A 54,030-nucleotide genomic window follows, 5' to 3' on the forward strand; every position below is an offset into this window, starting at 1 on the left:
AGTTTGTGTTGCAATAAAATATAGATATTTAGAAAACAGAAGATTTATATTATTTATATACTATATTCATATATTCTATATACGGAAAAAACATATAGAGTGTATATAAATAACTATTTAATACTTCTAAGCCGTGGGTCGGGGGTTTGAATCCCTCCTGGATCACCACTAACAAAGGATTCTATGTTTTCTAGAATCCTTTTTATGTTGAAAGTATTAAAAATAGATTTACTATGTAAATGCATGGTAGTACAATAAAGAAAAAAGTGCTTAAAATAGTGATATTACATCTTATTTCACTAAAAAATATTCTTGAAAGGATGTGAGGTGGTGCAAGAAATATATTTCTATTTTGATGACTCTGGAGTGTTACATCCCTCCAACGATACGGGAATTTTTGTGTATGCAGGGTATGTATTTTTGAGTAAATCTGACAAAGAATCTGCTAAACGTAAGTATAGGAGTTTAGTCAAAAAAATTCAAATGAGTTTAAATACAATGGATGAGCTAAAAGCTTGTAAACTTAAAAACAGTCATAAAAGAGCATTATTTAATGTGTTGAAAGCCTACGAATCTATGTCGTTAATTGTTAGAATTGAACATGTATATGAAAGTATTCTGAGTGATATTAAATCTATATGTAGATATAAGGACTATATTTTGAAGTTGCTGATAAAGGAAGTGCTAAAAGCATGTATTCGCTCTGATAAAATAAGTTCGATGGAATCGGTTCGTATATATATAAATATAGATGAACAATTAAGATCTACAAATGGAATATATAATTTAGAAGATACTATTTATGAAGAGTTAAAACATGGCATTGTTAATTACAACTATGGAAAGGTTCATGAGCCTATTTTTTATGGAGATGTTGAGGTTAAAGTTAAATATTGTGAATCAAAACATGATTATTTAATACAAGCATCAGATATTTTAGCGAATAGAATTTTTACTTCTTATAGAGATGAAGAAGTAGAACTGAGAAATCTTGATAATCATAAAAGATTGATTTTCCCATAGGAATATGGTACACTCTCATTACAGACAACTTGTACTGTTTACATCTAGGATGTGATATGTAATATATTAAGCGTGCTGTGTGTACGCCTGCCTAGTTGGCAAAAGAGCCCTTAAGGGCTCTTTTTGTTTAAAAAATATAAAATGTAGTTTTATGGATGCAGGGAAAATTGAGTTGATAGGATGTAGTGACCCTGATAGTATAATAAATACTACGATTTGGCTCTTAAGAGCTCTTGGTGATGGAGGCATCACCTACTGGAAAAGGACAACACTTTGTGTTGTCCTTTTTTGGCGATGTATGCGATATATAGAAAAGATTAAGAGGTCTCTTTATCCTTCCAAAATAGTAAAGCTCCCATGGCATTGACTATGTAGAATATGTATTTTCCAACGTTGGCAAAATTGCCTTGGGTGAAAGCTTTCAATAACTGTACGATATTATAGATCATCCAGAATGGCCATTGTGTGTCTAATTTTAGAGCATTAAACAGGTTCGCAATGAGTGAGAAAGCAAATACGATGGTGGTTAGGATAGATAAAAAGTTCATAGGACCGCTAAAGCCTATATAATTGGCAACGCCTGAAATTGTGAAAGCAATAATGGTGATGATACCGGCAACTAATCGTTTTTGCGAAGGATTCATTGTATTAGGAATACCTTCGTGAGATGCTTCCCATTTTTTGATAGCAAAGGTATAGATAATGAAAGTAACAGGATAGGTAATGATAGCTGCTTTATTTCCTAAAATAAAATCGATGGCACCGGATAGAATAGTATTCACAATGCCGAGATAATTTCCCCATTTCTTGAGCTGTCCTGTAAATCGTGTAGACAACATAGAAATGCCAACGTTGATGACAGAAATAAGTCCAAAGGGAACGAGAGCCGTCCAAGGCCCCCAATCTACAAATTTTTCGAGACGTGAGTTAAGGTAACCAGCGGAAATAGCAATCCCCACAACAAGTGCGACACCGAGTACATCAAACCATTTGGAAGTAGCAAATTGTTTTAAATACTGTTTCATAGAGATATCCTTTCTATGAGAATATAATCTTTTACAAATACGTTCTGCCTAGATAGATTAGGTATCAGTAGTAAATTAAATTGTTTTAGTAAAAAAAGATTATTTACTTATATGATAAATATGATTTCTACCATATGTTTAATCATAACATAGTTAGTAGGAATATATCAAATAATGGTGGGGACTGCTTGTAAGCTAGTGATGCTAGTGAAAGTCTCGCGAAATCGGTCACAAAAAGAATTGTCTCTTATTTCGCGATGAGCCTTGTGAAGGGTTTAACTGAATATGATAAAGGGAATCCCATGGCATACTCCTTCTCAAACGGTATTGCATAATGTTTGTTCAGGAGTACACCATGGGCTTCTTGTGTTTGTGTCATTTAGTTAGTAAGAGGGGCACAAGGTCTCTACGCATAACTGCGTTCCTCAAGTTTTTGCCAATTATTATCAACGTTTCGTGTGATTTATATTATAATAAAATTAAAGAGTCATTAACGTGTTGTTGGGTTCATCTCTCCCTGTTAGGGGAGGAGGTGATACTATGACGAAGTATGAAAAGATTAGTTTAATCATTTCTATTTTGACATTGGTAGTTAACATCATTGCCCTATATAAGTAAGCAATGAAAACGCCTAACGTAACAGAGGTCTAGACCACCTCAACACGTTAGGCATCATCATAATTCGAATCTTTGAGATGAGCCTAACGCCACAGACACGTTGATGGCTCTTCTTATTTACATCTGTATTATAGCATATGTTAATTAAAAATACTATTTCTTTCTACGCATCACTGCCTTCCTTCTGAAAGCGGAGTAGTGACTCTAGCTACATACAAACCACCGATCCTCATGGTATAATACATACGATACAAGGAGGGCCTATGACGATACGAGATAGGATTATTGCCTACTGGAAAGGGCGCAGTGCTGAGTTTGGAGTGCTTCGCAAGAAAGAATTGACTTCTGATTTGGCACCACGTTGGTTACGTGAGATTACACCGCATATTAAAGATCATCACCAACGAATTTTAGATTTGGGAACAGGCACAGGTTTTTTTGCATTTTTGTTAGCACAAAAAGGATACTCTGTGACAGGGATTGATCTAACGGAAGATATGATTGCAGTGGCAAAGGCACAGGCGACAGAACTAGCGGGTTCGTTAGCAGGTACGGTGGACTTTCACTGTATGGATGCGATGCAACTGGACTTTCCGGATCAATCCTTTGATGTGATTCTGGCCCGGAATTTGACGTGGACTTTGCCGGATGTGGAAGCAGCCTATAAGGAATGGTATCGTGTGCTTGCGCCGAAAGGGGTGCTCATCAATATTGATGGCGACTATGGAGTAGAACTTAAGGTGCCTGTAGTGGCGAATCATCACATTCACGAAGGAGTTTCCAAGACAACGATGGAGGAGTGCATTGCCATAACAGAGGAACTTTCCATCAGTCGCATGGATCGTCCCCATTGGGATGCACATATGATGCGTAAAGCAGGCTTTTCCAGAGTGTATTTAGATATGGCGGTGAGTAGCCGTATTTATAATGAAGAAGATGAATTATATAATCCAGTGCCACTCTTTTCCATTGTGGCAAGGAAATGAGGAGTAATTATGCAAACATTTGAAACTTTCAACGTAACAGAAAAAAATAAATTCGGTATGGCGTCTGCGCTAGCGATGACTGATTTTACAAAGTGCTTTGAGCCAGTGCTACTTATATTTGGACAACCTGGTGTGGGTAAGACGCATCTATTGAAAGCTATGGAACAAGAGGCGGTAAAGGGAAACCCTAACATCCGTGTACGTTATGTGACAGGGGCGCAGTTTATAAAAGAATATAACGATAGCGTGACCTATGGCGAAGTGGCAGATTATATGGAAGAGTACTGTAAATTACACTTGTTACTAGTGGATGATGTGCAGGACATTGTATATAGCGATGACGAAGGGGCGAAGAAGATGTTTATGCGCCTTGTGACAGGAATGAAAGCGAAAGCACGTCGCATGGCGGTAACGTTTGATGATACTTTTGACTCTGAAGATCGTTCTAATGAATTGCAGAATGAATTGACCGATGGAGTTGTAGCTTTCATCGAATAAAAAATGAATAGAAAGCGGTTATTACACTGTATAACTAAGTGATATAACCTATGAAAAGAGGCGGATTTCAATCTATAGAAATCCGCCTTAATATCTGTTATACTTGGGAAGAAGAGTTTTCTATTGAGCGAGTGCTCAGGAGAGGAGAAAGTATAATGGCTATTTCAGAAGAAGTACGACAACGATTTGCAGGGGAGTTTGAAAAGTTTCAAAAGGGAATTGAAGGTTTCTTTTCCAAAGAAATTGCGCCTAAAGATTTCAAAGGCATTGGTGGAGGGTTCGGCAGTTATGCAGAACGAGGCTTTGAAAGTGCGATGTTGCGGTTACGTTTTTTTGGATCTCGTATTCTTCCATACCAAATGAAATTTTTAGTGAATGCAGTTAAAAAATATGATTTAAAACAGGTGCATTTCACAACCGGTCAATGTATTCAATTCCATAAATTGCAAGGTGAGCAAATTTTAGAATTGTACAAAGAATGTTTTGAACATGATATTTATAACCGTGGTACTGGAGGAGATAATTTACGAAATGTAACAGCTAGCCCATTGCATGGGGTACATCCAGCTGAACCATTTGCTGTGACTCCGTATTTACAAGCGGTAAGTGAATATGCTGTATCTTTGATTGGTACATTAGCATTGCCACGTAAATATAAAATTGGTTTTTCTGTGGTTGATAATGAAGGTCATGCGAACTATAAAGACTTAGGATTTTTGGCAAAAGAAAATGGCAAGTTTGATGTCTACGCTGGTGGCGGTATCGGTGGCGGATCTGCATTCGGATTCTTAGTGGATGAAGATATTAACCCTAACGAAGTATTACACCACGTGGAAGGTATGTTACATTTGTATCATGAGCTAGGTGACTTTAAGAATCGTGGTAAAGCACGCTCACGTTTTATTGCACAACGTTTAGGAGAAGAAGAGTTCCGTAAAGCGTATCATGAATATTTGGCAAAATCTAAAGCAGCGCATGATTTAACATTGTCTGTTGAGCCATATACGGTGAATAAAGTAGGTACTACTACACCGACAACAGTGTTAGCAGAACCTCAAAAACAGGAGGGATTGTATTATATTCAATACAAACCATTGGTAGGTACACCACCTATGGATGTATTTGTAAAATTATTTGATTATGTAGGTGGATTAGAAGAAACTGAAATCCGTATCTGCGGTGATGAATCTGTATATATTGTGAACTTAACTGGCGAAGAAGCAGATGCAGTGGCAGCTATTATCGGCGATACTCATGCGAAAAATCAATTCGAGCATACGGTATCTTGTGTAGGGGCTACGATTTGTCAAATCGGTTTCCAAGATTCTTCTGGACTTGTGAAAGTCATTAAAGATACCTTAGAAGCAGAAGGATTATCAACAGATAAGTTACCACAATTACATGTATCTGGTTGCCCGTCTTCCTGTGGTACTCACCAAGTAGGTAAACTAGGTTTCCATGGATTTACAAAAGTGGTGGATAAACAACCTCAACCGGCTTTCAAAGTGTTCGTGAACGGTAATGGCGAAGTAGAAGGACAACGGATGTCTGATGAGTTAGGCGTTATCACTGTAGAGGATATTCCTAAATTCTTCGTTGACCTTGTGAATACCCTTGAAGCGGCTGGTCAAGATTATGATGCTTGGAATGCGGTGCATCCAGAAGGATTACAATCTGTATTGGCAAAATATCTATAATGTATATAAAAACGTTCTTACTTAGGTAAGGACGTTTTTTCGTTTCCGCCTCGTGAGTGTTGGCTGATATAGGATCTGGATTGTATTGAAGAATTACGATAGATACGGTATAATGAAAGAGATATCTCAAGATTGAGAATGCAAGCTTCATGGAGTATAGTCATGTAAGTTTTGTTCATAGAATTGTATATATAGGAGAGTCCAATGAAAAAAAGTACATTAGCTTTAGTAGGTGCTATGGCATTTGCTACAACCTTTGCAGTGGCACCGCAAGCACATGCTGAAATCAATGAATATTCTAATCTAAATGATAAAACAGTAGTGGTGCGCCAACCTGGTCAATCTATGGTATTGTCTATGCGTGAAGTAGCAGGTATCTTTGTGGGTCGTTATGTAAAAGCAGCTGTTAGCTCGATTACATTAGATCCATCCAAAGGCAATTACCAATATGTGGTAGTAGGTTACACGCCAAAGCAAAAAATTACTATCGACGTGGATGTGATTACTGGTAAAGTAGTACGTGAATTCCGTTCTAGCAAAGCAAAAGATGTAGCTTCCAAAGTGTTCAATCCATTGAAAGTGATTTCTCCAAAAGAAGCAGAAGTAGCAGCTCGTGGCTTAGTGGGAGAAGGCTCTTTCACTAGAGGTTGGGAAATCAAGGCGGAAAACAATGAAGTGGTATATATTGTTCGTACCCAAGATACAGATGAAAAAGAATATAGTGTAAAAGTAGATGCTGTCACAGGGAAAGCGCTTGAAAAAGGGGCGCCTATTGACTGGGCTAAAATTAAAGCAGATCGTTTGCGCAATGATGGGGTAGGTAAACCGTTTACATTGCAACAAGAACCAGAAGATACTGAGGCAGATCCTACTAAAACACTGTAATAGGTGATGTATGACGTATAATAATATTTTATTTACTATCGAAAATAATGTGGCTACCATCACATTTAATCGTCCAGAAGTACAAAATGGTTTTAATGTGCCTATGTGCCAAGAAATTCTGGATGCTATCCGTGTGGTAAAGGAAACTGATGAGGCCCGTGTATTAGTCTTCAAAGCAGAAGGTAAGGTCTTTTCTGTAGGTGGTGACTTAACAGAAATGAAACGCGCTGTAGAAGAAGATGATACAGAGTCCTTGTTTGAGATTACTCACTTGGTGATGGAAATTTCTTTAGCTATGAAGCATTTACCAAAACCTGTTGTGATGTGTACCGACGGTGCTGTGGCAGGGGCGGCTTTCAATATGGTGTTGGCAGCAGATATGTGCGTGGCATCTACGAATAGTCGTTTTATTCAAGCTTTTGTCAATGTAGGCCTAGCACCTGATGCAGGTGGTATGTACTTGCTAAGTCGTGCGGTAGGCATCAACCGGGCTATGCAACTGGCTATGACAGGGGAAGCGGTAACAGCAGAAAAAGGTAAGGAATATGGCTTTGTCTATAAAGTGTGCGAGCCAGAGATTTTGGAACGTACCACGAATCGCTTAGTACAGCGATTGGCAAAAGGACCAGTTAATTCTTTCCGTGCTATGAAACAAATGATGTGGGCTAGTTTCTTCACAAACTTTGAGGAATATGCGGAATTAGAAGTGAAAATCCAAAACTCCTTAGGAGAAACAGAAGACTTCCGTGAAGGCGTGCGGGCTTTTGCTGAAGGAAGACGACCAAAATTTAAATAGTGCATCTGATGATGTAAGTGTGAAAAGAGCTATTACGACAAAGTAGAGTCGATAATAGCTCTTTTAGTATTGAGGGATATGTATGTTTGTAGGAGATGATCTGAGTAGAGTGTATTCCTATACAAAACGAAAGACATAGTTCAAAAGTAGCGGAATAAAAAAAGGACTCTCCTAGAGAAGAGTCCTCGCATATATGTGATTAACGGTCGCCGTTAAAAATAGAGTTTTTAACGATTACGTAGTCAACTTTTTTGATCGCTTGTAGTGTAGTACCACCAGCGTAGGAGATAGAAGATTGTAAATCTTGTTCCATTTCAGTCAATGTATCGAAGATACTGCCTTTGGACTGAATTGTGATTTTTTTGCCTTCTACATTTTTGCGTTCCCCTTTTTGGTGTTCAGAAGCACTGCCGAAGTATTCTTTATATGTAACGCCATCGATAGTTATTTCTTTACCTGGGGATTCGATATGACCAGCGAATAAAGAGCCAATCATGACAAAGGAAGCGCCGAAGCGAATAGATTTTGCAATGTCCCCGTGGTCACGGATACCGCCGTCAGCGATGATAGGTTTTGTAGCCGCTTTGGCACACCAACGAACAGCGGACAATTGCCAACCACCAGTACCAAAACCAGTTTTTAGTTTTGTGATACATACTTTACCAGGTCCGATACCTACTTTGGTAGCATCAGCACCAGCATTTTCTAGTTCACGAACTGCTTCTGGTGTACCTACGTTACCAGCGATAACGAAGCTTTCAGGAAGTTCACGTTTAATGTGTTGAATCATGTTGATAACGCTGTTGGAATGACCGTGAGCGATATCGATGGTAATATATTCTGGGCATAGATTTGCTTCTTTTAATTCCTTCACGAATGTAAATTCCTCTGGTTTTACACCGATGGAAATAGATGCAAATAAACCTGCCTCATGCATGTCTTTTACAAAAGCCAAACGTTTTTCAGGTTGGAAGCGGTGCATGATATAGAAGTAGTTTTTAGCAGCTAATTCTTTGGCTAACTTTTCATCGATGATAGTTTGCATATTAGCTGGCACAATTGGTAAACGGAACGTACGATTTCCCAGTTTCACAGTTGTGTCACATTCGCTACGGCTAGATACGATACACTTGTTCGGTATCAATTGCACGTCTTCATAATCGAAAATGTTTGTAGTATTGATCATTATTTGTTGCCCCCTAAATAGACAGAATTAGGATTACGACATAATCCTTATCTATTATACATAAGACCTCTTATCTTGGCAACAAGGAGACGGATATACTTAGTCATCTTTGATATGCTAATTTGTACTAGGGCAATACCGTGTTTTGTGAAAAAACATATAGATAAAAATAGATTAAAAGTGATACAATATAAGGAATAAATAAAAGTAATTTGATAATGCATTTCAATGTATCATAGTGTGAAAAGGAGATAAGATATGAGTTATACAAGTTCAAGCAAAACAAAAATGTTAGTAGAAGGCGGTCTAGTCATCGCTATGGCTCAAATTTTAAGTATGTATGTCATCTATCAAATGCCACAAGGTGGCGCTGTGAAAGCAGCTAACTTGGTGCCATTGTTAATTTATGCCTATCGTTGGGGTGGTCGTGCAGGCATCTTAACTGGTATTGCCTATGGAATTATTCACTTCCTATTGGGATTTAAATTTTCGATTCATTATATGAGCATCGTATTGGACTATATCTTAGCCTATGGTGCCATTGGTATTGCCGGTTTCTTCGGCGGTTCTGGTACAGTGAAAGCTTTCTTCGGGGCTATCTATGCGATTTTAACACGCTTCGCTATGTCTGCCATTAGCGGTGTGGTCGTATTTGGGTCTTATGCACCAGAGGGAACAAGCCCTTGGATTTACTCTTTAACGTATAATGCAACATATATGTTGCCAGACATGGTGATTAATTTAGTGGTATTAGCGTTGTTATATGTGCCAGTGATGCGTGGATTAGGTCGTGTGACACCGACTCATAAATAAGAAAGCATCTAGGACAGGAGATATATATGATTTCTGAATTAGGAATTATTGTGTTAGCGGGTGGACTTAGCACTCGTATGGGAACAGATAAGACGAGATTGCCTTGGGGTAGCACAACTTTGTTAGGGGAAATGCTCCGCAAGGCGGTCCTTACAGAATGTGGAGAGATTTTAGTTTCCATCAATCGAGAATTAGAAGAGTCAGAGGCACATATTATTGAAGAAGCTCGTTCCTTTGGGCGAGATATTCAATTAGTGCCAGATGCGATTGCTATGAAAGGTCCTTTGAGTGGATTGCAGTCAGCCCTTTCAATAGGTACCCGAGAAGCCTATATCGTAGTATCTGCAGACATGCCATGGTTTTCCTTTCACTGGTTGCCATCTTGGGAAGTACACATAGATTCATTTTTGCAAGGCGAATTATTAGCTATGGTCCCTTATGTAGGACTGCAAGAGTACGAACCTTTGGCAGCTATTTATAAACGGTCTGTACTAGATACGATTCAAGAGGCTTTAGAGGGCGAAGATGTATCTATGCATGGCATCTTAGAGAAGATTCCTTATATGGAAATGGACATGATTGAGGAAGCAGAGCTATATAGCAATGTGAATACTCGCTTATCTTATAAATTGGCGAAAGCGAAGGCGGTCAATCGGGATCGGTCTGTACCGATTGTGACCATTAGTGCGAGCCAATCTAAATCTGGTAAAACAACGGTGGCTGCGGCGTTGATTCATCAGCTTTCACAACGAGGCATTGTGGTGGGCATGGTGAAAAGCGATGGTCATGGATTTTCCATGGATAAGGAAGATACTGATACATGGAAGGCTAGCCAAGCTGGAGCGAAGGCGGTGGCGATAGCTGGACCTAATGGATATGCGATGGTGGTACATGGTGAAAGTATGCAACGTCAACAACAATTAATTCGTTTGGCCAATGAGATGCCAGTAGATTTGGTGCTTTTAGAAAGTAGAAGTCATGGGGTGGCACCGATTATTGAGGTAGTCCGTGCCAACCATAATGATACACGGTTACCACAATTAGAGGATATTGTGGCCGTAGTTACAGATATAGATGATACATTAGAAGGAAATACGATCTGCGAGCAATTCAGTTTCAGTGAAGAAGATATGGAACGCTTAGCAGATTGGATTGTAAAGGAGTTGTTATAATGCAAGTAGTAAGCGTAGAAGAAGGCTTGCAACTAGTGGAATCTCCTTTTATAGATAGTGAGTATAGGGTAGAGGTAGAATCTGTACCAATTGGACAGGCCTATGGCAGAGTACTGGGTACAACGGCTTTAGCACAGATGAACTATCCTCCTTTTAGAAAATCTGCAATGGATGGCATTGCGATTCGATATACGCCAGATACAAGGACCTATCGGATAGTAGATACCATTGGAGCAGGAGAGGTCTTTCAGGGGCAATTGGCACTTGGTGAAGGGATTCAAATTATGACAGGCGCCATGGTACCAAGCACAGCAGATACGGTAGTAGTAAAAGAGGCGCTAACTTGGATTCAAGAGTCAGAAGTAACGGTGCCTAGTCGAATCGAAGTGGGTCAACATATTATCCTCGAAGGGGAAGATATACAAATTGGTCAAGAATTATTACCTGCCGGTACTGTGTTGGAAGCAGAACAAGTAGGAATCTTAGCTGGGCAAGGATATAGTGAAGTATCCGTATATCGCAAACCGAGAGTGATTGTGTTAACCACAGGTCGTGAAGTGCAAGATCCGACAGAGCCACTTCGAGAAGGTCATATTTATAACTCTAATCGATATTTATTAGAAGGAACGTTGCATACTCTAGGTGTTGATGTGGTAGGAGTAGCCCATCTATCGGATGCACCGGGTACAGTAGATGATAATATTGTTACTGTACAACATATGCTAGATACATTGGGACCGGTAGATATGATTATCAGCACCGGAGGGGTATCCGTAGGAGACTATGATACCATGCCAGAATTATATGAACGATTAGGAGCTAATACCTTGTATCGACGATTGCATATGCGACCAGGTGCGGCATCTTTTGGTGGTATCATTGCTACTGAGGGGCATATTACATGGTGCATGGGCTTATCTGGGAATCCTACGGCAGCGATGAATCAGTTCTATTTGCTGGTGTTGCCTGTATTAGAGCGGTTATCTGGACGGGCAGTTATGACTAGCTGGATAGAATGTCACCTAGGTGAAGTTGTAGATAGAAAATATCCTCTTGACCGTTATTATCAAGGGCATATTAGATACGAAGCAGGGTCCTGCTGGGCATACCCTAACTTAGGGATGACATCGGGAGGTTTAAAATCTTTAGCTGTAGCTAATGGTTTAATTAAAATCCCAGGTAATAGTGATCGCTTAGAGATAGGGACATTAGTGAAAGTGTTACCTTTTACTCGATAAAAGGAATAAAGAAACAAAAATGTGAATAAATACCCTGTTTTATGGGTGTTAATCTTGTAGGATTAGAAAAAATCTGTTATAATAATTCTATAGAATTTTATAAGTAAGGTCTACAAAGAGACACATCGTATACGTACCCTGTGCCTCTTTTTGTATGGCTTTTAACGGGTAGTATTTATGAAAAAGGAGATTTTATGGCAGTACTAAAAAAATTTGGCTTATCTGGTTGGATTGTCATTGGCCTATTAGCGGGCGTACTAGTAGGTTCGGTAGCACCAGATTTTGCAAAACAATTAAAACCATTAGGCGATGTATTTATTCGTATGATTAAAATGATCGTAGTACCATTGATTTTTAGTTCCCTTGTAATGGGTATCGCTGGTACAGGTGACTTTAAGAAATTAGGGCGTTTAGGGGGCAAAGCCATTTTATGGTTTGAAATTGCCACTACGATTGCATTATTTGTAGGTTTATTTGTGGTTAACGTATTTGAACCGGGCGTAGGAGTGAACCTAACAGCTACTGGTAATGCCGTAGACATTGCTAATAAAGCGGCTGCGAAAGGCGAGATGGATCATATCCAAATGTTGGTAAACATCATTCCAACGAATATCGTGGATGCTATGGCTCGTGGTGATATGTTGCAAATTATCTTCTTTAGCTGTATGTTTGCTATTGCAGCAGCAAGTATTGGTAAAGAAGGTAAACAAATTGTTGAACTTTCCAAAGACTTGGCACATATCATGTTCAAAGTAACACACTATGTGATGTATGTGTCTCCTATCGGTATCTTTGGTGCTATTGCATACACAGTAGGAAATTTTGGCTTGGGTATGTTAGTGCCGTTGATGAAGTTAGTATTCACGTTATACGGTGGCTTGGCATTATTCTTAATCCTTATTATTGCTATCGGTTCTTTCTTTACAAAAGTAAACTTGTTTAAATTAGGTAAAGTGTTGAAAGAGCCAATTGTGTTAGCATTCTCTACAGCAGCGTCTGAAGCAGCATTACCAATTGCGATGGAAAAATTGAAAAAGGTAGGTATTCCTAACCAAGTTGTAAGTTTTGTGTTGCCTTTGGGATATACATTTAACTTGGATGGATCCACATTGTACTCCTCTTTGGCAGTTGTATTTATTTCTCAAGTGTATGGCGTACCATTCCCGTTAGAACAACAATTATTGATGGTCTTAACATTGATGTTGTCCACGAAAGGGATTGCCGCAGTACCAGGAGCATCCTTGATTGTTATTGCCGGGACGGCAGCGGCTTTTGGCTTGCCGGTAGAAGGCTTAGCGTTAATTCTTGGTGTAGATCGTATCTTAGATATGGCTCGTACTGTATGTAACCTATCTGGTAACTGTTTAGCAGCAGCCATTGTAGGTCGTTGGGAAAACGAAGTATCTGCAGAGCGATTAACAGAGTTAATCGAAAATCCATTGACGGATGAAGAAGTAGAAGCGTTAGAACAAGCAAGCTTTGAACACGTTGGCGAACAACACGCATAATGAGTTTTGCTGATAGCATTGAAATAGTATATAAGGGGTTGTAACAAAATAGCTCCCAATAAAACAGAGGAAAGTTGATCAAAAAGTATCAACTTTCCTTTGTTTTTTATATTTTATAAGCAAATATAAATATGTACATTTTGTTACAGACCCTTTTGACGTATCGTGATAGTAGATTATATAGTTACGTGTAAGGAAATAGGGAGGTAGAAAGGTCCTGGGAAGGGGGGATAAAAAAGTAAGCCGGACAAGAAAAAATACCATGACCATCTTTTAGATGTTCATGGTATTTGTTGATAGAGTTCTTTAGGTCGACTGTAGGGAAGAGTAGAGGAGAAGACCTAAAGATGTGAATGAAGGATGTATATTTGTGCACGACATACCGTAGAGGTAGCATGGTAGAGGTAGCTGGTTATGTCGCATACATATATTATGAGGCCCTATAAAGGAGTTGAGGAGTTTATAATATACGTACATCACTTCACAAGAAAGAGAGTATCAAAGTGTTGTTACTCTTTATGTGTAGTATAAACTAGAAACGTCAAAAGAATGTCAAAATTAAAAAGTTTTTATAAAATTTTTTTGAAAAAATATTTTTGTATCCACTAATTGTACTATTGTATCTCTGTAAAGGATTTGTTATAATACACTCTATAGAATTTTAGGATAGGTTCTGAAAGAGACATTCTGTACTTGTACACCATCGCCTCTTTTTATATAACCTAAGCAAGTATTGGTATGTAAAAAGGAGATTCTATACTATGTTAAAGAAAATTGGACTGTCCGGGTGGATAGGCATCGGTCTTTTGGCTGGTGTGCTAGTAGGTGCAGTGGCACCAGATTTTGCGAAACAGTTAAAGCCTTTAGGTGATGTATTTATTCGCATGATTAAAATGATCGTAGTACCTTTAATTTTTAGCTCCCTAGTCATGGGTATTGCTGGCACAGGGGATTTTAAAAAATTAGGCCGCCTTGGGGGAAAAGCGATTCTATGGTTTGAATTAGCTACTACATTGGCATTATTTATTGCATTGTTTGCTGTGAATGTAGTAGAACCCGGAGTGGGTGTGAATTTGACAGCTAGTGGTAGCGCTACGGATATCGTTAACAAAGCAGCCTCTAAAGGTCAAATGGACCATGTGCAAATGTTAGTGAATATCATCCCAACGAATATTATTGACGCCATGGCTCGTGGAGATATGTTACAAATTATCTTCTTTAGCTGTATGTTTGCGATTGCAGCAGCAAGTTTGGGTAAAGAGGGAAAACAAATTGTAGACTTATCAAAAAGTATAGCCCACATCATGTTTAGAGTAACTCATTATGTCATGTATATTTCTCCTATTGGTATTTTTGGTGCTATTGCGTATACAGTAGGTGCCTTTGGGATTGAAATGCTGATTCCATTATTAAAATTAGTGTTTACTTTATATGCGGGGCTAATTGTGTTCCTTGCCATCGTACTGGGTATCGCATCGGCTTTAACAAAAGTGAACTTATTTAAATTATTCTTCGCACTGAAAGAGCCTACTATCCTAGCATTTACTACAGCTGCATCAGAAGCCGCTTTACCAATTGCTATGGAAAAATTGAAAAAGATGGGGATTCCTAATCACATTGTAAGTTTTGTACTTCCTTTAGGTTATACATTTAACTTAGATGGCTCTACATTGTATTCTGCATTAGCAGTTGTATTTATTGCACAAGTGTATGGCGTGCCATTTCCGATTGATCAACAAATTTTAATGATGATTACCTTGATGTTATCTACTAAAGGGATTGCAGGGGTACCAGGAGGTTCCTTGATTGTAGTAGCAGCTACTAGTGCAGCTTTTGGACTGCCAGTGGAAGGCTTAGCTTTAATTTTGGGGATAGACCGTGTGTTAGATATGGGTCGTACTGTATGTAACTTGTTGGGTAACTGCATTGCGGCGGCTATCGTAGGCCGTTGGGAACATGAAGTGTCTGCAGAAACATTGAGTCGACATATCGAGCATCCATTAACAGATGAAGAAGTAGCGGCGTTAGAGCAAAAACACTTAGAAGCTATGGCGGAGACCCACGCATAATAGAATATAAAATACCTAAACACCATATGTATCTTTCACAGGTATATATGGTGTTTTTATAACTTGTTATAGATATGTTTTTTGCATTTATTAATAGACGAAATATGTAAATTCGTTGTATGATGTTCATAATAGACTATTTCTTTACTATAGTACTAGTGAAAAGTATGGTAGTTTGGAAAGATAAAGAATTGTAGTAAAGTTGTCACAGTCATGCAAGTGCATGACGATACATAAGGAGGGAGACACATGTTAAGTGATATTGAAATTGCCCAACAGGCACAAATGGAACCTATTGTGGAAATTGCAAAACGATGCAATTTAGCAGAAGATGAATTAGAATTATATGGAAAATATAAAGCAAAAGTGTCCTTTGATGCGATGGAACGCTTACAGGATACACCGAATGGTAAGCTGGTACTAGTTACAGCCATCACACCTACACCAGCAGGAGAAGGCAAGTCTACCACTACTATTGGATTGACACAAGCTTTGCAACAAATTGGTGTGAATAGTATTGCTGTATTGCGCGAACCATCCTTAGGACCAGTATTCGGTGTCAAAGGTGGTGCTGCTGGTGGTGGATATGCGCAGGTAGTGCCAATGGAAGATATTAATCTTCATTTTACAGGGGATATGCATGCCATAACGGCGGCGAATAACTTGTTATCAGCAATGATTGATAATCATATTTTCCAAGGCAATGCACTACAAATCGATGTGCGTCGTATTAGTTGGAAACGCGTATTAGATATGAATGATCGTGCTTTACGTAATGTGGTCATTGGCATGGGTGGACCTATGAGTGGTGTACCACGGGAAGATCATTTCATGATTACCGTAGCCTCTGAAATTATGGCCATTTTATGCTTGGCTCGTGATTTAGAAGATTTAAAAGCACGATTTGGTCGTATTGTCATTGGTACAAACCTGTCTGGAGATCCTGTATTTGTTCACCAATTAGGTTGTGAAGGCGCCATGGCGTTACTCATGAAAGATGCTATCAAACCTAACTTAGTACAAACCTTAGAACATACACCAGTATTGATCCATGGTGGTCCATTTGCGAATATTGCCCATGGATGTAACTCTATCATTGCTACCAAGCTAGGATTAAAATTAGGCGATGTAGTCATTACAGAAGCGGGATTTGGGGCGGATTTAGGAGCAGAGAAATTCTTGCATATTAAGTGTCATTATGGAGACATCTTCCCTGATGCAGTGGTCATCGTAGCCACTATCCGCGCCTTAAAAATGCATGGAGGAGTGCCAAAATCAGAGTTAACCAAAGAAAATGTAAAAGCACTAGAACGGGGCTTTGTGAATTTAGGGAAACAAATCGCCAATATGAGAGCCTTTGGGTTACCAGTATTAGTGAGTATTAATAAATTTGCTACGGATACACCAGCTGAAATCGATGCATTATTGCAATTATGTGATCATTACGGTGTAGATGTAAGCCTTAATGAATGCTGGGAAAAAGGTGGAGCCGGCGGTATTGATATGGCAAAACAAGTGATGGGTATGTTGGAAGGAACAGATATCAAGCCAACTGCTTTATACGATGTGAAAGATAGTATTCCTAATAAGTTAACGGCTATTGTAAAAGAAATTTATGGTGGCAATGGTGTAGAATTTACCAGTGCAGCGAAAAAGCAAATTGCTCAATTGGAAGAATGGGGATTGGCAGACTTACCGGTATGTGTGGCAAAAACACAATATTCCTTAAGTGATAATCCGGAGTTACTAGGAGCCCCTACAGACTTTACGATTACTGTGCAAGATGTACGAATTGCCAATGGGGCTGGATTTATTGTGTGTCAAACAAGCAATATTATGGTCATGCCAGGGTTACCGAAACAACCAGCAGCTCTTGGTATGGATGTAACAGCAGAAGGGACTATTAAAGGATTGTTTTAGGAGGAATGATGGAATTACATAACGCATCTGTATTAGAGTTTATTCGTGACCTTGGTTCTAGTGCACCAGCCCCAGGAGGTGGCAGTGTGGCGGCGATGAATGGCGCTATGGCGGCCGCTTTAATTGAAATGGTAGCAAATTTAACAATTGGGAATGCAAAATACGAAGCGGTCCATGAGGAGATGAAGGCTATTCAAAAAGAAGTAAGCCAAGTCAAAGAAGACTTTGTTCACTATATTAATAAAGATAGTGCTGCTTTTATGGAGTTAATGGGAGCTTTCAAATTACCAAAAGAAACAGATGAAGAAAAAGTATTTCGTAAAGCTGAAATACAACGTACAACGAAACAAGCAGCCTTAGTGCCTTATGAAATTGGTAAATTAGCATATACTTTATTACCCTTGACGGAAACAGTCATTGTAAAAGGAAATACCAATGCCATTACGGATGGGATGATTGCTACGATTAATGCAAGAGCTGCTGTAAAGAGTGCCTTTTTAAATGTGAAAATCAATTTAGGATCTATACAAGATGCAGAGTTTGTGAAACAATTGGCAGATAGCATGGAAGAGATAGAAGCTGTGTTAGATGTAGAGGAACAACGATTGTTAGGTCTTGCTAAGGTATAAGACCCATCATAATGGAATGAAGGAAATCATATGGGGATAGAAATTCATTTATTAGGGACACCACGGATACAAGTAGATGGGAAAGATATCTTTTTTACCTATGGAAAAGTACAAGCACTCATTTATTATATGGTGGTAAAAGGAGTAGCCCTCCGAGATGAAATTAGCGGTTTATTGTGGCCTGAAAAATCGGAGGTCAATGCCAGAAAAAACTTAAGAAATGCCATTTATGAGGCAAAAAAGCTATTGGGGGCAGATGTATTTGTATCACCGAGGAACGCTGTATTACAATGGAATCCTACGACACAAATCTATGTGGATGTACATCAGTTTCAAAGGAACCCTAAACAATATATAGATATTTACAAAGGGGAATTTTTACAAGGATTTTATGTAAAAGATGCAGTGGCTTATGAAGATTGGTATTTAGGGGAACGAAGTCGTCTTAAATCTATATACATGGAGGCGGTCTATGATTTAGTAGATGCAGGGATTGAGGAAAAAAATATCGCCTGTATTGAGCGATATATTCCTGTCCTATTGTCCTATGACCCCTATAACGAAGAGCGGTTTAGTGCGATTTTGGAACTGATTATGAGCCAAGGTTTCACGACCATGGGGAAACAGTTATACCATCAACTGCAATGTATTTACGCAGATGATTTAGATGAAAGTGTACCTAACGCTCTTCGAGAAGCCATGCATTTATCAAAAGTACAAAAGCAAGAGGCAGTGTCCTTTGTAGAACATACGATGTTGAAGGGCCGTGATGCAGAAGCAGGAGAGGTGCAGAAGTATTTGCACTTCTTTGAAGATACTCCCTTAGCTCTGCGTATCACAGGAGATACGGGAAGCGGTAAAACGAGCCTCGTAGAATATATACGAGATAAAGTAGAGCCCTACAGATGTGTGTTAGATAGCCAATGTTATGAAGAGGAACAAGGCTTGCTATTGCATGCGTGGATTCCTATTGTAGGAAAGATACTTGAAGAAATCGAATTACAAGGTCTGGAAAACATCGAATTACGGCGTATTTATGAAATCTTTCCACAGTTAGATCGCCGTATGGCTCGAGACTTGGGCTTTTTAGAAGTAACGGAAGCATTACCTTTTGATGTAGTGTACCAAGCAGTATCAAATTTGCTAGAACAGGTGTCGGAAGAAATTCCTTTTACATTGATCTTTGAAGATGTGCAATGGATGGACTCCTTAAGTTTTTCTTTGTTAAGTTTATTGCTGTTACATCATAGGTCTGAACGTCTTATGATCATTGTTACTGACGTAGAGGAAGTAAAAGGCATGCATCAACGAACCTTGCAAAGTTTAGAACAGCAGAAAGCATTGCAAAGTATTTTCTTGTTGCCTTTACCAGATGAACGGATGCGAGCTTTTATCTTAGACCGAGAACCTACGTTACAGGACACAGATATAGTGGATCAATTAGTGGAAGTCAGTCGAGGCAATCTGTTAGTGCTCATAGAAAGTATGCAACTATGGAAAGAGTATGGTTCCATTTATGGTTTGACTAAAGATATGGAACTGCTCTATAGCAAGAAATGCGATGCGTTATCTGAAGAAGAACGTAAATTGGCGGAGTTTATCAGTTTATTCTATAATGAAGCACCATTAGGGATGATTGAACAATATATGGGCTTGGATAAACTGCGTCTGTTGCAAACTTTAGAGGAGTTGGAAAGAAAAGGATTCATTGATTACCGTACACAACATGGTGAAGTGCAATATAGTTTAAAGCAATTCAAGTGCAAAGAGTATTTACGGGATCAAATGGCTATCGATCGCCGTCAAATTTTGCATGCCTATTTGGGGGAAGCCTGGGAAAAACGGTTAACACACTCCAAGGAAGATATGATTCGCTATAAGCAATTAGAATTTCATTTCCGTGAAGCAGGACAATACCAAAAAGCTTTGATGTATAAATTAAAATCTTTTATGCATTATTTGAACTTTAATAAAGATGCCTCTCCAGAACTTGGCGTAGGGGAATTATCTTCTGTCTATGCAGGGTATTTTATGGGAGAGGCCACACAGAAGGCATTGCGAGAAATTGAAGATGATTTGGAACATGCCTATGCATTATATGGTGATACACCGGAAATGAAGGCTTTGGAATTGCCCTATTTATATGGTGTTGGTAAGTATTTTATGAGTCGAGGCGATGCAGGTGGGGGTGTACGATACTTTCAAGAGTTACTAGAAGAAAGTAAACTCCAAGATGCAGCGAACTATACATTGAAAGCCTACAAAGAGCTTATCTATTACCATTTGCAAAAGCGTCATGTTCTAGAGATACATCAATATACCACAAAGGCTCTTGCATTGGCAGAGCAGTACCATTTCAAAAAGGAGATCGGGGTTATATTAAGACTGAAAGCATTGGCTTTCATTATGGAAGGTCAGCCAGAACAGGCAATTCCCCTCTTAGAGGAATCCATACGATTATTCTCGGTAACCCAAACTGTGGCCCGCAGATATGCTATTAATATCGCGGCGGCCTATAACTATTTAGGAGATATTGGAAAAAGTCAATCTCGTCTGGAGACGGCATTAGAGATGTATCAAAAAGCACTGGACTATTGCGATAAAGCAGAGCTATATAGTTCGTGGATTGTATTTGCCACCAATGCGGGTATGACAGCTTTTGCATTGCAGGAATATGAAGTAGCATCCACCTATTTTCAACAGTCCTATGAATTATGCTTGCAATATACCATAAGTCGACGAAGACCGACTATTGAGGCATACCTTGGTTTGTTAGCCCGAATTAAAGGAGATGCGCAGACAGCTGTATCCTATTTGGAATCTGCCCAATCTCATGGTGTGGTCGAGCAACATGGACAAGAAGTTGGTCGTGTGCATTGGGCTATTTGTTTCCTCAAAACTGAGTATCCTAGTGCAGAGGTGAATCAAGCTTTTTCTGAAAGTTTGGACACCTATGGTACAATAGCATTGCAACAATTAGATGGCTATGGAGATGTGTGGGAACGGACGTACCTAGAACAGTTGCTCCAAGCCGAGTAAGTACAAAAGAAGGAGATCCTAAATGGATATAGTGTTAAACCCCATAGTGTTATCAGTCATCGCCATGTCGATTCTGTGTTTGCTGCGATTTAACGTGTTATTATCGGTTATCGTAGCTTCCTTAGTAGCAGGCTTGGCAGGTGGCATGACGGTAACCACTACCATCGAATCCTTAATCGGTGGTATGGGTGGCAACTCAGAGACTGCATTTAGTTATATTTTATTGGGCGCCTTAGCCATTGTTATTGGTCGATCTGGGCTAGCCACAGTAGTCACTAAAAAGATTACGAATATTGTAGGTACAAAAAAAGTGGCATTTACATTGCTCATCGCCTTTGTATCCTGTTTTTCACAAAACTTAATTCCTGTGCACATTGCCTTCATTCCTATTTTGATTCCACCCCTATTAGTGGTGATGAATCGTATGAAAATAGACCGTAGAGCGGTGGCGTGCGCCTTAACATTTGGACTGAAAGCGCCGTATGTATCATTGCCAGTTGGCTTTGGTTTGCTATTTATGACTATTATCAAAGATCAAATGGTAGCGAACGGTGTGAATGTATCGATTTCAGATATAGCTTCTGTTATGTGGATTGGTGGCATATCCATGGTGGTAGGATTATTACTTGCCATTGTGTACTATAGTCGAAATCGTGAGTATGAAGATATTGCGGTGGAGCAAGAAGAATCTACAGAGCATACAACTCGTATGACGACGGATTGTTGGAAAGGATTAGCAGGAGCAGCGGTGGCTTTTGTGGCACAACTGTATTTTAAATCTTTACCAATTGGTGCGTTGGCAGGACTAGCTGTATTCTTTGCTACGGGACTTATCAAATGGTCTAAAATGGATGAAGATGTGGATGGTGGTATTCGCATGATGGGGACCATAGCATTTGTTATGTTAATTGCTGCAGGTTATGCGAATGTATTGCGAGAAACAAACTCTGTAGAACATTTAGTATCAGCCACAGTATCTATTATTGATTCTAAATTAGTAGGGGCTATCGTGATGCTTATCGTTGGCTTGCTCATTACTATGGGTATCGGTACATCTTTTGGTACCATTCCGGTCATTGCATCCATATATATTCCTATGGGATTACATTTAGGTTTTTCAGTACCGGCTATCATCTTATTAATCGGTATAGCAGCTGCATTAGGGGATGCGGGATCACCTGCATCGGATTCTACATTGGGACCTACATCGGGGCTTAATGCAGATGGACAACACAATCATATATGGGATACTTGCGTGCCCACATTTATATTTTATGACATTACCTTGCTAGTAGGTGGTGTTGTAGGGGCATTGGTGTTATAAAGTAAAAGGACTGTAACTTATGTAGAGTTGCAGTCCTTTTGTATAGGCTCTATACCATATTATGATTTTATACTATATTTTGAGGCGGTTCTCCGTATAAGCGAGTCATAGCTTTACGGGTAACAAGCCACGTCTTACCTGATTGGCGACATTCTTCTTGAGTGAAAGCCAAATCCCCTTTTACCCTACCGATGCATTTTTGTTTTAATGTATCGACGGAAACATGCCAAAGCTCAGCACATTCCTTTAATGTTAAGACCTCATGTAATGGGTTCATTATTTTCACATCCTTTCCATGATATATGTTAGATGTATTATACAGGAAATTATTGACTGTATATAGTGGATTGTGTTTAAATAGGGAAAATGATTTATTTTAATTTCCGAGTCCTCTTGCTGTTAAAGTATCGCATATGTATGGGATCTAGGGAATTAGAGATTAATTATGGTAATGGGCAAAATAAAAAGATGATATTTACAAGAGAAGGTGCGAAACATGACTGAAAATAATAATGGTTGGGGTGGTGTTCGTGAAGGAGCTGGTCGAAAAACTGGATGGAGAAAAGGATTCTCTGAAGAACGGAAACAACGGCAAGTACGAGCCCACGAAGATGAATGGGAAATGATTAAAGAGTTCGTGCAAATCGTAAAGAAAGATAAAGAACGAGCCCAACGAATATTAGAAACAGAATAAAAATAATGCACGTAGTTTCACGAATTAGCAAAACAGCTAGCCGTGGACTACGTGCATTTTTCAAGGAATCAAGTAAGCTGGGGTCAAGCTGGGGTCAAGCTGGGGTCAAAATGGGGTCAACTTGAAAAAGTTACGTCAATCAATTATAGTGTTACAAAACAAAAGAACCGCACTGTTGTACGGTTCTAGGCGTGGTGGAACACCAGGGGTTCGAACCCTGGACCCTCTGATTAAGAGTCAGATGCTCTGCCAGCTGAGCTAGTGTTCCATAAGACGAGATAAATTATGTTTTTATTATAGACCTATCATTCAAATTTGTAAACGAAAAATTTATAATTTACATAGGTAACTGCTTGCTATTTACGAGGTTCTATGTAATAATAGAGGAGTCAGGAATTGCCTGGCTTTTTTAGATTGCATTTGACATAGGCTTCCACTTGTGGTAGTCTATATTAGTATGTTTATGAAGTAATAGCCGTCTAGGCACTTTAAAGAGAGGTGTAAACTGATGCGTAACGCAGTAACTATGGCTTGTACTGAATGCAAGCAACGTAACTATCAGACAAACAAAAACAAAAAAAATAACCCAGATCGTATTGAAATGAATAAATTCTGTAAATTCTGTGGTAAACACACGTTACACCGTGAAACAAAATAATTGTTAATTATTTGTTGACGTGAGGAATGTGATATCATGGCAGGAACTAATTCAAAAGCTCAAGCACAACAAAACAATAACGGTAAATTCGTTCGTGAAGTGCGCTCTGAGCTCAAGAAAGTAGTCTGGCCTACCAAAAAAGAGCTTGTGAACTATACGATTGCCGTATTTGTAGCAGTAATTTTAATTTCTGCTATTATTGGTATCGTTGACACAGTATTTGCAGAACTTTTTAAATTGTTAAAGAGTGCTGTAAGGTAGGAGGCTTTTTTAATGGGAACAGATAAAAAGTGGTATGTCTTACATACTTACTCAGGCTACGAAAACAAAGTAAAAACCACTTTGGAGTTGAAAGTTCAAGCGATGGGAATGGAAGATGTGATTTCACGCATCTTAATTCCAATGGAAGATGAAATCGACGAAAAAGATGGCGTAAAAAAAGTAGTAAAACGCAAAGTCTTTCCAGGCTATGTGCTGGTAGAAATGGAAGTGAATGACGAATCTTGGTATGTGGTGCGTAATACACCAGGTGTTACAGGATTTGTTGGTTCGGTAACAAAACCAGTGCCACTATCTGATTCTGAAGTAGCCTATATCTTGAAGTCTCAAGGTTTAGACCAAGAACCAGTACAAACTCTTGATGTTGAAGTAGGAGAAACTGTCCGAATTACATCCGGTGCCTTTGAAGATAGAACAGGCGTTATTACTGAAATCAATCACGATCATGCAAAACTACGTTTGAATGTAGAGATGTTTAATCGTGAAACCCCAGTAGAGGTAGAATATTCTCAAGTTGAGAAGATTCTTTAATATATTATATAACTCTAACCTTTTTAGGCGGCCGGGAGGTTGCCAGTGGGAGGGGCAATTTCGCTCCGTTACCACCACATTTTGACGCAAGGAGGTGTAATCACCATGGCTAAAAAAGTTAGTAAAGTTGTGAAATTACAGTGCGAGGCTGGTAAAGCGAGTCCAGCGCCACCGATTGGTCCAGCTTTGGGTCAAGCAGGTGTTAACATCATGGGCTTCGTTAAAGAATTTAACGAAAGAACAGCTCAACAAGCTGGTCTTATCATCCCAGTTGTTATTACTGTATACGAAGATAGAAGCTTCACTTTCATCACAAAAACTCCACCAGCTGCAGTTTTATTGAAAAAAGCAGCAGGTATCCCAAAAGGATCTGGAGTACCTAACCGTGATAAAGTAGCTAAAGTTGGTCGCGATAAAGTTCGTGAAATCGCTGAACTTAAAATGCCTGACTTAAATGCTAACACTGTTGAGCAAGCTATGCGTATGGTAGAAGGTACTGCACGCAGCATGGGCATTGAAATCGTTGATTAATTAGCGTACGGTATGTGACTCACATATCGGTGGGAGGGACATCCCGTTACACCACATAAGGAGGAATAAAAATGGCAAAAGTAGGTAAGAAATATGCTGAAGCAGTAAAACTTATCGAAGCAGATAAATTCTACGAACCAGTAGAAGGTATTGAATTAGTTAAGAAAACTGCCACTGCAAAATTCGACGAAACAATCGAAATCGCTTTCAATTTGAACGTCGATCCTAAATACGCTGATCAACAAGTTCGTGGTGCCGTTGTATTACCACATGGTACAGGTAAAACTCAACGCGTACTCGTATTTGCGAAAGGCGACAAAATTAAAGAAGCTGAGGATGCTGGCGCAGATATCGTTGGTTCCGAAGAATTAGTAGCAAAAGTACAAGGTGGTTTCAGCGACTTCGATGTTGTTGTAGCTACTCCTGACATGATGGGCCAAGTTGGCCGTTTAGGTAAAATTTTAGGTCCTAAAGGCTTAATGCCAAACCCTAAAGTTGGTACTGTAACACCTGATGTAGCTCGTGCTGTTAGCGAAATTAAAGCAGGTAAAATCGAATACCGTACAGACAAAGCTGGTATCATTGCTTGTCCTATCGGTAAAGCATCTTTCGATGATGCGAAATTACTTGACAATTTCCGTACAATCGTTGATACTATTGTTAAAGCTAAACCTGCAGCAGCTAAAGGTCAATACATTAAAACTGTGACACTTAGCTCCACTATGGGTCCTGGCGTTCCTATGAACGTGTTTAAATTAACAAGCACTAGCAAGGAACAATAATTATATATGTTCTCTTAGCTGTAGACGGCTGGCATCATTTGATTTAATGAGGAAACTCGCCCGCTGAGGCTGAATCCAATCTATTATGGAATGGTTCTCGACCTCAACGTCTTCGTTGAGGTCGTTTTTACGCTAAGATAGTACATAGAAAATCACCAAAAATCTACAAGGAGGTATTCTAATGGCTGTCACTCAACAAAAACAAGCAGTTGTAGCTCAAATGAAAGAAACTCTTTCTCAAGCGAAAGGTGCTGTATTAGTTGGTTATAGCGGTTTGACTGTTGCTCAAGTAACAGATCTTCGTCGTAAATTCTTGGCTGAAGGTGTAGAATACAAAGTAATCAAAAATACTTTGACTCGCATCGCTGCTAACGAATTAGGTTACGAAGCTTTCTCTGAGCATTTAGAAGGTCCTACTGCATTGGCAACTTCTAGCACAGACGCTGTAGCTCCAGCTCGTATTCTTGAAAACTTCATTAAAGACACAAAAACTGAAGCTTTAACTGTTAAAGCTGGTATTGTGGAAGGTGAAGTTCTTGACGCTGCAAAAGTACAAGAAATTGCAAACTTGCCGAACCGCGAAGGTATGCTTTCCATGCTTCTTTCCGTGCTTCAAGCTCCAGTTCGCAATGTAGCGTACGCAGTAAAAGCTGTTGCGGAAGCAAAAGACGAAACTGTTGCATAATAGCAACACAATTAACTAAGAAAACATATATCAAAAATGGAGGATATCAATCATGGCATTGAACATCGAAAACATCGTTGCTGAATTAGAAACTGCAACTATTTTAGAACTTAACGATCTTGTAAAAGCAATCGAAGACAAATTCGGCGTAACTGCTGCTGCTCCTGTAGCTGTAGCTGCTGCTGGTGCTGCTGCTGGCGGTGCTGACGCTAAATCCGAATTCGACGTAATTCTTAAAGACGCTGGTGCTTCCAAAATCAACGTAATCAAAGTTGTACGTGAAGCTACTGGTTTAGGCTTAAAAGAAGCTAAAGCTATCGTTGACGGCGCTCCTGCTGCTGTTAAAGAAGGCGTAGCAGCTGCTGACGCTGAAGCTTTAAAAGCTAAATTAGAAGAAGCTGGCGCAACAATCGAATTGAAATAATTGATTCGCTAGTCAAGAGCCCCTTGAACACTTGTGTTCGAGGGGTTTTGTGTTATAATACAATTGTTAGACGTAATTCTAAGTTGTAGAAAATTAGAGGGAGGAAATGGTTATGATTATAGTATTGAATATAGTTTGGCTTATTGTTGCGTTTATTATCTGTGGATTTTTACTAGATCCATTTTATACTGGATTATATCGCATTAATCATTTTGGACAATATTTAGCAGAATGTGTGGTTCTTGCTATGATAATGTTGCTTCCTGCAAATATTGCTCATAGAAAAGGTAGATCATTTAGTTTATTTGCTATTTACGGAATATTGCTATGGATAGTTGCTATTATACATTCTATTATGATGTCTTCTGATAAGGTTAAGGCAGAGCCAGATAAATATAAGTCTTGTCCATATTGTGGAGAAACAGTACTTAAAGTTGCTACAAAATGTAAACATTGTCATGAACAACTTTAGTTTGTAAATAAAAAGCTTAGAAAATTAGTAACAAGTTTAAAGGTAGCTTATATAACAAAAATGATGAATGACGGGCAAATTAGCCCGTCTTTTTATATTAAAACTCTTCGATATATGGTATACTTAATAAATATGATATAATCGCAGAATCTATTGTGAAGGCTGTAGGATACAAGTGCTGTTGTATGGATGTACTGTATTCTTGATAGATATTTTATATATAATGATAATAATGTTAATTAAGTAGAGGAATATTATGAAAATTATTATATCCCCTAGTAAAACAAAAGATATAAAAGGCACATCAAGTGCACCTCAGTTTGCACCACATATGACGGAACAAATTGTGGAACACATGCAAGGCATGTCAAAAGAAGCACTAGGAAAGGCTTTGAAGATAAAAGATACAGTTTTAGATGAAGTATATGCTTTTTATCAAAACTATGACAAGGAAGTAGAAGGTATGGCGGCGCTTAGCTATGACGGGCTATCTTTCAAAAATTTTAATTATGATGGACTTTCAGAGGAAGGAAAAGCATTCGCCAATACCCATGTATGGATAGGGTCTGCCTTGTATGGCTTAGTAGCCCCTAATAGTGGTATCAAAGGATATCGGCTGGATTTAATTGATCCTGTATTGAAAGAGAAAAAAACAAATCTCTATGCCTGGTGGCAACCTTTAGTGGATGCCGCTGTAGGTGAGGAAGATTGGATAATCAATTTGGCATCTAAGGAATATTCTAAATGGATTAACCATCCTAAGATGGTAACCATAGAATTTTTAGAGCATCGTAATGGTGTGTGGAAGCAGCTTAGTACATCATCAAAACAAATGCGTGGCTCATTGGCACATTATATCTGTGAACATCAAGTGACAGAACTTTCACAGTTACCAAAAGAATTAAAAGGATTTGTATTGGATCCTTTGCCTACAGCTATAGATGGGTCAATTACCATTGCCTATCGTAAGGAATTATAAGTATTACATGTGTTCTAATAGAGGAATTATGACAGTAGATAGCATTTTACAAAAAGACCTTGTCGGAGACGAGTGGTTAACGGAAGAGGAGTTACGATTTCTCATGACCATTACGGATGAGGGAGAATTACAAAAAATATATAAAAAAGCCTATGAGGTAAAAGCTGCTTATGTAGATAAGGTAGCCTATTACCGTGGACTCATTGAGTTTTCCAATCGTTGTATCAAAAACTGTTTATATTGTGGTATCCGACATGAAAACAGCAAGACAGAACGATTTGATATGTCTCGTGATGACGTATTAAAAATGGCACAATGGGCCTACGACCATGAGTATGGCTCTTTAACATTACAGTCCGGAGAACGCACGGATGATGGCTTTGTAGATTATGTGGTGGATTTAATTCGCGATATTAAAAAGTTAAGCAACAATGAGCTAGGCATCACCATGTGTGTAGGGGAGCAATCGGAAGAAGCATACCGACGTATGCGTGAGGCTGGTGCAGACCGATATCTTCTTCGCATTGAAACGACGAATAAAGAATTATTTGAGATGATCCATCCAAAGGATGCATTGCATTCCTTTGAGACACGTGTGAATTGCTTGAAGTCTTTGCGCAAGGTAGGCTTTCAAGTAGGTACAGGCGTAATGATCGGACTTCCAGGACAAACGTTGGATGATTTGGTTAACGACATTTTATTCTATCGTGATATGGACATCGATATGATTGGAATGGGACCCTATGTGGTGCATCATGATACTCCTCTAGGGCAACGTGCTTTGGAATTAGGCATAGACTCACAAGAGGGTAAACTAGAGCGGGTGCAGTTAGGATTAAAAATGATTGCCTTAACACGTCTATTCTTAAAAGATGTTAATATTGCAGCTACCACAGCATTGCAAGCTTTAGACAAATTAGGTCGTGAAAAAGGATTGGCGGCTGGAGCGAATATCTTAATGCCAATCATTACAGTACCAGAGCATCGTGCGAAGTATTTATTATATGATAATAAGCCATGTGTGGATGATAATGCAGACCAATGTAAAGAGTGTTTAACTCGTCGTGTTATGTCTATTGGTGATCGTGTAGGTTGGAAACAGCAAGGCAATTCACAACATTATAAAAAACGTATACGATAAGAGGTGAATGATGAACTTATTAAATGAAATATTACGACATAATCGAGAATTTTTGGACAGCACCACCCAAGAACATGGGGGCGAGGCTCCAACAGTAAGTAAGGTGCCAACTCGTGAAATTGCAATTTTGACGTGTATGGATACGAGATTGGTGAATTTTATGGAGCAAGCTCTCGGCATTGAACGGGGTCATGCAAAGGTGATTAAATCGGCGGGCAACTCCATTTCAGGCATGTTTGATAGCGTGGTACGTAGTTTGCTTGTGTGTATTTATGAGTTAGGCGTATCTGAAATTTTTGTCATTGGTCACTACGAATGTGGCATGGCAAAAACGACTTCTGAAAGCTTAACCAAGGCTATGTTATCACGTGGTGTAGCACCTGAGGCGATTCAAATGGTGCGTCACGAATTAGAGCATTGGGCAGATGGTTTCTCTCATCCAGTAGATAATGTACAAGAAACAGTGAGCATGCTTCGCATGAATCCATTGATTCCAAAGGATGTGGCAGTCCATGGACTAATGATGCATCCGAACTCTGGAGAAGTTGAAGTTGTAGAAGTTGGCTATGAATTATAAAAAATGATTGACAAATAGAATCAACTTGTGATATCCTTAATGGGTATCGTGGAGGATTACTCAAGAGGCTGAAGAGGACGGTTTGCTAAATCGTTAGGTCGGGTTACCGGCGCTAGGGTTCGAATCCCTAATCCTCCGCCACAGACAAGAGCACATATGCTGGCATGTGTGCTCTTTTGTTTTCTCTATCATTAAAAATCGTCAAATAAACGTCAAAAAGTTATGGACGATATGCATGTTAGTTATAATTAAATTCGATTTAATAAAAAGACTATAAAAAGTATTATAAAAAATAGTTTATGAGATAATAACTATCTGTCATTTCACAAATGGTCTAGACTCTTGTATACTACAGACATGCAATAAGAACATACACTTTAGGGTGTATATACAAGGAAGGAAGTAACTAATATGAGTTTAGTATCAGCATGGATAGAAAATTTAAAAGAACATCGTTTAGAAGCATGTGAAGCAAGCCAATGCAAAGATAATAGCATTAAAGGCTGGCCACATCCTTGGACTTCTGAATTACAAGATGAAGAAGTTGTAGAAGTATTTGTAGCAGAATGCTGCAACAATTAATTTAGCGTACTTTCCCTTTATATAGAGGACTCCAACAAGAAGCACAAAAAACCACGGTGAAGGAAGACACCGTGGTTTTTTGTTGCATTCTATTACCAATTGCATATATGTGACATCTAAACATCAGTTTTCAGCTATATCAGCAACATATGGTAATTCTACCATGCGAACTTCTTGCAATTGCCAAGTTAGATTGCCCCCGGTTAGGTTGGTCAAATCTGTTTCGAGGGCAGTTACAGCTTCTGGTTCTACGTAGATTTCAATAGATACTAGATCTGTAAACGATGCTGTATAGTGAACCTCTAGAGTTTGTAGTTGGCGCTCTATGGCTCCAAAGTTAGAATAATCTATGGAGATAGTTACAATTTGACGTGGTGCAATGAGTTGTTTAGGCCCTTCTTGAACAGCCTTGGCTGCACTATGAGAGTAGGCACGAATGAGGCCCCCTGCACCTAATTTAATGCCACCAAAATAGCGAGTCACTACGACAGCTACATTGGTGATTCCCGTCTTTTTTAATACTTCTAACATTGGCTTTCCAGCTGTGCCAGATGGCTCCCCATTGTCAGAAGAACGCTGTTGTTCTTGGCGAGGACCAATAGCATAAGCTGTACAGTTGTGAGTAGCATCCCAAAATTCTTTGGATATACGTTGGATGAAAGCTTGTGCTTCTGCTTCAGTAGTAACAGGAGCGATAGTAGAAATGAAACGTGACTTTTCGATAATATATTCAGTTCTAAATTCATTGGCTATGGTGATATAAGATTGTGGAATGTCTGACATAGGAACTCCTGGATAAGAATAATAAAAATGAGTTTACAATCGTTGAATACTTATAGTATAACACAAGTTAGTGGAACACTGTTGCTATATGAAATATAGAGTGTCAGGCCTGTATGTTTGGACAGTGTAACATAGACTAGAGACAGTAGTTTGTGTAAATACGGTGGGTTAGACAATCGATAGCTATCAAATCGGTGTAAGCCACATACTGCAAGATTTGTATAAGAAATATACTGTTAAATTTGTATAGGGTATATACTAGAAAAAAAGATAGGATATATGTTAATATATTCATATCAAGGAATTTAGATACCTTTCAGATGAATGTATATATTATGAGGAGGAACTATGCGTAAAGAAGAGTTTTCTATTATAGGCATGCACTGTGCAGCTTGTGTAGGGCGTGTAGAAAAAGCAGTTAGCAAATTAGATGGTGTAGAAGATGTGAAAGTCAATTTGCTGACAAATAAAGGAACAGTGACCTACACGGAAGATACTGCGATTGGTGCTGCAGAAGTGATTGCAGCCATTGAAAAAATAGGCTTTGGTGCGCATGTGGCTGCGGATGAAGGTGTGATGGTAGAACCGCCATCCCATAAAAAACAATATATACGACTAGGCGTGGCAGCGCTCATGTCTATCCCTATGATGGTATCCATGGTGGGACACTATCTATGGCATTGGCCTATGTTGTCTCATGAGATTGAATTGGTGTTAGCTACGATTGCTCAATTTGGTACAGGTTGGATTTTTTACACGGGTGCTTTTGGGGCCGTTCGGAGTGGTACACTCACTATGGATGTACTAGTAGCATTGGGGACTTCTGTAGCATATGGATTTAGTATTTACCAAATGGCGGTAGGGAATCATGATCTCTATTTTGAAACCTCTGCGTGGCTTATTACATTTATTTTGCTAGGTAAATTATTAGAGGATATCGCTAAGGGCCGTACGTCTGAGGCCATTCAAAAATTAGTGGCATTACAACCTAGCGAGGCCCATGTGGAACGCAATGGGGAGTGGATGGATATTCCTACGAAGGAGATTGTCCTAGGTGACAAGATCCAAGTACGTGCTGGCGAAAAAGTGCCAGTAGATGGAATTATTTTAGAAGGTCATTCCACAGTGGATGAGGCTATGCTGACAGGTGAAAGCGTACCTGTAGAAAAAGGCCAGTCTAGTCAAGTCATAGGCGCCACAGTTAACATGTCGGGCACATTTATTATGAAAGCCACTGCTATTGGGGAGGAAACTATGTTATCCCAAATCATCAAAGTAGTGGAACAAGCGCAAGCATCTAAAGCGAGCATTCAGCGTATCGCGGATGTGGTAGCATCCTATTTTGTGCCGGTAGTCATCGGTATTGCCATTCTTACCATGATTATTTGGTATTTTGCATTAGGATCTACGGTAGGAGAAGCTTTATTATATGGCACAGCTGTGCTTGTAATTGCCTGCCCGTGCGCCTTGGGGTTGGCGACACCCACATCCATCATGGTAGGTTCAGGCCTTGGGGCAGAACATGGTGTGCTTATTAAAAGCGCAGAATTTTTAGAAAAAGCAGGTCATATCAATGCCATCATCATGGATAAAACTGGGACTTTAACAGAAGGAAAGCTATCTGTTACGAAAGTGATATATACAGCAGGTGATGAAATGTATAACTTGGCTTTCACAGTGAATCTTGAAAAAGGTTCTACTCACCCTATTGCACAAGCCATTGCTAAATACGGTGCTAGCAAAGGCGTGCCACAAATGATCGTAAAAGACTTCCAAGATATTCCAGGAAAAGGATTGGAAGGACGTATAGCGGATAAATTGATTCGGGTTGGTCATACTCGATGGATGCAAGAACTAGGTGTTGATATCACGCCATGGCAAGCGGAGATCCACAGTCTGGAAGAACAAGGCAATTCTGTATCCGTCTTGTTAGTAGACGGCACAGTACACGGTATTTGGGCTGTAGCAGATACATTGCGTCCAGAAACTCCTGAGGTTGTAAAGGCTTTACAAGAGCAAGGCATCGATGTGTGGATGGTCACAGGAGACAATGCGCGCACAGCGAACTATATAGCTGCCCAAGCAGGAATTACTCACGTAGTAGCGGAAGTACTGCCACAAGATAAAGCAAATACCATCGCCACATTACAAAGTCAAGGAAAATCCGTTGGCATGGTGGGAGATGGTATCAATGATGCGCCAGCTTTAGCGCTAGCAGATATTGGATTTGGTATCGGTCATGGTACGGACGTAGCCATTGAGGCGGCGGATATCGTATTAGTGCGAAATGATTTGCGCACCTTAGTACAAGCCGTGACGATTAGTCGTAAAACGATGACAAATATTAAACAAAATTTATTCTGGGCATTGATCTTTAACTGCATTGGTATTCCATTGGCAGCCATAGGGTATTTGAGCCCTATCATTGCCGGAACCGCCATGGCATTTAGCTCTGTTACTGTGGTAAGTAATGCATTGCGGTTAAAACGTGCAAAAGTGTAATCATCAGCCTATATGATGATCCGGAGAAGTTCATAACTTTATTGTAATATCTATGTAATAGGACTTACATGAACATTCACCGTATGTCATACAATAGAAAAGGACTATAATAAATACGAACTAGGTACGATTTGCTATAGTCCTTTTTGTGGATATTATACAAAATGCTGGAATTATGTATATAAGAGTGATCAGTAATAGTTTTAACACAAAAATAGAACCCCAACTCAAGGGAAGAAGAGTTGGGGTTTTGTTTCGGACATCGTCCTATCTATTTCACTCAAAGGTTGGGGTATATTCTAATAGTATGGGCGTACGTATTTGAATCAACCTTTTTTGTGCTTACATTTACCAGCTGTGTTGCCGCTCATAATGCGGTTGAACATAGCATGGATTTCCTCGGAAGATTGACCTTCTTCACGAGCTGCTTCAATATGACGCATTGCCATATCGTAGCGTGCTAATTTTTCTGGATCGTTCGCGTAAAATTCGCGACCTTTGTGTCCACATGCCATAGGAATAGCCTCCTTTTACAATATAGTTTATACTTATTAACTTGCTCATTGAGAACTCCTGTACATCTAGTACCTGTCCTCTGTTATTATAATAAAGTATATGGTTGTGGTAGAGTCAACAAATAAAAAGAATTATTTTTAAAATTTTTCATATCTGTCATTAACCATTGATAGTATAAGGTTTATAGAACTTAAAAGGTTCTGGACTAGACTTTTTTATGAGAATTAATTTAATAATAGATAAAAATACATGAATGAAGCTCAATATATTAAAAAGCCCATAGTTATGCTATAGTATAGGTGTAGTTAAAACTATATACCTGTAGTTTAGTTTTTATAAAACGCTTATATATTACAGGAAATGAAATAAAAGAAGTATTATAAAGATTACAGATAATACAGAGATGGCAAATATTGTAAATGTATTATAAGCGATATGAGTATAAAAGGCATTACATGCATTACAGGCGTTAGAGGTGTTACATGTAGTAAACTGGTTAGAAAACTTAAAGACCTGTCGGAAATACAGTAGAAAGGATAGTATCTATGCGAAATATTTATATGACGATTGGAGATGTGTCGAAAATTTATGGCATATCAAAACAAACGATCTTATATTATGAAAAATTAGGATTGTTTCTTCCTGCAAAAATAGAAGAGAATGGATACCGCTATTACACATTAGAGGAATGCTATCGATTAGAGATTATTCTGACCCTAAAAAAACTAAATCTATCCTTGAAAGATATTCAAGATTATGTGGAACATCGCGGCCCAGGTATGTTGAAAACCTTATTAGAAGATGCACGCTATGGCTTTGATCGAGAGATTAACGATTTATATACGAATAAGATGAATTTAGAGAGAACCTTATTTAACTTAGAACGATATTTAAAAATACCTAAAAATAGATTGTTCTTTGGTATGAAAGAAGAATCTTTCTATGCACTAACCACGTATGATGCAACAGAAACAGGGAAGAAAAAGTTATTTACTTTGTTAGAACATCAAGCTAGGCTTATAGAGGAAGTGCCTTTTAAAGCCATTCAAATTGGTATGGCTATCGATGGAGAAGACTACGAACAGGGCGATATCATCAAGTACAGCCATTATTGTACAGATGTAGGGTTTGATTATGAAGGAGACATGGAGATTGTTACTCGTCCTAGAGGGATGTATCTAGAAATGTTTTATACGGGTCTTTATGAAGAGCAGGCGCAGTGGATGTACGATAAAGTGAGTAGTTATTTATCTTATGAGGGATTACAAATTGCTGGTTCCGTATATATAGAACCAGTACGGAATTATTGGACAGAGATAAAACGTGAAGACTATTTATCTAAAATTACAGTACCTGTTGAGGAATAGGTGAAACATGTATGCTCGAAAATAGGAAACAAAATATAAAAAATGAATTACCATAAGACGCGATGCAATACAAAATATAAGATGTTGTGGTATAGATTATTTTGTATGTAAAGGTAATTTACTTTACAACTATTGACAAGTTAGGTAAATATTGGTAATATGGGGTGTAAATATTTTTTGCTTGACAGATAATGCTTTCAAAAACGCTTAGAAGGAGGGACCATGGAAGAACGAATGACAATTAGTTTGTTGTTAGATTTTTATGGATCTTTGCTGACGGAGCGGCAACGAGAGTGTTATACTTTGCATCATGAAGATGATATGTCATTAGGTGAAATTGCAGAAGAGTTGCGTGTCTCAAGACAAGCAGTGCACGACAATATTGAACGGGCGAAAGCTAGTATGGAGGGGTATGAACAAAAATTACACCTCATTGAACAATATTTACTACGGCGAAAGATTGTGAAACAGATTAAAGAAGAGCTAGCATCTGCTGCCATAACATCTGAATCGATTCAATCATTATTAACACAATTGGAGGGCTAGTATGGCTTTTGAAAATTTAACGCATAAATTACAAGAAGCCTTTGCATCCTTAAAGGGAAAAGGTAAAATTTCTGAAGAAGATGTTAACCTAGCGTTGCGACAAGTTCGGTTTGCTTTGCTAGAAGCAGACGTAAACTTTGGAGTAGCGAAAGATTTCATTGCCCGTATCAAGGATAAAGCCTTGGGTGAGGAAGTGTTTGGTTCTTTGAACCCTGCGCAAACGGTCATTAAAATTGTGAATGACGAATTGACAGAGTTACTAGGTGGCACGGAAAGTCGTATTATGATTTCTCCTAAGGCACCGACTATCATTATGTTGGTAGGCTTGCAAGGTGCGGGTAAAACGACTACGGCTGGAAAGTTGTCTGTACATCTTCGTAAACAAGGTAAGAACCCGATGCTAGTAGCAGCCGATGTGTATCGTCCAGCAGCGATTAAACAATTACAAGTAGTGGGGGCTCAAATCGACGTTCCTGTATTTGCAAATGAAACGCCGGGTGCAAATCCAGTTGAGATTGCTAAAGCTGGTATTGAAGAGGCAAAACGCTTGTTCAAAGATATTGTCATCATCGATACAGCAGGCCGCTTAGCCATTGATGAAACATTGATGGATGAACTCGCTAATATCAAGGCTGAAGTAAAACCTCATGAAATCTTGCTAGTGGTGGATGCCATGATCGGGCAAGATGCGGTGGGGACAGCTGAAGCATTTAATAATTACTTGGGTCTAGATGGTGTCATTCTAACAAAAATGGATGGTGATGCCCGTGGTGGTGCAGCGCTTTCTATTAAAGCAGTAACAGGAACACCTATTAAATTTACTGGTACTAGCGAAAAGATGGACGGCTTAGAAGTATTCCATCCGGATCGCATGGCATCTCGTATTCTTGATTTAGGCGATTTCAAAACATTGATTGAAAATGTGCAAAGTTCTATCGATGAAGAAGAAGCGAAAAAAATGGCTGAAAAGATGGCCAAAAATAGCTTTACCCTAGACGATTTCTTGGCACAAATGAATCAAATTCGCAAACTGGGGCCTTTGCAAAATATCTTGGGTATGCTGCCTGGTATGGGTAAATTGAAAGACCAGTTAGCTGGATTTGACTTAGATAATAAAGAAGTGCGTCAAATTGAAGCTATCATCAAATCTATGACGATGGCGGAACGTACGAATCCTAATATATTGAATGGATCTCGTCGCAAACGTATTGCGGCAGGTTCTGGTACAACAGTACAGCGAGTGAATCAGTTAATTAAACAATTTGAGGATGCTCGCAAGTTTATGAAGCAAATGCAGTCTATGAGCAAAGGTAAGAAGGGTATGTTCCCTAAATTACCGTTCATGGGATAATATTCTATTTAAGGAGGTGAAAGAAGAATGTTAAAAATCCGTTTAACTCGTTTAGGTGCTAAAAAAGCTCCTTTCTATCGTATCGTTGTTGCTGACTCCCGCGCTCCACGCGAAGGCCGTCCAGTTGATACAGTAGGTCAATACGATGCTACTAAAAACCCAGCAATCGTTAATATTGACGAAGAGAAAGCATTAGAATGGTTGGGTAAAGGTGCACAACCTACTGATACTGTTCGCTCCTTGTTCAAAAAACATGGTGTTATGCAAAAATTTGCTGACGCTAAAAAATAATTAATAGAGAGGCGTACTGTGATGCAAGAATTAATTACATTAATTGTTCAATCATTAGTTAAGCAACCTGAAGCCGTTTCTGTTACTATGGAAGTTCGCGATCAAGTGGAAGTCTATGAAATCCGTGTCGCTCCTGATGATATGGGTAAAGTAATCGGAAAGCAAGGTAAGATTGCGAAAGCGATTCGCGCTGTGGCTAAAGCAGCGGCTATTAAAGAGAACAAGAAGATATCCGTTGATATTGTCTAAAAGGGTGGTAACATGGAAGAAATGACATTACGCGTACCCGTGGCAATTAAGTCTAAGGTTACGGACACTTTAAAAAACAAAATTATTGCTGATTTACAACAACAAATGAATATGGCGGACCAAGATTTACAACAAATCGAATTTCAAGCTAAACGTTTGTTAAGTGAACAAGCAAAAATTGATGCACAAGGTTTAATCCAATTGCGTCAACAAATCGAGGAAGATAAGCAACAACGTATAGCTTTCAAAGCTCAAGTAGCAGAGCATTTGAAAGAAGCGGAAAAGCTTGAAATTGGTTCTGAAATTGCCCAAGGCCAAATGGAGCAAACTATTACTGTGAAAATCGGTGATAACTTAGATGCTCTTCTAGGGTCTGAAATTTTGCTAGAAGATGGCAAAGTTGTGGCATTCCGTAAATAATGGATACTCAAGAACTGATTACCATCGGTGTGATCGTCGCTCCGCACGGTGTGCGGGGCGATGTTCGTATATTGCCGAGAACAGACTTTCCAGAACGGTTTATGAAAATGGATGTGTGCTACATTAATGGTCAACCATACCATATTACATCTGCAAAGTTTCATAAGCAGTTTATATTGGCTACTTTCAAAGAATTGCCTGATCGCACCGCTGTAGAGCGTTTAGGTAAACAAGAAATAAAAGTGCCAAGACAAGATTTGGTGGAATTGCCTGAAGATAGGTATTATATCTTTGAAATCGAAGGCCTTGCCGTAGAAGATACAGAAGGTAATGATTTAGGCATTGTAAAAGAAGTATTACAGCCTGGTGCGAACGATGTTTACGTGGTCGCCAAAGAGGGTGAACCTGATTTATTATTACCAGCTTTGAAAACAGTGGTATTAACCATTGATATTGAAGGTGGTAAGATGATCGTAGACCCTCCAGAATGGTTGTAATAGAAAAGTCCCTTGTACTGAGTGCAATGATGCATTCAGTACAGGGGACTTTTTGTATATTTGGGGTTCTATAATATATTTTGGGAGAGAGCAAAAGCCATCCCCCAAGATATATTCTTTATGCATAAAAATAGGTATATCAATTAGTTTACTTTACAACCTTAGTAAGGGCATATATGAAAAAGCTAAATGTAGACTATATTAGATCTTGCACATACATAGGACTGGTGGTGTAATCATAATGACTGTCACGATAGCGTGGATTATCTACGGTGAGTCGCCATAGTCTACTTGCCAGTTGATCTTGCTTGCACAGTACTTTGGTAATGCCAGTTGCTTGCTGACAGAAAGGAGCCCATTTTTGCACAATTGGAATGGAGGCATGTTTTTCTTTTAAGTATTGACGACCTCGGTCGTTGAAAGCGAGCAGTCGACCATAGGTAGGTCCTTGTTGGTGGCACTCTTGGAACATCTCTTGAGTGCGACTAAAGAGACTGTACGCAGCGATGCGATCGAGACGGGCGTAGGTATAGCGTCTTGATTTTAAACTTTCACGGGCTTGTTCCCAAGAAGAAAGGGTGCTCGCAGTAAGCCAGGCCTCTTCTAAACCGTCGCTCATGTCATGTAAGGTTTGCAAACCTTCTTTTGTTGCTACACGACTAGTGAGGTGGATCATGTCATAATAGCGGTTTAGATTGGCATAATAGTTAGCTTGTACGATGTCTATGGCAAGAGGGGCTACCATAGGGGGGAAGTAGTGATGCCAATTGAAAGTGTCTTCTTCTAAAGAAGAGGCGTCGATTCCTAATTCACCTAACGAGATAGATGCATCGTCTTCTAATGAGGCATAAGGTGCGTAAGAGGTATCAGACATTTGTAGTATGTTGTGAGACCTGGATAGACTGGAAGATGTTTGTTTGGATGTATAAATAGCATTTCGTAAGGCTGTGCCAGATGGAAACGAATCATCTAAGGTGGGATTGTGATGGGAACTAGTTCGTTTCACGGGAATGATGTCTAACTCGATGTGATAGCGATGTAAGGCACGTATGTATTCAATGCCTAAGATAGTGTTAGGGTCAGTGTCTAATATGCGCATATGGTTTGAGTTTTCTAATACACTGTCTTTAGATGATTGTTGTTCTGTTGGTGAAAGTACGGTATCAGATGTGTTTTTGCCTGAGACATCATGGGTATTCATTGAGGTACTTACTGAATAATACTGCTGGATTGCTTTGCGTAAGGCTGTACCATAGGAGTATCCTTGAGTCAAGAGTGTGCGCAATGATTCTTGTGTACTAGGATGGTCTAGAGTTTCTGCAACGGATACAAGTTCCTCTACATCTGTATGGCTGGCACCAAATGAGATAGCGTCACACCCTAGGGCATGTAATAATCTGACACCACCGGATGCAAAATATTCTGCCGAACTAACGGCGAACATAGAAGGTAGTTCAAAGACGATATCAGCACCACCCATAACAGCCCATTGAGCACGGTGAAATTTAGAAAATATGGCAGGTGTCCCCCGTTGCACGAAATCTCCACTCATCACAACGAGCAAGGTTGAGTTAGGATATATACGGCGAAGCTCTTGTAATTGATGGGCATGCCCTTTGTGAAAGGGATTATATTCTGCAATAATTCCTATGGTGTTCATAATCTAGTACCTCCTATTATGTATATTAGTATATCATGAGATAAAACTTTCATAAACGCTGCCCATAGGGTAACTGGTTGGGTGGAAAGGTGATATACTATAGATGTAGAAAGGAATGAAGTAAAATGAATGTTAAAGAGCTTAAACAATTTTACAATGAACAGCAAGATATGTTTTTATAATCTATATAAAAGAGTTACAATACATGAAAGAAGTCATAAAAAGGGGTGGAAAAAAACGTGACATTAATGGTATAATTGACTGTAGAAATTGTGTCTATTAGAGGTAAGTATATGAAACAATATATCATAGCCCTTGGTTTAGGGATGGTGTTGTTCTTGGGTGGCTGTGGTAGTCAACAAGCCATCGATACCTATAGTTTTGGTCAGAAAGTCATCAATGTAGGTCAATCTGAAGTGATTGTGGATTCTCCGTTTGACTTCGGTCAGTTGGATAGAATTACAGCTAATGAAAAGGGACAACCTTTGACCATCTATGCAGGACTAGATAAAAATTATGGTGTCTATGTAAGCGCTACACAAGCTTCTACAGGTGCACCATTGCCAACATTAGAAGAGGGCACAAAATTAGCGCAACAGGAATTGGCCAAAGAATTAGGTCAAGCTGGTGCTAAAGCACAATGGACTCAAGAAGCTGTGCAAGTAGACGGTGTGAATGCCGTTAAATCTAGTACGACGGCGGGTTCCAATGGGCAAACAATTCGGTTCACTCAGTATACTTTCATCAACAAAGGTGTACTGTGGAATATACGCTATTCATACAGTGATCAATCTCTGCAAGGAGAAGATATCAATCAACGTGTGAATGGGCACATTCAAGTTACTAAGAAAGAGGGATAAGTAATGAACGTTTTAGTCGTAAACTGCGGTAGCTCCTCCTTGAAGTATCAATTAATTGATATGGAGCATGAAGTTGTATTGGCGAAAGGTCAATTCGAAAAAATCGGTTCCGATGATGCAATTTTCACTCATCGTCGTCCAGATGCAGACAAATTAGAACGCATCGAACCAGTAGCTGACCACAAAGTGGCGTTACAAGTCTTGTTGGATATTTTGGTAGATCCAGAACATGGAGTGATTGGTTCCATGGATGAAATCGACGCTGTAGGGCATCGTGTAGTACATGGCGCTGAAAAATTCGCTGATTCTGTATTGATTACTCCTGCAGTGATGGAAGCATTGGAAGAATGCGCGAAAATCGCTCCACTTCACAATCCTCCAAACATCCAAGGTATCGAAGCATGCCAAAAAATTATGCCAAATGTACCACAAGTTGGTGTATTTGATACAGCATTCCATCAAACAATGCCAGCTGAGGCGTTCTTATATGGTCTTCCATACGAAGCATACACTGATTTAGGTGTTCGTCGTTATGGTTTCCATGGTACTTCCCACAAATATGTGGCACAACGTGTGGCTGAATTGATGGGTAAACACATGTCCGACCTTCGTATCGTATCCTGTCACTTGGGTAATGGTTCTTCCGTTACAGCTATCAAAGGTGGCCGTTCCATCGATACTTCCATGGGTTTCACTCCATTGTCTGGTTTGATCATGGGTACTCGTTGTGGTGATATTGACCCAGCTATCGTACCTTACTTGATGGAAAAATGGGATATGACATACCATGAAATCGATGCTATCATGAATAAAAAATCTGGTGTATTCGGTATTTCTGGCGTTTCCAATGACTTCCGCGTTATCGAAGAAGCTGCTGAAGAAGGCAATAAACGTGCGCAATTAGCATTGGATATGTTCCACTACAAAGTACGTGCTACAATCGGTGCTTACGTAGCTGTTATGGGCGGCGTTGACGCTATCGTATTCACAGCTGGTATCGGTGAAAATGGTATTGGTAACCGTGATGCAATCTGCAATGGTTTAGAATACTTAGGCACTCGTATTGACCCTGAACGCAATAATGTTCGTGGTAAAGAAGCTGAAATCAGTGCAGAAGGTTCCAAAGTTAAAATCTTTGCAATCCCTACAAATGAAGAAATCATGATCGCTCGTGATACAAAACGTATTACTAGCCCATTAGTGATGAAAAACTGGTAATCTCCGATTATCTGTGAAAGAGTCTCCTCTATGAGGAGGCTCTTTTTGTTGTTGACAAATACTTTCATCGGTTGCTATTCTAACAGTAGGATGATGTTACTGTTGATGAAAGGATGAGGTCATGTCTATACAATATCAAGAGCAATCGAAACGATCCAAAGCTGGCATTGCATTAGTTACTGTATTTATTGCGATAGCATTGGGAGCGTTGGCATATAGTGTATGGCGCTATGTGGAGTTAGGTAGTATAGCCTTAGCGGAAATATTAATAGAAGGAATGATTCTATTTGTCCTTGTATCGCAGGCAGTGGGGAACTATACATTTAGGTTGACCGAATCGGATCTCATCATTGATGAGGTAGGCTTATTAGGAAAGAAACGAATGGTCATACCGTATGCAATGATCAACGGGGTCTACCAATTTAAACAATCCATGATGCCCCCATTGAAATTCCGCTATAAATATCGTAAATTATCGTCCACTGATGATCGCCCTGTATGGGCCTTAGCCTACTCAGTGGTAGAAGGGAAAAAGTTAAAACATGGCCGTGTGCTATTAAAAGCAGAACAAGAGTTGTTTGATGCTTTAGTGCAGCATGTACCGAATTTAGTGCAGGTGAAAGAAGACCAAGTTGTCTTTCATGCGTACCTAAGAGAAGATGCTTTCAAACATGGAGAAGATTTTGCAATCTATGCAGCCAATGTATATGGGCAAGGTCAAGCGGGTGCAGAGGATGTGAAAGAATAAGCTTTTCTTAGTATAGGTTAGAAAGGGAGTTTACCCTAAGCTGATTGGTATCATTAGACTTCGACTGAGGTGGAATCTGTGAGAGAACTTGGATAAAGTTTGAAGAAAATAAAAGGACTTTTCAAATCTATAGCGAATTATAGTATAAAGAAAGATATATAAGTGCCCACGATGGGTACATAGTGATGCGTCACACTCTTTGGAGTGTGGCGTGTTGTCGTTTACAGGGCTAAAGGATGTACTTTCAAATGTTGGAGGAATTATGTTGGATTTACAATCATATCAAATGCCACGAGAAAAATTCATTGCCTTAGGAGCTGAAGCGTTAGAATTGGAAGAATTATTAGCCATTTTATTACGTACAGGATGCAAAGGTTCCACCGTCTTAGAAGTGGCTCATGAAGTGGTAAAACGCATGGAAGGATTGGTAGGAGGCTTGAACAATGTTACCGTAGATGCTTTGCGAGAGATTGATGGCATTGGGCAAGACAAAGCGGTGACTATTTGTGCGGCTATCGAACTGGGCAGACGTCTAGGACAGATGAAAGTGAAACGAGATTGGGAAGATTTTAGCACTCCGGAGGCGGCGGCTAATTACATGATGGAACGTCTTCGTCATAAAACAGAAGAACACTTTTATGTCTTATTACTGACGGTAAAAAATAAATTGATTAAGCCTGTTCTGATTTCTAAAGGAGGATTGACTAGTAGTACGGCGGAGCAAAGAGCAGTATTTCGCCAAGCTATCGATGCCAATGCGGCGGCTATTATTTTGATGCATAACCACCCATCAGGAGATCCTACCGAGAGTAGTGATGATGTACGGGTGACTAAAATTTTTGCTAGAGCTGGAGAAGTGATGGGTATCCCTGTGTTGGATCATATCATTATTGGTGATGGCATCTATGTAAGCTTATTAGAAAAAGGGATACTATAGGTGCAGATGTTCTATAAATTTGCTATAATTAAATGATTGGAACAATGAAAAGAAATCAGAGGTTATAGCGTGCGAATTATTGGAATAGATCCGGGCTATGCGATTTGTGGATATGGTATTATCGATGTCATAGGAAGCTCTTTAAAACCTGTTACCTATGGAGTGATAACCACAGAGGCAAAAACGCCAGAAGCAAGCCGGTTAGAAATTATATTTAATGAACTAAGCGATATTTTAGAAGAATTTCGCCCTCAAAAGTTTGGTATAGAAAAATTGTACTTTGCCCGCAATGTAACGACGGGTATCGGCGTAGCACAAGCAAGAGGTGTTACCTTATTGGCGGCGAGTCAACAAGACTTACCAATTTACGAATATACACCATTGCAAGTGAAACAATCTGTGGTGGGCTATGGGAAAGCTACAAAAGAGCAGGTAACGTATATGACGATGAACTTATTGGGGATTCGTGAAAAAATTAAGCCTGATGATGCGGCTGATGCTTTGGCGATTGCTATCTGTACAGCCCATAGTTCCCATACGGATACATTAAAGCAAATTTTACAGTTGTGAGGAATTTATGATTGCATATATAAAAGGGATTGTTACCCATCGATTGCTAGATGCGGTGTACGTCAATGTCCATGATGTGGGCTATCGTGTGTACGTACCTAGTTCAGTGCAAAGTCAATTACAAGTAGGCGAGGAAACTTGTTTATTTACGTATACTAATGTTCGTGAAGATGCCATTCAGCTATATGGTTTTTTGACGATGGAAGATTATGAGTTATTTTTACTGCTCATCTCCGTATCAGGAGTGGGGCCTAAATTAGGTCTTGGCATTTTATCAGCTATTAGTCCAGAACATTTTGTAGGACTCATCATTAGTGGTGATACAAAAGGTCTTCAGAAATTGCCTGGTATTGGTAAAAAATCAGCAGAGCGATTGGTGCTAGAGTTAAAAGATAAAATTGAAAGCCTTGGCATTGCTGGAACTTTCACGACGACGGGAAGAATTTCACCAGTAGAACAAGTGCCTGTAGGTGCTACCGAAGAAGTGCTAGAAGCACTTATGGCATTAGGATATAGCGCACAAGAGGTGCAGCCAGTGATCCAAGAAGTTTACGATGGAACACAAGAAGTACCAGTTTTATTAAAACAAGTATTAGCGGCATTGGGTAAAGGGCGATAAGAATGGATCAAGAAAATCGAATTGTAACCATGCAAGAACGGGAGGAAGACAATTGGCAATTTAGTCTTCGTCCCCGCTATTTAAAAGAATATATTGGGCAAACACAGGCAAAGGAGAATCTTCATATTTTTATTGAAGCGGCCAAGCTGCGAGGAGATACCTTGGACCATGTCTTACTCTATGGACCTCCAGGGTTAGGGAAAACCACCTTGGCAGGAATCGTTGCTAATGAATTGGGCGTAAACTTCCGAGTTACCTCTGGACCAGCCATAGAACGAGCTGGTGATTTGGCAGCTTTATTGAGCAATTTGCAACCGGGAGATGTACTGTTTATCGATGAAATCCATCGTTTATCTCGCTCTGTAGAAGAAGTGCTATATTCTGCTATGGAAGATTATGCTTTAGATATCATTATTGGTAAAGGTCCGAGTGCTAGATCGGTGCGCATTGAATTGCCTAAATTCACGCTAATTGGTGCCACAACACGAGCAGGATCTTTGGCGGCACCGCTGCGTGATCGCTTTGGTGTGATTAGCCGTTTAGAATATTACAAGCAAAATGAGCTAGAATTTATTGTGAGCCGTTCTGCTGATATTTTAGATATTCATATGGATCCAGAAGGGGCTAGTGAAATCGCTCGTCGTTCTAGAGGAACCCCTCGTATTGCCAATCGTTTATTGAAACGTGTTCGTGATGTAGCGCAAGTATTGGGTGATGGTGTGATTACAAAAGAAATTGCAGATCAGGCCTTACAGCGATTAGATATTGATAAACTAGGTCTAGACCGTATAGATCGACGTATTTTAAGCACTATCATTGAAAAATTCGATGGTGGACCTGTAGGGGTGGATACGATTGCAGCCTCTGTGAGTGAGGAACGTGAAAGTGTTGAAGATGTGTATGAACCATATTTGATGCAACTTGGTTTGTTGGCGCGCACAAATCGTGGACGTATCGTCACTCCTGCTGCCTATGACCACTTGGGAATCCCTAGAAAGGTGGATGCATGAGAAAGGTAGGATATCGCTATGTGGCGATAGCGGTTATAATAGCTGTATTAGGAAGTGCACCTTTTGTAGGCGCAGCAGCATCGCAAAAGGAAGTGCCGAAACGTACAACAGTGAAAGCTACTTTTGTGAAACCGAATGAAAGAAAAGATTCGGCAGCATCAAAACGGGTGGGTTTTAAGCCTGCTACTAAAGTGACGAAAGCGACGAAAACAACACCTCAAGAGACAATCAGAATGCAAGAAAATACTGACAAACAAACAAGAGTGTCTAATGTTGTACAAGAGGTCAAGAAAGGTTCTAGTGGAGAGCCTGTGATACGAGTGTTGCTTGGACATAGATCACAATCTTTTTCCATTAGTAGTGCTATGCCTATGGTTGTTCTAGATAGCCGTGGACATCAATTGCAAACTATCAAAGAAAATCAGACTGTGACAGTTTCGAGTGGAGGCGGTTCAGTACATATAAATGGACATAGTATTGATAAGTCAATTACTATTCAAAATACACAAGGTAGATATGGATCTGAATTGCAAACATTAGGAAAAACCTATCGAGGCGCTGTGACAGTACATGCTAATACATCAGGATCCATGAGTGTTATTAATGTACTGGGGTTAGAACAATATGTACAAGGTGTAGTACCAGAAGAAGTGGTACCTAGTTGGCCTACGCCGGCCCTAGAAGCACAAGCGGTGGCAGCTAGGACCTATGCTTTGCACTCGATGAAGAGCAAACAAAATAGTATGTATGATATTGGAACTACTACAGCTGACCAGGTATATGGAGGGAAAAGTAGTGAGTTTGTAAGCACAAATACAGCGGTAAAGCGTACACATGGCATGGTTCTCACTTATCAGGGCCAACCGATTAATGCTCTTTTTCATTCCGATGGCGGTGGTTATACAGAGGATAGTGTAAACCTGTGGGGCAATGATTTACCATATCTAAAAGGTGTAGTAGATTATTCTAATCATGAGGGTACAACTGTATGGAATGTCATTACCAGCCGTCAAAGTATAGAACAAAAATTAGCAGCAGGTAGCAAATCGGTAGGGTACTTACAGAAAATTGAATTATCTCCATTGGTAGATCGACCTATGAAAGTACAAGATCGAGGGGTTTCAGGGCGTGTAAAAACAATGAAATTTGTAGGTGAAAAGGGTTCTATATCGCTTACAGGAGAACAGGTGCAAGGGATATTTGGCTTAAAGTCCACCTTATTTGATTTTTATGTAGGACAAACACCGCCGAGTCGGATTCAGGGGTTTTCCGTAAAAGCTAACCATACGTTTAGTAAAGCGAATCAGACGGTGACAATTCATGGATATGGTTGGGGACATGGTTTGGGACTTTCACAGTGGGGAGCGGCGGAAATGGCTAGCCGAAAAGAGGCAAGTCAGCCTGATTATTATAAAGTAATTTTACAACATTATTACCAAGGTACGGCACTTACGAAACTGTACAATTAATAAGAGGAATAGTATGAAAGTATCTGATTTTAATTACCACTTGCCTGAGGAACTCATTGCGCAACATCCAGTAGAACCACGGGATACATCACGATTGATGATTTTGGACAAGGTAAGTGGAGAGATATGCCATAAAGCATCCTTTCACTCCATACTAGATGAACTATGTGAAGGGGATGTGTTAATCTTTAATAACACGAAGGTCATACCGGCTCGATTATATGGAGAGCGAAAAGGAACGGGCGGTAAAGTAGAAGTCTTGTTATTGACTCCTAAGGGGGAACACCTTTGGGAATGCCTAGTAAAGCCAGGAAAAAAATGTCTAAAGGGACAACTCTTATCCTTTGGTCCTAATCTAGAGGCGGAGGTTATAGACCATACAGATTTTGGCGGTCGACTGATTCAATTTAAGCCGAACGGTAATTTTGATGAGATTATTAATGATATTGGGGAAATGCCATTGCCTCCGTATATCCATGTAAAACTAGAAGACAAAGATAGATACCAAACGGTATATGCCAAAGAAAAAGGATCCGCAGCAGCCCCCACAGCAGGCTTACATTTTACACCGGAATTATTGGATGAAATTCAGCGCAAAGGGGTGCAAATTGGATTTGTTACATTGCATGTAGGGCTAGGCACATTCCGCCCTGTGTCGGCAGAATCCATTGAAGACCATGATATGCATAAAGAGTTCTATCACGTGTCGGAAGAAACTGCAGAATTGGTGAATCGTGCTAAAGCAGAAGGTCGAAGAGTCATTGCCGTAGGAACTACATCGGTACGTACATTAGAATCAGCAGCGACTGAGGTAGGTCATGTAAGGAGTGGATCCGATTGGACTCAAATTTTTATTTACCCAGGCTATACCTACAAGATGGTGGATGCCTTGATCACTAACTTTCATCTGCCACAGTCTACCTTGCTCATGCTCATTAGCGCTCTCGCTGGTAGAGAGCATTGTCTGGCGGCCTATGAAGAGGCGGTACGTGAAAAATATAGATTTTTCAGCTTTGGTGACGCAATGTTCATTCGATAAGTTGAAAGTTGTGTTATAATACAGAAGTAATAAAGGAGTGTGTATATGGCGATTAGATATGAATTGCAAAAACAATGTCCCCACACAGGTGCACGGGCAGGGTTATTGCATACTCCTCATGGAACCTATGAAACACCGATGTTTATGCCCGTAGGGACACAGGCAACGGTAAAAACATTGGCCCCAGAGGAGCTGAAAGCGATGGGTTCTCAAGTGATTTTGAGTAATACCTATCATTTATTCTTGCGCCCAGGCGCTGACCTAGTGGAAGAAGCGGGCGGATTGCACAAGTTCATGAACTGGGACCAAGCCATCTTAACCGATAGTGGCGGGTTCCAGGTGTTCAGTTTAGGAAAGCTGCGCAAGATTACCGAAGAAGGAGTGAATTTCAGATCACATCTAGATGGGTCGAAAAAATTCTTATCTCCAGAAGTGGCTACGAAAGTACAGGAACAATTAGGGTCTGACATTATGATGGCATTCGATGAATGTATCCCTTATCCTGCGGATCATCGATATGCAGATGCATCGACAGCACGGACCACACGTTGGGCGGAACGTTGCCAAGAGGCACGTCGTTCTAAGAACCAAGGTATGTTCGGTATCGTCCAAGGTGGCATGTACAAAGACCTGCGTGAAAGAAGTGCCAAAGAGTTAGTGGCTATGGACTTTGAAGGGTATAGCATTGGTGGCCTTTCGGTAGGGGAACCACATGATTTGATGTATGAAGTACTAGAATATACAACACCATTGTTGCCTGCCAATAAAGCTCGTTATTTGATGGGTGTTGGTACTGCTGACTGTTTAGTGGAAGGGGTAGCTCGTGGTGTCGATATGTTTGACTGCGTATATCCAACACGTGTGGCCCGCAATGGTATGGCCATGACATGGAAAGGGCGATTGAATTTACGCAATGCTTCTTTCATGCGTGACTGGGGTCCGATTGAAGAAGGTTGTGGCTGTTATGCGTGCCAAAACTATTCAAGAGCTTATATTCGACATCTATATAAGGCAGAAGAAATTTTGGCTTTCCGATTAGTGTCGTATCATAATTTATATTTCTTACTAGAATTCATGCGTCAAATGCGTAAAGCCATCTTAGAGGATCGCTTTGTAGCATTCCGAGAAGAGTTCTGGCAATATTTTACTAAATAGGAGGACTTATGGATTTCTTAGAATTTTTCCAAGGACAAACAGGGCAAGCGATTTTACCATTATTGATTATGGTCGTGATTTTTTATTTCTTGCTATATCGTCCACAAAAGAAACAACAAAAACAACGCCAAGTGTTATTGAACAGCCTTAAAAAAGGCCAAAAAGTATTGACTGTTGGTGGTATTTATGGTGAAATTGTTTCCTTAACAGAAGATACATTAGTGTTACAAGTGTCTGAAAAAGTGGAAATGAAATTTGCGCGTACAGCCATAGCTCAAGTTCTTGGAAAGGAACAGAAGTAATGGATAAAACGGCATTGCGTAAGAAGTTTTTAGAACGTCGTCGCAATGTACAAGTCCAAGAGGTTCCTACGTGGTCGGCACAATTGGCGGATCGACTGTGGGCTATGCCTAAAGTGGTTGATGCGAAGCATATCATGGCGTACTTGGCTATGCCCAAGGAGGCCAATCTTGATGCTTTCATCATAGAAGCCTTGGAGCAGGGGAAGCATGTTTATGTGCCTGTGTGCGTGACCAAAACAGAGATGGTAGGCGTTCGGATTACTGATTTAGAGTCCCTCGTAAGGGGAACATTGGGAATCCGTATTCCAAATGAACCCTATGACATCGTAGAACCAACACAATTGGATTGTATTCTCGTTCCCGGTCTTGCCTTTGATCGTAGAGGTGGTCGCATGGGAATGGGGGCTGGATATTATGACCGATACTTACAACAGATTACTGTAGAGAACCGAATCGGTATAGCCTGGGATAATCAAATTTCAGAAGAAATGTTACCCATGGCACCTCATGATGAGTGGATGCATACCATTGTGACACCATCAGAGAGTATCCATTGTTATAAAGAATAGGAGGGAATCCATTGAACACAAAAGCAGCTTTACGCTTTTTCGGCGTAGTAGCAGTGATTTTAGGTCTATTTATTTGGCTCATTGGACCACTTGCTAACTCCATTAAACAAGGGTTGGATTTACAAGGTGGTACTCACATTGTATTAGAAGCGCAAGATTCTGGACCTAACGTGGTTACAGATGATGCAGTAGAACGGGTTATTCAAATCTTAGGCCGTCGTATTAATGAAATGGGTTTAACTGAGCCTATCATTCAACGTGAAGGTAAAAAACGTATCATTATCGAATTACCTGGTGAAAAAGATCCGCAAAAAGCCATCGAAACAGTTGGTAAAACGGCGGTTCTTGAGTTCCGTGATGAAAATGGAAAAGTCCATTTAGATGGTAATGACTTAAAAGATGCAAAAGAACAATTAGAAGGTAAACAAGCATCCGTTAATATCCAATTAACAGATGAAGGTGCGAAAAAATTCGGCGCTTTAACAACAGCTAATATTGGTCGTCACATCGGCATTTATTTGGATGGTGAGCAATTGACAAATCCAGTGGTCAACGAACCAATTACTGGTGGTAGTGCTCGTATTACTGGTAGCCGTGACTTGGAAGAAGCGAAAAGCTTAGCTATTTTACTACGTTCTGGTGCATTGCCTGTAAAAGTAGAAGTTATGGAAGTGCGTACCGTTGGTCCTACTTTGGGGCAAGACTCTAAAGATAAATCTGTTGTAGCTTTTGGTGTTGGTATTGCTTTAATCATTGCATTTATGCTTGTGTTATACAGATTATCTGGATTCGTAGCGACGATCGCTTTGTTAGTGTTTGTGTTAATTTTGGTAGCGATCTTAGGGCCGCATGCTTTGAATGCGACCATGACCTTGCCAGGTGTAGCTGGTATTATCCTCAGTATGGGGGTTGCCGTGGACGCGAACATCTTAATCTTTGAACGGTTCAAAGAAGAAGTGGTGGAAGGTAAAACATTGCGCATGTCCATGGAATCTGGTTTCCGCCGTGCTTTTGATACGATCTTTGATGCGAATACATCCGTTATGATTACAGCGGTGATCCTCATTGTTCTTGGTAGTGGACCTGTAAAAGGTTTCGCCATCAACTTGGCATTAGGGGTTATAGTATCTATGTTTACAGCTGTATCCATGAGTCGTACCTTGATGCATATGCTCATTGCGGCACAAATTACGAACCGACCATTCTGGTATGGATCTAACGTATCTCCATCTGTTACGATTGAAGCATTTAAGAAAGGAGATAAGAAAAAATGACATTTGATGTAATAAAACGTCATCGTTGGTGGTTTAGTATCTCCTCCATTGCAGTTATTCTAAGTATCATTTCCATGTTTATGTATGGATTTAACTTTGGTATCGATTTTACAGGTGGTACCATTGTAGAAGTGGAATTTAGTAAACCAGTGCAGGTATCTGCTGTACGGGAAAATTTAAAAGCTTTTGAATTGGAAAATGCAGTGATCCAATTATCTGGTGCAGATGCTACTGAATCAGAAGGTAAAACGGTAATGATTCGTACTCGTAACCTTGAGGCTAGTGAAAGTCAAGCTGTGGTAGCGGCGTTGAATAAAAACTTAGCAGAAGGTACGGTAAAACGGATTGAATCTGTAGGTGCTGTGATCGGTTCTGAAGTCACAGAGCATGCATTGATTAATTTGCTCATCGCTTTCGTAGCGCTAGCACTATATATTACATATCGATTTGAGTATCGTGTAGCCTTGTCTTGTTTGTCTGCTATCTTCCATGACCTTATCATGGTATTAGGGATATTCTCTTTCTTCCATTTAGAAATTGATTCCTCCTTCTTGGCAGCGATTTTGACAGTTATCGGTTACTCTATGAATGAATCTGTCGTAATCTTTGACCGAATTCGTGAAAATACACATACTCATAAACGTACAGATACATTTGCAGATCTTGCCAATGCAAGTATCCACCAAAGTATCCATCGTTCCTGCTATACATTGTCTACAGTATTGTTCGCATGTTGCTCCTTATACTTCTTTGGTGGGGATACAACAAAGAACTTTGCTCTATGTATGATTGTTGGTTTCGTAAGTGGTGCGTACTCCTCCATTTGCGTGGCTACATCTTTATGGGCAATTTGGAAATCCAATAATAAAAAAGATGCACGAAATCGTCTCTAATGAAGCTATTCTGTTTTGCTAGAATGCTTGATTGGTGAAAGGGAAACGAGCAACATATTCCTTCTCAAGCTATACAGTGGTTATGCTTGTTCAGGAACATGTTGCTCGTTTCTGCATTTCGGCATTTAGGTAATAAGGATATAGCAAAACGTTTTACGCAAAGATGGCGTTCCTTGGTGGTGTCATTAGAAACGAGCAATATATTTCTTCTCAAGCTATACAGTGGTTATGCTTGTTTAAAAAATATTGGGAAAGGGGTTGCAAAATGTTTAAAAATATCATATAATACATTCAGTGCTTGAGACACAAGCACTTTTAATTTTCTCAAAAGTTATTAACTAAGAAAATTAAAAAAGATTAAAATAACTGTTGACACGAAATTGTGAATCTGTTATTATAATCTAGTCGTCACAACACGGTGTTG

General features: G+C 39.6%; 56 protein-coding genes and 2 tRNA genes. 51 read left to right on the forward strand and 7 right to left on the reverse strand.

Annotated features, from left to right (window positions below; all coding sequences use genetic code 11):
- Positions 1–330 precede the first annotated feature (330 nt).
- Positions 331–1,023, forward strand: a complete 693-nt coding sequence (locus EO116_RS06690) for a DUF3800 domain-containing protein (protein ID WP_127161208.1) — start codon at positions 331–333, stop codon at positions 1,021–1,023.
- A 317-nt stretch (positions 1,024–1,340) separates the two neighbouring features.
- On the opposite strand, the gene EO116_RS06695 is transcribed toward EO116_RS06690, so the two are convergent.
- Entirely contained in the window at positions 1,341–2,048 is a 708-nt protein-coding gene (locus EO116_RS06695) for a nicotinamide mononucleotide transporter (protein ID WP_127161171.1), read from the reverse strand.
- A gap of 881 nt (positions 2,049–2,929) precedes the next feature.
- Between EO116_RS06695 and EO116_RS06700 the strand changes: the two genes are divergently transcribed.
- The 5 genes from EO116_RS06700 to EO116_RS06720 all read left to right on the forward strand — a co-directional run bounded on the left by EO116_RS06700 (position 2,930) and on the right by EO116_RS06720 (position 7,528).
- The gene (locus EO116_RS06700; protein ID WP_127161172.1) at positions 2,930–3,652 is read left to right on the forward strand and encodes a class I SAM-dependent methyltransferase; all 723 of its coding nucleotides are present in this window, start codon (positions 2,930–2,932) and stop codon (positions 3,650–3,652) included.
- Positions 3,653–3,661: 9 nt separating this feature from the next.
- Entirely contained in the window at positions 3,662–4,150 is a 489-nt protein-coding gene (locus EO116_RS06705) for a DnaA ATPase domain-containing protein (protein WP_127161173.1), read from the forward strand.
- A gap of 155 nt (positions 4,151–4,305) precedes the next feature.
- Positions 4,306–5,847, forward strand: coding sequence for a nitrite/sulfite reductase (locus EO116_RS06710; protein ID WP_164726096.1), 1,542 nt, complete (start codon positions 4,306–4,308; stop codon positions 5,845–5,847).
- Positions 5,848–6,051: 204 nt separating this feature from the next.
- On the forward strand, positions 6,052–6,732 hold the full coding sequence (locus EO116_RS06715) for a PepSY domain-containing protein (RefSeq protein WP_127161175.1): 681 nt from the start codon (positions 6,052–6,054) through the stop codon (positions 6,730–6,732).
- A 10-nt stretch (positions 6,733–6,742) separates the two neighbouring features.
- Positions 6,743–7,528 carry an enoyl-CoA hydratase gene (locus tag EO116_RS06720; RefSeq protein WP_127161176.1) on the forward strand — a complete coding sequence of 262 codons (786 nt, stop codon included), beginning with the start codon at positions 6,743–6,745 and terminating at the stop codon, positions 7,526–7,528.
- A gap of 199 nt (positions 7,529–7,727) precedes the next feature.
- Here the strand turns inward: EO116_RS06720 and guaC are convergent, their stop codons facing one another.
- Positions 7,728–8,714 carry a GMP reductase gene (gene guaC, locus EO116_RS06725; RefSeq protein WP_127161177.1) on the reverse strand — a complete coding sequence of 329 codons (987 nt, stop codon included), beginning with the start codon at positions 8,712–8,714 and terminating at the stop codon, positions 7,728–7,730.
- Between the two features lie 258 nt (positions 8,715–8,972).
- Here guaC and thiT point away from each other — a divergent pair, with 258 nt between their 5' ends.
- The 9 genes from thiT (at position 8,973) to EO116_RS06770 (ending at position 22,426) form a co-directional block, all read left to right on the forward strand.
- Positions 8,973–9,527 (forward strand): energy-coupled thiamine transporter ThiT, encoded by a 555-nt coding sequence (gene thiT / locus EO116_RS06730; RefSeq protein ID WP_127161178.1) that lies wholly within the window; start codon positions 8,973–8,975, stop codon positions 9,525–9,527.
- Positions 9,528–9,553: 26 nt separating this feature from the next.
- The gene (locus EO116_RS06735; RefSeq protein ID WP_127161179.1) at positions 9,554–10,699 is read left to right on the forward strand and encodes a molybdopterin-guanine dinucleotide biosynthesis protein MobB; all 1,146 of its coding nucleotides are present in this window, start codon (positions 9,554–9,556) and stop codon (positions 10,697–10,699) included.
- A complete protein-coding gene (locus tag EO116_RS06740) occupies positions 10,699–11,937 on the forward strand; it encodes a molybdopterin molybdotransferase MoeA (protein WP_127161180.1) in 1,239 nt (412 codons plus the stop codon). The genes EO116_RS06735 and EO116_RS06740 overlap by 1 nt, the downstream gene beginning before the upstream one ends.
- Before the next feature lie 194 nt (positions 11,938–12,131).
- A complete protein-coding gene (locus EO116_RS06745) occupies positions 12,132–13,445 on the forward strand; it encodes a dicarboxylate/amino acid:cation symporter (protein WP_127161181.1) in 1,314 nt (437 codons plus the stop codon).
- A 761-nt stretch (positions 13,446–14,206) separates the two neighbouring features.
- Positions 14,207–15,514: a dicarboxylate/amino acid:cation symporter gene (locus EO116_RS06750; RefSeq protein WP_127161182.1), complete on the forward strand. Its 1,308-nt coding sequence runs from the start codon at positions 14,207–14,209 to the stop codon at positions 15,512–15,514.
- Positions 15,515–15,763: 249 nt separating this feature from the next.
- A complete protein-coding gene (locus EO116_RS06755; protein ID WP_009353428.1) occupies positions 15,764–17,434 on the forward strand; it encodes a formate--tetrahydrofolate ligase in 1,671 nt (556 codons plus the stop codon).
- A gap of 8 nt (positions 17,435–17,442) precedes the next feature.
- Entirely contained in the window at positions 17,443–18,063 is a 621-nt protein-coding gene (locus tag EO116_RS06760) for a cyclodeaminase/cyclohydrolase family protein (protein ID WP_127161183.1), read from the forward strand.
- Between the two features lie 30 nt (positions 18,064–18,093).
- A complete protein-coding gene (locus EO116_RS06765) occupies positions 18,094–21,102 on the forward strand; it encodes an AAA family ATPase (RefSeq protein WP_127161184.1) in 3,009 nt (1,002 codons plus the stop codon).
- Positions 21,103–21,124: 22 nt separating this feature from the next.
- Positions 21,125–22,426, forward strand: coding sequence for a Na+/H+ antiporter family protein (locus EO116_RS06770; RefSeq protein ID WP_127161185.1), 1,302 nt, complete (start codon positions 21,125–21,127; stop codon positions 22,424–22,426).
- Positions 22,427–22,493: 67 nt separating this feature from the next.
- Here the strand turns inward: EO116_RS06770 and EO116_RS06775 are convergent, their stop codons facing one another.
- Entirely contained in the window at positions 22,494–22,703 is a 210-nt protein-coding gene (locus EO116_RS06775; protein ID WP_127161186.1) for a helix-turn-helix domain-containing protein, read from the reverse strand.
- A gap of 219 nt (positions 22,704–22,922) precedes the next feature.
- Between EO116_RS06775 and EO116_RS06780 the strand changes: the two genes are divergently transcribed.
- A complete protein-coding gene (locus tag EO116_RS06780) occupies positions 22,923–23,120 on the forward strand; it encodes a hypothetical protein (protein WP_127161187.1) in 198 nt (65 codons plus the stop codon).
- A gap of 192 nt (positions 23,121–23,312) precedes the next feature.
- Here the strand turns inward: EO116_RS06780 and EO116_RS06785 are convergent.
- Positions 23,313–23,388, reverse strand: a tRNA-Lys gene (locus EO116_RS06785).
- 240 nt (positions 23,389–23,628) lie between these two features.
- Between EO116_RS06785 and rpmG the strand changes: the two genes are divergently transcribed.
- From rpmG to EO116_RS08485, 13 genes are all read left to right on the forward strand, one after another.
- Positions 23,629–23,778, forward strand: a complete 150-nt coding sequence (gene rpmG / locus EO116_RS06790) for a 50S ribosomal protein L33 (RefSeq protein ID WP_062401675.1) — start codon at positions 23,629–23,631, stop codon at positions 23,776–23,778.
- Positions 23,779–23,814: 36 nt separating this feature from the next.
- Positions 23,815–24,039, forward strand: a complete 225-nt coding sequence (secE, locus tag EO116_RS06795) for a preprotein translocase subunit SecE (RefSeq protein WP_127161188.1) — start codon at positions 23,815–23,817, stop codon at positions 24,037–24,039.
- Positions 24,040–24,051: 12 nt separating this feature from the next.
- Positions 24,052–24,588, forward strand: a complete 537-nt coding sequence (gene nusG / locus EO116_RS06800) for a transcription termination/antitermination protein NusG (protein WP_009353394.1) — start codon at positions 24,052–24,054, stop codon at positions 24,586–24,588.
- A 105-nt stretch (positions 24,589–24,693) separates the two neighbouring features.
- Positions 24,694–25,119 (forward strand): 50S ribosomal protein L11, encoded by a 426-nt coding sequence (gene rplK / locus EO116_RS06805; RefSeq protein WP_062401677.1) that lies wholly within the window; start codon positions 24,694–24,696, stop codon positions 25,117–25,119.
- Between the two features lie 71 nt (positions 25,120–25,190).
- On the forward strand, positions 25,191–25,901 hold the full coding sequence (gene rplA / locus EO116_RS06810) for a 50S ribosomal protein L1 (RefSeq protein ID WP_009353433.1): 711 nt from the start codon (positions 25,191–25,193) through the stop codon (positions 25,899–25,901).
- Between the two features lie 181 nt (positions 25,902–26,082).
- Positions 26,083–26,586, forward strand: coding sequence for a 50S ribosomal protein L10 (gene rplJ, locus EO116_RS06815; protein ID WP_126939438.1), 504 nt, complete (start codon positions 26,083–26,085; stop codon positions 26,584–26,586).
- Positions 26,587–26,638: 52 nt separating this feature from the next.
- On the forward strand, positions 26,639–27,010 hold the full coding sequence (gene rplL, locus EO116_RS06820; RefSeq protein ID WP_009353354.1) for a 50S ribosomal protein L7/L12: 372 nt from the start codon (positions 26,639–26,641) through the stop codon (positions 27,008–27,010).
- Positions 27,011–27,122: 112 nt separating this feature from the next.
- Entirely contained in the window at positions 27,123–27,482 is a 360-nt protein-coding gene (locus EO116_RS06825; protein WP_127161189.1) for a hypothetical protein, read from the forward strand.
- Between the two features lie 256 nt (positions 27,483–27,738).
- Positions 27,739–28,461 carry a YaaA family protein gene (locus EO116_RS06830; RefSeq protein WP_127161190.1) on the forward strand — a complete coding sequence of 241 codons (723 nt, stop codon included), beginning with the start codon at positions 27,739–27,741 and terminating at the stop codon, positions 28,459–28,461.
- A gap of 28 nt (positions 28,462–28,489) precedes the next feature.
- The gene (hydE, locus tag EO116_RS06835) at positions 28,490–29,602 is read left to right on the forward strand and encodes a [FeFe] hydrogenase H-cluster radical SAM maturase HydE (RefSeq protein WP_127161191.1); all 1,113 of its coding nucleotides are present in this window, start codon (positions 28,490–28,492) and stop codon (positions 29,600–29,602) included.
- Between the two features lie 10 nt (positions 29,603–29,612).
- Positions 29,613–30,179, forward strand: coding sequence for a carbonic anhydrase (locus EO116_RS06840; RefSeq protein WP_127161192.1), 567 nt, complete (start codon positions 29,613–29,615; stop codon positions 30,177–30,179).
- Between the two features lie 50 nt (positions 30,180–30,229).
- Positions 30,230–30,320: transfer RNA gene (locus EO116_RS06845), tRNA-Ser, on the forward strand.
- A 270-nt stretch (positions 30,321–30,590) separates the two neighbouring features.
- Positions 30,591–30,761, forward strand: a complete 171-nt coding sequence (locus tag EO116_RS08485) for a hypothetical protein (protein ID WP_164723833.1) — start codon at positions 30,591–30,593, stop codon at positions 30,759–30,761.
- 123 nt (positions 30,762–30,884) lie between these two features.
- On the opposite strand, the gene EO116_RS06850 is transcribed toward EO116_RS08485, so the two are convergent.
- Entirely contained in the window at positions 30,885–31,544 is a 660-nt protein-coding gene (locus EO116_RS06850) for a YigZ family protein (RefSeq protein ID WP_127161193.1), read from the reverse strand.
- Positions 31,545–31,892: 348 nt separating this feature from the next.
- Here EO116_RS06850 and EO116_RS06855 point away from each other — a divergent pair, with 348 nt between their 5' ends.
- Positions 31,893–34,046 carry a cation-translocating P-type ATPase gene (locus tag EO116_RS06855; protein ID WP_127161194.1) on the forward strand — a complete coding sequence of 718 codons (2,154 nt, stop codon included), beginning with the start codon at positions 31,893–31,895 and terminating at the stop codon, positions 34,044–34,046.
- A gap of 326 nt (positions 34,047–34,372) precedes the next feature.
- Here the strand turns inward: EO116_RS06855 and EO116_RS06860 are convergent, their stop codons facing one another.
- Positions 34,373–34,561: a hypothetical protein gene (locus EO116_RS06860; RefSeq protein WP_009353434.1), complete on the reverse strand. Its 189-nt coding sequence runs from the start codon at positions 34,559–34,561 to the stop codon at positions 34,373–34,375.
- Between the two features lie 546 nt (positions 34,562–35,107).
- Here EO116_RS06860 and EO116_RS06865 point away from each other — a divergent pair.
- From EO116_RS06865 to rimM, 7 genes are all read left to right on the forward strand, one after another.
- Positions 35,108–35,929, forward strand: a complete 822-nt coding sequence (locus EO116_RS06865) for a MerR family transcriptional regulator (protein ID WP_127161195.1) — start codon at positions 35,108–35,110, stop codon at positions 35,927–35,929.
- A gap of 222 nt (positions 35,930–36,151) precedes the next feature.
- Positions 36,152–36,475 (forward strand): YlxM family DNA-binding protein, encoded by a 324-nt coding sequence (ylxM, locus tag EO116_RS06870; protein WP_127161196.1) that lies wholly within the window; start codon positions 36,152–36,154, stop codon positions 36,473–36,475.
- Between the two features lies 1 nt (position 36,476).
- On the forward strand, positions 36,477–37,826 hold the full coding sequence (ffh, locus tag EO116_RS06875) for a signal recognition particle protein (protein ID WP_127161197.1): 1,350 nt from the start codon (positions 36,477–36,479) through the stop codon (positions 37,824–37,826).
- A 27-nt stretch (positions 37,827–37,853) separates the two neighbouring features.
- Positions 37,854–38,117, forward strand: a complete 264-nt coding sequence (gene rpsP / locus EO116_RS06880; protein WP_009353289.1) for a 30S ribosomal protein S16 — start codon at positions 37,854–37,856, stop codon at positions 38,115–38,117.
- Between the two features lie 21 nt (positions 38,118–38,138).
- Positions 38,139–38,366: a KH domain-containing protein gene (locus EO116_RS06885; protein WP_009353402.1), complete on the forward strand. Its 228-nt coding sequence runs from the start codon at positions 38,139–38,141 to the stop codon at positions 38,364–38,366.
- A 12-nt stretch (positions 38,367–38,378) separates the two neighbouring features.
- Positions 38,379–38,786 (forward strand): YlqD family protein, encoded by a 408-nt coding sequence (locus EO116_RS06890; protein ID WP_127068203.1) that lies wholly within the window; start codon positions 38,379–38,381, stop codon positions 38,784–38,786.
- Positions 38,786–39,283 carry a ribosome maturation factor RimM gene (rimM, locus tag EO116_RS06895; protein WP_127161198.1) on the forward strand — a complete coding sequence of 166 codons (498 nt, stop codon included), beginning with the start codon at positions 38,786–38,788 and terminating at the stop codon, positions 39,281–39,283. The genes EO116_RS06890 and rimM overlap by 1 nt, the downstream gene beginning before the upstream one ends.
- A 196-nt stretch (positions 39,284–39,479) precedes the next feature.
- On the opposite strand, the gene EO116_RS06900 is transcribed toward rimM, so the two are convergent.
- The gene (locus EO116_RS06900; RefSeq protein ID WP_127161199.1) at positions 39,480–40,943 is read right to left on the reverse strand and encodes a nucleotidyltransferase family protein; all 1,464 of its coding nucleotides are present in this window, start codon (positions 40,941–40,943) and stop codon (positions 39,480–39,482) included.
- A 293-nt stretch (positions 40,944–41,236) separates the two neighbouring features.
- On the opposite strand from EO116_RS06900, the gene EO116_RS06905 reads away from it, so the two are divergent.
- The 14 genes from EO116_RS06905 (at position 41,237) to secF (ending at position 53,606) form a co-directional block, all read left to right on the forward strand.
- Entirely contained in the window at positions 41,237–41,803 is a 567-nt protein-coding gene (locus tag EO116_RS06905; RefSeq protein ID WP_127161200.1) for a hypothetical protein, read from the forward strand.
- Positions 41,804–41,806: 3 nt separating this feature from the next.
- Complete coding sequence (locus EO116_RS06910) at positions 41,807–43,021, forward strand: acetate/propionate family kinase (RefSeq protein ID WP_127068212.1); 1,215 nt, start codon at positions 41,807–41,809, stop codon at positions 43,019–43,021.
- Between the two features lie 121 nt (positions 43,022–43,142).
- Complete coding sequence (locus tag EO116_RS06915; protein WP_127161201.1) at positions 43,143–43,769, forward strand: hypothetical protein; 627 nt, start codon at positions 43,143–43,145, stop codon at positions 43,767–43,769.
- 262 nt (positions 43,770–44,031) lie between these two features.
- Positions 44,032–44,706: a DNA repair protein RadC gene (gene radC, locus EO116_RS06920; protein ID WP_127161202.1), complete on the forward strand. Its 675-nt coding sequence runs from the start codon at positions 44,032–44,034 to the stop codon at positions 44,704–44,706.
- A 69-nt stretch (positions 44,707–44,775) separates the two neighbouring features.
- Positions 44,776–45,276, forward strand: coding sequence for a crossover junction endodeoxyribonuclease RuvC (gene ruvC / locus EO116_RS06925; protein WP_009353415.1), 501 nt, complete (start codon positions 44,776–44,778; stop codon positions 45,274–45,276).
- Positions 45,277–45,283: 7 nt separating this feature from the next.
- Positions 45,284–45,895 (forward strand): Holliday junction branch migration protein RuvA, encoded by a 612-nt coding sequence (ruvA, locus tag EO116_RS06930; RefSeq protein ID WP_127161203.1) that lies wholly within the window; start codon positions 45,284–45,286, stop codon positions 45,893–45,895.
- A gap of 2 nt (positions 45,896–45,897) precedes the next feature.
- Entirely contained in the window at positions 45,898–46,905 is a 1,008-nt protein-coding gene (gene ruvB, locus EO116_RS06935; protein ID WP_009353399.1) for a Holliday junction branch migration DNA helicase RuvB, read from the forward strand.
- Positions 46,902–48,374 carry a SpoIID/LytB domain-containing protein gene (locus EO116_RS06940; RefSeq protein WP_240629145.1) on the forward strand — a complete coding sequence of 491 codons (1,473 nt, stop codon included), beginning with the start codon at positions 46,902–46,904 and terminating at the stop codon, positions 48,372–48,374. The genes ruvB and EO116_RS06940 overlap by 4 nt, the downstream gene beginning before the upstream one ends.
- A 13-nt stretch (positions 48,375–48,387) precedes the next feature.
- On the forward strand, positions 48,388–49,413 hold the full coding sequence (queA, locus tag EO116_RS06945; RefSeq protein ID WP_127161204.1) for a tRNA preQ1(34) S-adenosylmethionine ribosyltransferase-isomerase QueA: 1,026 nt from the start codon (positions 48,388–48,390) through the stop codon (positions 49,411–49,413).
- A 45-nt stretch (positions 49,414–49,458) separates the two neighbouring features.
- Positions 49,459–50,568 (forward strand): tRNA guanosine(34) transglycosylase Tgt, encoded by a 1,110-nt coding sequence (gene tgt / locus EO116_RS06950; RefSeq protein WP_127161205.1) that lies wholly within the window; start codon positions 49,459–49,461, stop codon positions 50,566–50,568.
- Between the two features lie 8 nt (positions 50,569–50,576).
- The gene (yajC, locus tag EO116_RS06955; protein ID WP_009353379.1) at positions 50,577–50,870 is read left to right on the forward strand and encodes a preprotein translocase subunit YajC; all 294 of its coding nucleotides are present in this window, start codon (positions 50,577–50,579) and stop codon (positions 50,868–50,870) included.
- On the forward strand, positions 50,870–51,439 hold the full coding sequence (locus tag EO116_RS06960) for a 5-formyltetrahydrofolate cyclo-ligase (RefSeq protein WP_127161206.1): 570 nt from the start codon (positions 50,870–50,872) through the stop codon (positions 51,437–51,439). Before yajC ends, EO116_RS06960 begins: the two co-directional genes overlap by 1 nt.
- 11 nt (positions 51,440–51,450) lie before the next feature.
- Positions 51,451–52,713: a protein translocase subunit SecD gene (gene secD, locus EO116_RS06965; protein ID WP_127068220.1), complete on the forward strand. Its 1,263-nt coding sequence runs from the start codon at positions 51,451–51,453 to the stop codon at positions 52,711–52,713.
- The gene (secF, locus tag EO116_RS06970; protein WP_127161207.1) at positions 52,710–53,606 is read left to right on the forward strand and encodes a protein translocase subunit SecF; all 897 of its coding nucleotides are present in this window, start codon (positions 52,710–52,712) and stop codon (positions 53,604–53,606) included. The genes secD and secF overlap by 4 nt, the downstream gene beginning before the upstream one ends.
- The last annotated feature ends 424 nt before the right edge of the window (positions 53,607–54,030 follow it).

The organism is Veillonella sp. VA137, assembly GCF_003992015.1.
Lineage (GTDB): Bacteria > Bacillota > Negativicutes > Veillonellales > Veillonellaceae > F0422.

Coding starts and splice junctions, on each gene's coding strand:
- thiT (WP_127161178.1), top strand. CDS start 8,973: ATGAGTTATACAAGTTCAAGCAAAACAAAAATGTTAGTAGAAGGCGGT.
- EO116_RS06720 (WP_127161176.1), top strand. CDS start 6,743: ATGACGTATAATAATATTTTATTTACTATCGAAAATAATGTGGCTACC.
- nusG (WP_009353394.1), top strand. CDS start 24,052: ATGGGAACAGATAAAAAGTGGTATGTCTTACATACTTACTCAGGCTAC.
- EO116_RS06745 (WP_127161181.1), top strand. CDS start 12,132: ATGGCAGTACTAAAAAAATTTGGCTTATCTGGTTGGATTGTCATTGGC.
- EO116_RS06960 (WP_127161206.1), top strand. CDS start 50,870: ATGGATAAAACGGCATTGCGTAAGAAGTTTTTAGAACGTCGTCGCAAT.
- radC (WP_127161202.1), top strand. CDS start 44,032: ATGTTGGATTTACAATCATATCAAATGCCACGAGAAAAATTCATTGCC.
- rpsP (WP_009353289.1), top strand. CDS start 37,854: ATGTTAAAAATCCGTTTAACTCGTTTAGGTGCTAAAAAAGCTCCTTTC.
- rplK (WP_062401677.1), top strand. CDS start 24,694: ATGGCTAAAAAAGTTAGTAAAGTTGTGAAATTACAGTGCGAGGCTGGT.
- EO116_RS06780 (WP_127161187.1), top strand. CDS start 22,923: ATGACTGAAAATAATAATGGTTGGGGTGGTGTTCGTGAAGGAGCTGGT.
- EO116_RS06850 (WP_127161193.1), bottom strand. CDS start 31,544: ATGTCAGACATTCCACAATCTTATATCACCATAGCCAATGAATTTAGA.
- tgt (WP_127161205.1), top strand. CDS start 49,459: ATGGCGATTAGATATGAATTGCAAAAACAATGTCCCCACACAGGTGCA.
- EO116_RS08485 (WP_164723833.1), top strand. CDS start 30,591: ATGAGTTTAGTATCAGCATGGATAGAAAATTTAAAAGAACATCGTTTA.
- rpmG (WP_062401675.1), top strand. CDS start 23,629: ATGCGTAACGCAGTAACTATGGCTTGTACTGAATGCAAGCAACGTAAC.
- yajC (WP_009353379.1), top strand. CDS start 50,577: ATGGATTTCTTAGAATTTTTCCAAGGACAAACAGGGCAAGCGATTTTA.
- EO116_RS06695 (WP_127161171.1), bottom strand. CDS start 2,048: ATGAAACAGTATTTAAAACAATTTGCTACTTCCAAATGGTTTGATGTA.
- rplJ (WP_126939438.1), top strand. CDS start 26,083: ATGGCTGTCACTCAACAAAAACAAGCAGTTGTAGCTCAAATGAAAGAA.
- EO116_RS06855 (WP_127161194.1), top strand. CDS start 31,893: ATGCGTAAAGAAGAGTTTTCTATTATAGGCATGCACTGTGCAGCTTGT.
- ruvB (WP_009353399.1), top strand. CDS start 45,898: ATGGATCAAGAAAATCGAATTGTAACCATGCAAGAACGGGAGGAAGAC.
- EO116_RS06740 (WP_127161180.1), top strand. CDS start 10,699: ATGCAAGTAGTAAGCGTAGAAGAAGGCTTGCAACTAGTGGAATCTCCT.
- EO116_RS06890 (WP_127068203.1), top strand. CDS start 38,379: ATGGAAGAAATGACATTACGCGTACCCGTGGCAATTAAGTCTAAGGTT.
- ffh (WP_127161197.1), top strand. CDS start 36,477: ATGGCTTTTGAAAATTTAACGCATAAATTACAAGAAGCCTTTGCATCC.
- EO116_RS06865 (WP_127161195.1), top strand. CDS start 35,108: ATGCGAAATATTTATATGACGATTGGAGATGTGTCGAAAATTTATGGC.
- ruvA (WP_127161203.1), top strand. CDS start 45,284: ATGATTGCATATATAAAAGGGATTGTTACCCATCGATTGCTAGATGCG.
- secF (WP_127161207.1), top strand. CDS start 52,710: ATGACATTTGATGTAATAAAACGTCATCGTTGGTGGTTTAGTATCTCC.
- rplL (WP_009353354.1), top strand. CDS start 26,639: ATGGCATTGAACATCGAAAACATCGTTGCTGAATTAGAAACTGCAACT.
- hydE (WP_127161191.1), top strand. CDS start 28,490: ATGACAGTAGATAGCATTTTACAAAAAGACCTTGTCGGAGACGAGTGG.
- EO116_RS06910 (WP_127068212.1), top strand. CDS start 41,807: ATGAACGTTTTAGTCGTAAACTGCGGTAGCTCCTCCTTGAAGTATCAA.
- ylxM (WP_127161196.1), top strand. CDS start 36,152: ATGGAAGAACGAATGACAATTAGTTTGTTGTTAGATTTTTATGGATCT.
- secE (WP_127161188.1), top strand. CDS start 23,815: ATGGCAGGAACTAATTCAAAAGCTCAAGCACAACAAAACAATAACGGT.
- EO116_RS06765 (WP_127161184.1), top strand. CDS start 18,094: ATGGGGATAGAAATTCATTTATTAGGGACACCACGGATACAAGTAGAT.
- EO116_RS06900 (WP_127161199.1), bottom strand. CDS start 40,943: ATGAACACCATAGGAATTATTGCAGAATATAATCCCTTTCACAAAGGG.
- EO116_RS06710 (WP_164726096.1), top strand. CDS start 4,306: ATGGCTATTTCAGAAGAAGTACGACAACGATTTGCAGGGGAGTTTGAA.
- EO116_RS06755 (WP_009353428.1), top strand. CDS start 15,764: ATGTTAAGTGATATTGAAATTGCCCAACAGGCACAAATGGAACCTATT.
- EO116_RS06705 (WP_127161173.1), top strand. CDS start 3,662: ATGCAAACATTTGAAACTTTCAACGTAACAGAAAAAAATAAATTCGGT.
- EO116_RS06825 (WP_127161189.1), top strand. CDS start 27,123: ATGATTATAGTATTGAATATAGTTTGGCTTATTGTTGCGTTTATTATC.
- EO116_RS06860 (WP_009353434.1), bottom strand. CDS start 34,561: ATGGCATGTGGACACAAAGGTCGCGAATTTTACGCGAACGATCCAGAA.
- rimM (WP_127161198.1), top strand. CDS start 38,786: ATGGATACTCAAGAACTGATTACCATCGGTGTGATCGTCGCTCCGCAC.
- guaC (WP_127161177.1), bottom strand. CDS start 8,714: ATGATCAATACTACAAACATTTTCGATTATGAAGACGTGCAATTGATA.
- EO116_RS06840 (WP_127161192.1), top strand. CDS start 29,613: ATGAACTTATTAAATGAAATATTACGACATAATCGAGAATTTTTGGAC.
- EO116_RS06775 (WP_127161186.1), bottom strand. CDS start 22,703: ATGAACCCATTACATGAGGTCTTAACATTAAAGGAATGTGCTGAGCTT.
- queA (WP_127161204.1), top strand. CDS start 48,388: ATGAAAGTATCTGATTTTAATTACCACTTGCCTGAGGAACTCATTGCG.
- EO116_RS06735 (WP_127161179.1), top strand. CDS start 9,554: ATGATTTCTGAATTAGGAATTATTGTGTTAGCGGGTGGACTTAGCACT.
- EO116_RS06905 (WP_127161200.1), top strand. CDS start 41,237: ATGAAACAATATATCATAGCCCTTGGTTTAGGGATGGTGTTGTTCTTG.
- EO116_RS06750 (WP_127161182.1), top strand. CDS start 14,207: ATGTTAAAGAAAATTGGACTGTCCGGGTGGATAGGCATCGGTCTTTTG.
- EO116_RS06830 (WP_127161190.1), top strand. CDS start 27,739: ATGAAAATTATTATATCCCCTAGTAAAACAAAAGATATAAAAGGCACA.
- EO116_RS06915 (WP_127161201.1), top strand. CDS start 43,143: ATGTCTATACAATATCAAGAGCAATCGAAACGATCCAAAGCTGGCATT.
- rplA (WP_009353433.1), top strand. CDS start 25,191: ATGGCAAAAGTAGGTAAGAAATATGCTGAAGCAGTAAAACTTATCGAA.
- EO116_RS06715 (WP_127161175.1), top strand. CDS start 6,052: ATGAAAAAAAGTACATTAGCTTTAGTAGGTGCTATGGCATTTGCTACA.
- EO116_RS06885 (WP_009353402.1), top strand. CDS start 38,139: ATGCAAGAATTAATTACATTAATTGTTCAATCATTAGTTAAGCAACCT.
- EO116_RS06770 (WP_127161185.1), top strand. CDS start 21,125: ATGGATATAGTGTTAAACCCCATAGTGTTATCAGTCATCGCCATGTCG.
- EO116_RS06760 (WP_127161183.1), top strand. CDS start 17,443: ATGGAATTACATAACGCATCTGTATTAGAGTTTATTCGTGACCTTGGT.
- EO116_RS06700 (WP_127161172.1), top strand. CDS start 2,930: ATGACGATACGAGATAGGATTATTGCCTACTGGAAAGGGCGCAGTGCT.
- EO116_RS06940 (WP_240629145.1), top strand. CDS start 46,902: ATGAGAAAGGTAGGATATCGCTATGTGGCGATAGCGGTTATAATAGCT.